The organism is Halomonas sp. GFAJ-1 (assembly GCF_000236625.2).
In the GTDB taxonomy this organism is placed as follows: Bacteria; Pseudomonadota; Gammaproteobacteria; order Pseudomonadales; family Halomonadaceae; genus Vreelandella.
This window is the reverse complement of the sequence record NZ_AHBC01000028.1, coordinates 1-51,981: the sequence shown is the minus strand read 5'-3', so window position 1 is coordinate 51,981 and position 51,981 is coordinate 1. Positions and strand designations below refer to the sequence as shown.

General features: G+C 55.8%; 52 protein-coding genes, 1 tRNA gene and 2 pseudogenes. 20 read left to right on the top strand and 35 right to left on the bottom strand.

Annotated features, from left to right (window positions below):
* Window positions 1–239: pseudogene (locus tag MOY_RS16920) on the top strand (DNA-formamidopyrimidine glycosylase family protein); the annotation flags it as partial.
* A gap of 38 nt (window positions 240–277) precedes the next feature.
* Here the strand turns inward: MOY_RS16920 and MOY_RS16915 are convergent.
* The 4 genes and pseudogenes from MOY_RS16915 to radC all read right to left on the bottom strand — a co-directional run.
* Window positions 278–433: pseudogene (locus MOY_RS16915) on the bottom strand (DNA-formamidopyrimidine glycosylase family protein); the annotation flags it as partial.
* 184 nt (window positions 434–617) lie between these two features.
* Window positions 618–773, bottom strand: coding sequence for a 50S ribosomal protein L33 (rpmG, locus tag MOY_RS08365; RefSeq protein ID WP_009098622.1), 156 nt, complete (start codon window positions 771–773; stop codon window positions 618–620).
* 38 nt (window positions 774–811) lie between these two features.
* The gene (rpmB, locus tag MOY_RS08360) at window positions 812–1,048 is read right to left on the bottom strand and encodes a 50S ribosomal protein L28 (RefSeq protein WP_009098620.1); all 237 of its coding nucleotides are present in this window, start codon (window positions 1,046–1,048) and stop codon (window positions 812–814) included.
* A 251-nt stretch (window positions 1,049–1,299) separates the two neighbouring features.
* The gene (gene radC, locus MOY_RS08355; RefSeq protein ID WP_009098617.1) at window positions 1,300–1,974 is read right to left on the bottom strand and encodes a RadC family protein; all 675 of its coding nucleotides are present in this window, start codon (window positions 1,972–1,974) and stop codon (window positions 1,300–1,302) included.
* Between the two features lie 148 nt (window positions 1,975–2,122).
* Between radC and coaBC the strand changes: the two genes are divergently transcribed.
* From coaBC to slmA, 5 genes are all read left to right on the top strand, one after another.
* A complete protein-coding gene (gene coaBC / locus MOY_RS08350; RefSeq protein WP_009098616.1) occupies window positions 2,123–3,409 on the top strand; it encodes a bifunctional phosphopantothenoylcysteine decarboxylase/phosphopantothenate--cysteine ligase CoaBC in 1,287 nt (428 codons plus the stop codon).
* Window positions 3,406–3,867 (top strand): dUTP diphosphatase, encoded by a 462-nt coding sequence (gene dut, locus MOY_RS08345; RefSeq protein WP_009098613.1) that lies wholly within the window; start codon window positions 3,406–3,408, stop codon window positions 3,865–3,867. The genes coaBC and dut overlap by 4 nt, the downstream gene beginning before the upstream one ends.
* A 50-nt stretch (window positions 3,868–3,917) precedes the next feature.
* Window positions 3,918–5,306, top strand: coding sequence for a phosphomannomutase/phosphoglucomutase (locus MOY_RS08340; RefSeq protein ID WP_009098610.1), 1,389 nt, complete (start codon window positions 3,918–3,920; stop codon window positions 5,304–5,306).
* Between the two features lie 75 nt (window positions 5,307–5,381).
* Complete coding sequence (argB, locus tag MOY_RS08335; protein ID WP_009098606.1) at window positions 5,382–6,281, top strand: acetylglutamate kinase; 900 nt, start codon at window positions 5,382–5,384, stop codon at window positions 6,279–6,281.
* 22 nt (window positions 6,282–6,303) lie between these two features.
* Complete coding sequence (gene slmA / locus MOY_RS08330) at window positions 6,304–6,912, top strand: nucleoid occlusion factor SlmA (protein ID WP_009098604.1); 609 nt, start codon at window positions 6,304–6,306, stop codon at window positions 6,910–6,912.
* Between the two features lie 85 nt (window positions 6,913–6,997).
* Here the strand turns inward: slmA and rpoH are convergent, their stop codons facing one another.
* From rpoH to ftsY, 4 genes are all read right to left on the bottom strand, one after another.
* On the bottom strand, window positions 6,998–7,864 hold the full coding sequence (gene rpoH, locus MOY_RS08325; protein WP_009098602.1) for an RNA polymerase sigma factor RpoH: 867 nt from the start codon (window positions 7,862–7,864) through the stop codon (window positions 6,998–7,000).
* Between the two features lie 236 nt (window positions 7,865–8,100).
* Window positions 8,101–9,141 (bottom strand): permease-like cell division protein FtsX, encoded by a 1,041-nt coding sequence (gene ftsX, locus MOY_RS08320; protein ID WP_009098600.1) that lies wholly within the window; start codon window positions 9,139–9,141, stop codon window positions 8,101–8,103.
* On the bottom strand, window positions 9,138–9,806 hold the full coding sequence (gene ftsE / locus MOY_RS08315) for a cell division ATP-binding protein FtsE (RefSeq protein WP_009098598.1): 669 nt from the start codon (window positions 9,804–9,806) through the stop codon (window positions 9,138–9,140). Before ftsE ends, ftsX begins: the two co-directional genes overlap by 4 nt.
* Complete coding sequence (ftsY, locus tag MOY_RS08310) at window positions 9,803–11,068, bottom strand: signal recognition particle-docking protein FtsY (protein WP_009098596.1); 1,266 nt, start codon at window positions 11,066–11,068, stop codon at window positions 9,803–9,805. The genes ftsE and ftsY overlap by 4 nt, the downstream gene beginning before the upstream one ends.
* 89 nt (window positions 11,069–11,157) lie before the next feature.
* Between ftsY and rsmD the strand changes: the two genes are divergently transcribed.
* A complete protein-coding gene (gene rsmD, locus MOY_RS08305) occupies window positions 11,158–11,766 on the top strand; it encodes a 16S rRNA (guanine(966)-N(2))-methyltransferase RsmD (RefSeq protein WP_035540447.1) in 609 nt (202 codons plus the stop codon).
* Between the two features lie 104 nt (window positions 11,767–11,870).
* Entirely contained in the window at window positions 11,871–12,059 is a 189-nt protein-coding gene (gene zapB / locus MOY_RS08300) for a cell division protein ZapB (RefSeq protein WP_009098594.1), read from the top strand.
* 12 nt (window positions 12,060–12,071) lie between these two features.
* Here the strand turns inward: zapB and rimI are convergent, their stop codons facing one another.
* The 8 genes from rimI to MOY_RS08260 all read right to left on the bottom strand — a co-directional run bounded on the left by rimI (window position 12,072) and on the right by MOY_RS08260 (window position 19,915).
* Complete coding sequence (rimI, locus tag MOY_RS08295) at window positions 12,072–12,515, bottom strand: ribosomal protein S18-alanine N-acetyltransferase (RefSeq protein WP_009098593.1); 444 nt, start codon at window positions 12,513–12,515, stop codon at window positions 12,072–12,074.
* The gene (locus MOY_RS08290) at window positions 12,512–13,339 is read right to left on the bottom strand and encodes a hypothetical protein (RefSeq protein ID WP_009098592.1); all 828 of its coding nucleotides are present in this window, start codon (window positions 13,337–13,339) and stop codon (window positions 12,512–12,514) included. Before MOY_RS08290 ends, rimI begins: the two co-directional genes overlap by 4 nt.
* Window positions 13,336–13,644, bottom strand: coding sequence for a BolA family protein (locus MOY_RS08285; RefSeq protein WP_009098591.1), 309 nt, complete (start codon window positions 13,642–13,644; stop codon window positions 13,336–13,338). The genes MOY_RS08290 and MOY_RS08285 overlap by 4 nt, the downstream gene beginning before the upstream one ends.
* A 41-nt stretch (window positions 13,645–13,685) precedes the next feature.
* Window positions 13,686–15,089: an MFS transporter gene (locus tag MOY_RS08280; RefSeq protein WP_009098590.1), complete on the bottom strand. Its 1,404-nt coding sequence runs from the start codon at window positions 15,087–15,089 to the stop codon at window positions 13,686–13,688.
* A gap of 88 nt (window positions 15,090–15,177) precedes the next feature.
* Window positions 15,178–15,564 (bottom strand): hypothetical protein, encoded by a 387-nt coding sequence (locus tag MOY_RS08275; protein ID WP_009098588.1) that lies wholly within the window; start codon window positions 15,562–15,564, stop codon window positions 15,178–15,180.
* Window positions 15,565–15,656: 92 nt separating this feature from the next.
* Window positions 15,657–17,168, bottom strand: a complete 1,512-nt coding sequence (gene lysS / locus MOY_RS08270; RefSeq protein ID WP_009098586.1) for a lysine--tRNA ligase — start codon at window positions 17,166–17,168, stop codon at window positions 15,657–15,659.
* 33 nt (window positions 17,169–17,201) lie between these two features.
* A protein-coding gene (prfB, locus tag MOY_RS08265) for a peptide chain release factor 2 (RefSeq protein ID WP_105208815.1) occupies window positions 17,202–18,300 on the bottom strand; the annotation gives its coding sequence in 2 pieces (ribosomal slippage) (window positions 17,202–18,224 and window positions 18,226–18,300; 1,098 coding nt in all).
* A gap of 262 nt (window positions 18,301–18,562) precedes the next feature.
* The gene (locus tag MOY_RS08260; RefSeq protein ID WP_009098582.1) at window positions 18,563–19,915 is read right to left on the bottom strand and encodes an OmpP1/FadL family transporter; all 1,353 of its coding nucleotides are present in this window, start codon (window positions 19,913–19,915) and stop codon (window positions 18,563–18,565) included.
* A 274-nt stretch (window positions 19,916–20,189) separates the two neighbouring features.
* Between MOY_RS08260 and MOY_RS08255 the strand changes: the two genes are divergently transcribed.
* Window positions 20,190–20,633, top strand: coding sequence for a MerR family transcriptional regulator (locus MOY_RS08255; RefSeq protein ID WP_035540440.1), 444 nt, complete (start codon window positions 20,190–20,192; stop codon window positions 20,631–20,633).
* Entirely contained in the window at window positions 20,600–23,122 is a 2,523-nt protein-coding gene (locus tag MOY_RS08250; RefSeq protein WP_009098577.1) for a heavy metal translocating P-type ATPase, read from the top strand. The genes MOY_RS08255 and MOY_RS08250 overlap by 34 nt, the downstream gene beginning before the upstream one ends.
* Window positions 23,123–23,182: 60 nt before the next feature.
* On the opposite strand, the gene MOY_RS08245 is transcribed toward MOY_RS08250, so the two are convergent.
* From MOY_RS08245 to ffh, 11 genes are all read right to left on the bottom strand, one after another.
* Window positions 23,183–23,800 (bottom strand): YitT family protein, encoded by a 618-nt coding sequence (locus MOY_RS08245; protein WP_009098573.1) that lies wholly within the window; start codon window positions 23,798–23,800, stop codon window positions 23,183–23,185.
* A 70-nt stretch (window positions 23,801–23,870) separates the two neighbouring features.
* On the bottom strand, window positions 23,871–25,667 hold the full coding sequence (locus tag MOY_RS08240) for a single-stranded-DNA-specific exonuclease RecJ (RefSeq protein WP_009098571.1): 1,797 nt from the start codon (window positions 25,665–25,667) through the stop codon (window positions 23,871–23,873).
* 6 nt (window positions 25,668–25,673) lie between these two features.
* On the bottom strand, window positions 25,674–27,062 hold the full coding sequence (gene thrC, locus MOY_RS08235) for a threonine synthase (RefSeq protein WP_009098568.1): 1,389 nt from the start codon (window positions 27,060–27,062) through the stop codon (window positions 25,674–25,676).
* A gap of 4 nt (window positions 27,063–27,066) precedes the next feature.
* Window positions 27,067–28,383, bottom strand: coding sequence for a homoserine dehydrogenase (locus tag MOY_RS08230; protein ID WP_009098566.1), 1,317 nt, complete (start codon window positions 28,381–28,383; stop codon window positions 27,067–27,069).
* A gap of 86 nt (window positions 28,384–28,469) precedes the next feature.
* Window positions 28,470–29,279 carry a DsbC family protein gene (locus MOY_RS08225; RefSeq protein ID WP_009098564.1) on the bottom strand — a complete coding sequence of 270 codons (810 nt, stop codon included), beginning with the start codon at window positions 29,277–29,279 and terminating at the stop codon, window positions 28,470–28,472.
* A complete protein-coding gene (xerD, locus tag MOY_RS08220) occupies window positions 29,254–30,135 on the bottom strand; it encodes a site-specific tyrosine recombinase XerD (RefSeq protein WP_009098563.1) in 882 nt (293 codons plus the stop codon). Before xerD ends, MOY_RS08225 begins: the two co-directional genes overlap by 26 nt.
* Before the next feature lie 105 nt (window positions 30,136–30,240).
* Complete coding sequence (gene rplS, locus MOY_RS08215; RefSeq protein WP_009098561.1) at window positions 30,241–30,597, bottom strand: 50S ribosomal protein L19; 357 nt, start codon at window positions 30,595–30,597, stop codon at window positions 30,241–30,243.
* Window positions 30,598–30,747: 150 nt separating this feature from the next.
* On the bottom strand, window positions 30,748–31,524 hold the full coding sequence (gene trmD, locus MOY_RS08210) for a tRNA (guanosine(37)-N1)-methyltransferase TrmD (protein WP_009098559.1): 777 nt from the start codon (window positions 31,522–31,524) through the stop codon (window positions 30,748–30,750).
* Between the two features lie 110 nt (window positions 31,525–31,634).
* Window positions 31,635–32,180, bottom strand: coding sequence for a ribosome maturation factor RimM (gene rimM, locus MOY_RS08205; RefSeq protein WP_009098557.1), 546 nt, complete (start codon window positions 32,178–32,180; stop codon window positions 31,635–31,637).
* A 46-nt stretch (window positions 32,181–32,226) separates the two neighbouring features.
* The gene (rpsP, locus tag MOY_RS08200; RefSeq protein WP_009098555.1) at window positions 32,227–32,475 is read right to left on the bottom strand and encodes a 30S ribosomal protein S16; all 249 of its coding nucleotides are present in this window, start codon (window positions 32,473–32,475) and stop codon (window positions 32,227–32,229) included.
* A 298-nt stretch (window positions 32,476–32,773) separates the two neighbouring features.
* The gene (gene ffh, locus MOY_RS08195) at window positions 32,774–34,192 is read right to left on the bottom strand and encodes a signal recognition particle protein (RefSeq protein ID WP_009098553.1); all 1,419 of its coding nucleotides are present in this window, start codon (window positions 34,190–34,192) and stop codon (window positions 32,774–32,776) included.
* A 206-nt stretch (window positions 34,193–34,398) separates the two neighbouring features.
* On the opposite strand from ffh, the gene MOY_RS08190 reads away from it, so the two are divergent.
* Window positions 34,399–35,196 carry a cytochrome C assembly family protein gene (locus MOY_RS08190; protein ID WP_009098550.1) on the top strand — a complete coding sequence of 266 codons (798 nt, stop codon included), beginning with the start codon at window positions 34,399–34,401 and terminating at the stop codon, window positions 35,194–35,196.
* 102 nt (window positions 35,197–35,298) lie between these two features.
* Complete coding sequence (locus tag MOY_RS08185) at window positions 35,299–36,573, top strand: HlyC/CorC family transporter (protein WP_009098548.1); 1,275 nt, start codon at window positions 35,299–35,301, stop codon at window positions 36,571–36,573.
* Window positions 36,574–36,600: 27 nt separating this feature from the next.
* Here MOY_RS08185 and MOY_RS08180 read toward each other — a convergent pair whose 3' ends face one another.
* Entirely contained in the window at window positions 36,601–37,263 is a 663-nt protein-coding gene (locus tag MOY_RS08180; RefSeq protein ID WP_009098546.1) for a 1-acyl-sn-glycerol-3-phosphate acyltransferase, read from the bottom strand.
* Entirely contained in the window at window positions 37,260–37,874 is a 615-nt protein-coding gene (locus MOY_RS08175) for a TetR/AcrR family transcriptional regulator (protein WP_009098544.1), read from the bottom strand. Before MOY_RS08175 ends, MOY_RS08180 begins: the two co-directional genes overlap by 4 nt.
* A gap of 183 nt (window positions 37,875–38,057) precedes the next feature.
* On the opposite strand from MOY_RS08175, the gene MOY_RS08170 reads away from it, so the two are divergent.
* Both MOY_RS08170 and MOY_RS08165 read left to right on the top strand, forming a co-directional pair.
* Window positions 38,058–38,744: an SOS response-associated peptidase gene (locus tag MOY_RS08170; RefSeq protein WP_009098542.1), complete on the top strand. Its 687-nt coding sequence runs from the start codon at window positions 38,058–38,060 to the stop codon at window positions 38,742–38,744.
* Window positions 38,744–41,608 carry an insulinase family protein gene (locus MOY_RS08165; protein WP_009098540.1) on the top strand — a complete coding sequence of 955 codons (2,865 nt, stop codon included), beginning with the start codon at window positions 38,744–38,746 and terminating at the stop codon, window positions 41,606–41,608. The genes MOY_RS08170 and MOY_RS08165 overlap by 1 nt, the downstream gene beginning before the upstream one ends.
* 17 nt (window positions 41,609–41,625) lie before the next feature.
* Here MOY_RS08165 and sbcB read toward each other — a convergent pair whose 3' ends face one another.
* The 4 genes from sbcB to minC all read right to left on the bottom strand — a co-directional run bounded on the left by sbcB (window position 41,626) and on the right by minC (window position 45,252).
* A complete protein-coding gene (gene sbcB / locus MOY_RS08160) occupies window positions 41,626–43,119 on the bottom strand; it encodes an exodeoxyribonuclease I (protein WP_009098538.1) in 1,494 nt (497 codons plus the stop codon).
* Between the two features lie 153 nt (window positions 43,120–43,272).
* A complete protein-coding gene (minE, locus tag MOY_RS08155) occupies window positions 43,273–43,524 on the bottom strand; it encodes a cell division topological specificity factor MinE (protein ID WP_009098536.1) in 252 nt (83 codons plus the stop codon).
* Entirely contained in the window at window positions 43,521–44,339 is an 819-nt protein-coding gene (gene minD / locus MOY_RS08150) for a septum site-determining protein MinD (protein ID WP_009098534.1), read from the bottom strand. Before minD ends, minE begins: the two co-directional genes overlap by 4 nt.
* A gap of 157 nt (window positions 44,340–44,496) precedes the next feature.
* Window positions 44,497–45,252 carry a septum site-determining protein MinC gene (minC, locus tag MOY_RS08145; RefSeq protein ID WP_009098532.1) on the bottom strand — a complete coding sequence of 252 codons (756 nt, stop codon included), beginning with the start codon at window positions 45,250–45,252 and terminating at the stop codon, window positions 44,497–44,499.
* Between the two features lie 183 nt (window positions 45,253–45,435).
* On the opposite strand from minC, the gene MOY_RS08140 reads away from it, so the two are divergent.
* Entirely contained in the window at window positions 45,436–48,243 is a 2,808-nt protein-coding gene (locus MOY_RS08140) for a DUF349 domain-containing protein (RefSeq protein WP_009098529.1), read from the top strand.
* Window positions 48,244–48,372: 129 nt separating this feature from the next.
* On the opposite strand, the gene phbB is transcribed toward MOY_RS08140, so the two are convergent.
* Window positions 48,373–49,119, bottom strand: coding sequence for an acetoacetyl-CoA reductase (gene phbB / locus MOY_RS08135; RefSeq protein ID WP_009098527.1), 747 nt, complete (start codon window positions 49,117–49,119; stop codon window positions 48,373–48,375).
* 277 nt (window positions 49,120–49,396) lie between these two features.
* Here phbB and MOY_RS08130 point away from each other — a divergent pair.
* Window positions 49,397–49,473: transfer RNA gene (locus MOY_RS08130), tRNA-Met, on the top strand.
* 175 nt (window positions 49,474–49,648) lie between these two features.
* Here MOY_RS08130 and MOY_RS08125 read toward each other — a convergent pair.
* Window positions 49,649–49,861 (bottom strand): helix-turn-helix domain-containing protein, encoded by a 213-nt coding sequence (locus MOY_RS08125; protein WP_009098525.1) that lies wholly within the window; start codon window positions 49,859–49,861, stop codon window positions 49,649–49,651.
* A gap of 152 nt (window positions 49,862–50,013) precedes the next feature.
* Between MOY_RS08125 and MOY_RS08120 the strand changes: the two genes are divergently transcribed.
* From MOY_RS08120 to MOY_RS08110, 4 genes are all read left to right on the top strand, one after another.
* Window positions 50,014–50,253: a hypothetical protein gene (locus tag MOY_RS08120; RefSeq protein ID WP_009098524.1), complete on the top strand. Its 240-nt coding sequence runs from the start codon at window positions 50,014–50,016 to the stop codon at window positions 50,251–50,253.
* Window positions 50,246–50,371 carry an Arm DNA-binding domain-containing protein gene (locus MOY_RS17525; RefSeq protein WP_009098522.1) on the top strand — a complete coding sequence of 42 codons (126 nt, stop codon included), beginning with the start codon at window positions 50,246–50,248 and terminating at the stop codon, window positions 50,369–50,371. Before MOY_RS08120 ends, MOY_RS17525 begins: the two co-directional genes overlap by 8 nt.
* A gap of 123 nt (window positions 50,372–50,494) precedes the next feature.
* On the top strand, window positions 50,495–51,484 hold the full coding sequence (locus MOY_RS08115; protein WP_235803681.1) for a tyrosine-type recombinase/integrase: 990 nt from the start codon (window positions 50,495–50,497) through the stop codon (window positions 51,482–51,484).
* The gene (locus MOY_RS08110; RefSeq protein ID WP_009098517.1) at window positions 51,471–51,821 is read left to right on the top strand and encodes a hypothetical protein; all 351 of its coding nucleotides are present in this window, start codon (window positions 51,471–51,473) and stop codon (window positions 51,819–51,821) included. The genes MOY_RS08115 and MOY_RS08110 overlap by 14 nt, the downstream gene beginning before the upstream one ends.
* Window positions 51,822–51,981: the final 160 nt, after the last annotated feature.

Sequence of the window (51,981 nt, the reverse complement as noted above, 5' to 3'; positions counted from 1 at the left end):
CTGAAGTTGAAACGACACGACGCGGCATTGCCCCCTATTTGGAAGGGCAGGAGATCAGTGAAGTGCTGGTTCGCCAGCCGCGTCTTCGTGTACCCGTGCCTGATGATCTTGTTGAGCGACTGGTAGGGGCGCGGGTTGGTGTGTTAAAACGCCGGGCCAAGTACTTACAAATCCCCTTGGTAGTGCCTGAAGGGGGTGCCACGCTATTGTGGCACCYMGGCATGTCRGGCAGCTWGCGCAWCSSBCKMKTGKGKRAKTWCYKGRMMMRRCRTTTTMACACACCAACCCGCGCCCCTACCAGTCGCTCAACAAGATCATCAGGCACGGGTACACGAAGACGCGGCTGGCGAACCAGCACTTCACTGATCTCCTGCCCTTCCAAATAGGGGGCAATGCCGCGTCGTGTCGTTTCAACTTCAGGCAATTCGGGCATGATGAAAGCCTATGATGACAGCACAATGACAACGGCCCTGGCAGTGACATTGCCACTCCTTACTGACGCAAAAGTGGCACGCCCTAACAGAGACACTAACAAGCAGACATGCAAAAACCCGGCTTGGGGCCGGGTTTTTCAACAGGCGCTCGCCTGCAGTGAAAGCCGATCATCGTAACCGTGATTACTTGATCTTGGCTTCCTTGTAGATAACGTGCTTACGGACGACCGGGTCGTATTTCTTGAATTCGAACTTATCCGGTGTGTTCCGCTTGTTCTTATCAGTGGTGTAGAAGTGGCCTGTACCGGCACTAGACACCAACTTGATCTTATCGCGCATGGTTTAACTCTCCCAAAAGTGCTTAGCCAAAAGCTGGCTTAGATCGCGTCGCCGCGCTTGCGGATATCAACCAGAACCGACTCGATACCTTTCTTGTCAATAATACGCATACCTTTAGAGGAAACGCGCAGTTTGACGAAGCGGTTTTCAGCTTCAACCCAAAAACGATGGGTGTGCAGGTTCGGCAAGAAACGACGACGTGTCTTACGCTGGGAGTGAGAAACGTTATTTCCAGTTACCGGACGCTTGCCGGTAACCTGACATACTTTGGACATGAGAGCCTCCAACCACTTGGCGAGTTGTTCAAAACTGTCGGGCAAACCGGAGCAGGGAAGGAGTCGACGCCGTTAACCGCCAAGCTTTACCCAAATCCGTTATTCAACCCAAGTTTAAAGGTGGCACTTTATACCAGAGCGCCTAGCCACCGGCAAGGAAAACCGCCCAAAAAGGCCAAAAAAGGCGTTTTTTGGTCAGTTTACTTAGACAAACAACCAAAACCTTAAGGCCATTGTGTCGTTTATCTTTTTTATAGCCAGCCGCGCTCGGCAAATGAAACCACATCACCGTCACCCACCACAAAATGATCAAGCACCCGCACATCGAAGAGTGCAAGAGCATCTTTTAAGCGTTCGGTGATACGTCGATCAGCATCGCTTGGCTCAGCAACACCCGATGGGTGGTTGTGTGCCAGGATGACAGCACCTGCGTGCAATTCTAACGCACGCTTGGCAACTTCGCGGGGGTAAACGGACGCGCTGTCTAGGGTACCGCGAAACAGGGATTCATAGCGAATAATTCGGTGCTGGGTATCCAAAAAAAGGACCGCAAACTCTTCATGTCCTAAATGGCGCAGCTGGGAACTGAGATAGTGGCGTACCAGCGCAGGTGAAGTTAGCGCGTTACCACGCGCCAGCTGACTCGCCAAATGGCGCCTGGAAAGCTCAAGCGTTGCCTGCAATTGAGCAAACTTCGCGCTACCCAGCCCCCTAGCCGCACAGAACTGCGTTTGATCGGCCTCAAGCAGCTGCCTTAACCCACCAAAACTGCTCAGCAGATCCCGCGCCAAATCCACTGCCGAGCGTCCTTTAACGCCTACACGCAGAAAAATCGCCAACAGTTCGGCATCTGAAAGTGCCTGGGCGCCCATGTTTAACAGTTTCTCTCTTGGTCGCTCACCTTCTGGCCAATGATTAATCCCCATCCACGCCTCCCTGCTTGTTAGTTTAAAACCCCTCGACCACCAACATCTCACTATAACTAGCTTTTATACTCTCTGCCGGAGCATGCCAAAATAATCAGTCAAATGGTATGGTAAGCCTCTTTACGAACGTCACACTGGACTGCCCGCCATGGCTTCACTTCCGCTATCTTCTTTATCGTCGCTTACCGGCAAACGCCTGCTGCTAGGCGTTAGCGCGGGTATCGCGGCCTATAAAAGCGCGCTACTTGTTCGCTTACTCAAGCAAGCGGGCTGCGAGGTACGCGTGGTAATGACCGAGGGCGCCCAAGCCTTTATCACGCCGCTAACCCTGCAGGCGCTCTCCGGGGAGCCTGTGCGCACTTCACTGCTAGACCCCGAAGCCGAAGCCGGCATGGGCCATATTGAATTGGCCCGCTGGGCAGACGCCGTGGTTATTGCCCCAGCTACCGCCGACTTAATCGCCCGTTTAGTGCATGGCATGGCGGATGACCTGCTAACCACGCTGTGCCTGGCCTCTGAAGCACCCAAGCTGATCGCCCCTGCGATGAACCAGGCCATGTGGCGCCACCCTGCCACCCAGCGCAATATGGCGCAGTTAGCCAGCGATAGCTGGCAACTGATTGGCCCAGCGGCTGGGGATCAAGCCTGCGGAGATGTAGGCCCAGGCCGAATGAGCGAGCCAGAAGAGATTTTTAACGCGCTAGCTCAGCACTTTTCGCCTCCCGTCAAAGCGTCTGGCGAAATATCCAGCCGTGCACCACATATTGTGATTACCGCAGGCCCTACTCGAGAGGCGCTGGACCCAGTGCGCTACTTGTCGAACCACAGTTCAGGCAAGATGGGCTATGCACTAGCCGCTGAAGCAGCAGCGCAAGGCGCACGGGTCACGTTAATCAGCGGCCCGGTGAATCTACCCACCCCCCAAGGCGTCGCACGCATTGACGTGGAAACAGCGCTTCAGATGCACCAAGAAGCGCTGCGCTTAGCGCCACAGGCAGCGCTGTTTATTGGCTGTGCAGCGGTTGCCGACTACCGCGCCGAAAGCGCTGCCGTGCATAAAATCAAAAAAACCGACGATAACGACACGCTTACCCTTACGCTGATTAAAAACCCTGACATTATTGCCGAGGTCGCTGCACTGCCCAACAGCCAACGCCCCTTTGTGGTGGGCTTTGCCGCTGAAACTCAGGATGTAGCGCGCTACGCAAACGACAAGTTGCAGCGCAAGGGGCTAGATATGATCGTTGCCAATGATGTTTCCCAGCAGGGCCTCGGCTTTGGCAGCGACGACAACGCGGCCCTGCTCCTTTGGCGGGCAACCTCTGGCACTGAGCAGTTGGCAGCGCCGCCGCAAACTAAAAAAGCGCTGGCGACCCTCATCATTCGCCAAGCGCTGACGCTACTCCCCCCTCAACCCTCCGGAGCATTATCATGAGCAGCCCCCGCCCACGCCTGCAGTGCAACGTATTAGATGATCGCCTGCTCGACTACCTGCCCTCCTACGCCACGGCAGGCTCTGCGGGGATGGATCTACGGGCACTGTTAGATGAACCGCTAACCCTTGCCCCCGGCGACTGCGAACTCGTGCGCACTGGCCTTGCCATCTATATTGAAGACCCAAGCCTTGCAGGCATGATTCTGCCCCGCTCGGGCTTGGGCCATAAGCACGGCATTGTGCTGGGCAACCTAGTGGGGCTGATTGACTCCGACTACCAAGGAGAGCTGATGATCTCGGTGTGGAACCGTGGTCAAACAAGCTTTACGCTGGCGCCTTTCGAGCGTCTCGCGCAGTACGTGCTGGTGCCCGTGATCCAGGCAGAACTTGCCATTGTGGAAACCTTTGAAGACTCCACTCGCGGCACTGGCGGCTTTGGAAGTACAGGCCGTCAATAGACAGCCCGTCCACTCAGCACTTATTAAGGCCCGCTTCTCAAGGACTGACCATGACCGTACCTGCCTCCATCTTTCGCGCTTATGACATCCGCGGCATTGTCGATAGCACGCTCAATGAAGCCACCACTGAGCTGGTTGGTCGCGCCATCGGCTCGGAGGCCGCTGCCCGCGGCGAACATAGGGTGATTGTTGCCCGGGATGGGCGGCTTTCTGGGCCACGTCTGCAAGCGGCGCTGATGCGTGGCCTGCAAGCCGCTGGGCGGGATGTCATTGATATCGGCATGGTACCCACGCCGGTGCTCTACTTTGCGACCCACACGCTGCCTGAGAGCAGCTCTGGCGTGATGTTAACTGGCAGCCATAATCCGCCTGATTACAACGGTTTTAAAATTGTCCTGGCGGGGGAAACACTCTCAGGCGACGCCATCACCGCGCTCTACGAGCGGATACAAGCCGGCGACTTTACCCACGGCGAAGGCAGCGTGCGAACGCATGATCTACGCGCCGCCTATTTGGCGCGTATCCTCAGTGACGTGCACGTAGAGAGGCCGCTGAGCGCCGTGGTGGACTGCGGGAACGGCGTCGCGGGGGAGCTAGGCCCAGCGCTTATTGAGCGGCTGGGTGTTACCACTACACCGCTATTCGCTGAGATTGACGGCCACTTTCCCAATCACCACCCCGACCCTGGCAAGCCTGAAAACCTTCGGGATTTAATCCACCATGTGCAACAAACCGGTGCCGATATTGGCCTCGCGTTTGACGGCGACGGCGACCGTTTAGGGGTTGTCACACCCAGCGGCCGCATGATCTATCCCGATCATCTGCTAATGTTATTTGCAACTGACATGCTATCGCGCACCCCCGGTGCCAAGGTGATCTTCGATATCAAATGCACCGGCAACCTAGCCAAAGTCATCAGTAAAGCAGGCGGCGAACCCGAAATGTGGCGCACCGGCCACTCACTCATTAAAGCGCGCATGCGGGAAACAGGCGCTGAGCTGGGTGGTGAAATGAGTGGGCATATCTTTTTCAAAGAGCGCTGGTATGGCTTTGACGACGGCCTCTATGCCGCCGCCCGCCTGCTGGAAATTTTAGCGCGGTATCCTGGCAGTGCCGACGCGCTGTTTGATCAATTTCCACAAGATGTGGGCACACCCGAGATCAACATCACAGTACCGGACGAAGAAAAATTTGCCATTGTCGAGAAGCTTGCTCGTGAAGGCAGCTTCGGCGAAGGTGTCAGAACCACGCTGGATGGCATTCGCGTCGACTACCCCGACGGCTGGGGGTTATGCCGCGCGTCCAACACAACGCCAGCTCTAGTGCTGCGCTTTGAAGGCAAAGATGCCACGGCACTTACCCGTATACGCGAACGCTTTGCCCAAGCGCTGGCAGCGGTTTCACCAGCGCTTAACATTCCTGAAACCCCAGCACAATGAGCGCACCTTTAGAACGCAATAAAATAAAACAGCAAATTACCTAGCAGCGATTAAAAAAAGCAAAGGGATAACGTCATGAGTTCAGCAAGCCGCGACCCACAGGTCGTTGTGGAGGTGCTGTCAGAAGCCCTCCCCTATATCCAACAGTTTTCCGGTAAAACCGTAGTGGTTAAATACGGCGGCAACGCCATGACCGAAGATACGCTGATGGACTCTTTCGCCCGCAACATCGTCCTGATGAAAGAGGTCGGCATTAACCCTGTCGTTGTCCACGGTGGCGGCCCACAAATTGGCAGCCTGCTGGAAAAGCTCAATATCGAATCGCGCTTTGTTAATGGAATGCGTGTCACCGACTCCCAAACCATGGACGTTGTGGAAATGGTACTGGGCGGCCTGGTAAACAAAAGCATCGTTAACCTGATTAACCAAAGCGGCGGCAAAGCGATTGGATTAACCGGGAAAGACGGCGCGCAAATTCGCGCACGCAAGCTCAAGGTTGAACATCAAAGCCCCGAGATGACGGCACCGGAAATTATCGATATCGGTCATGTGGGCGAGGTAGAAGCAATCTCTACCGACCTGATCGAGATGCTCGCGGCTCGCGACTTTATTCCGGTTATTGCGCCCATTGGCGTTGATGCCGAAGGGCATAGCTATAACATTAACGCCGACCTGGTGGCTGGCAAGCTAGCTGAAGCGCTAAGCGCTGAAAAGCTGATGCTCTTAACAAACGTCGCAGGCCTGATGAATAGTGAAGGCGAGGTGCTTACCGGCCTGACCACTGCCCAAGTTGATGGCTTAATTGCTGACGGCACCATTTATGGCGGCATGCTACCCAAGATACGCTGCGCGTTAGACGCCGTGAAAGGGGGAGTAAACAGTGCCCATATCATTGATGGCCGCGTTCCCCACGCGGTTTTGCTGGAAATCTTTACCAACGCTGGGGTAGGCACCCTCATCACAGACGCAGAATAACCGCGACGGAGGGCTTAACGTCATGAGCGACGACCAGAAACCGCACCGCCGCGAGCAAATTCTGCACGCATTGGCCATTATGCTGGAGGAGGACAGCGGCAAGCGAATTACCACCGCCGCCCTGGCCCGCCAAGTAGGGGTCTCGGAAGCGGCGCTTTACCGCCACTTTCCCAGTAAGGCGCGCATGTTTGAGGGGTTGATCGACTTCATCGAAGAGAGCATTTTTGCACGTATTACCCGCATCCTGGAGGACATACCCGAGGCCGTGGGCCGCAGCGGCACTATGCTAGCACTGCTGCTTGGGTTTGCTGAGAAGAACCCGGGGCTTGCCAGGGTGCTTGGTGGCGACGTACTGACCGGCGAAACCGCACGCTTGCGCCAGCGGGTTCACCAGCTGTTTGAACGCCTGGAAACCCAGCTTAAGCAGGTGCTAAGGGAGGCTGAGATTCGGGAAGGCACGCGCACGACCATTCCCGCTTCAGCTGCCGCCAACCTGCTGATTGCTCACGTAGAAGGGCGTATCTCCCAATATGTGCGCAGTGACTTTAAACGCTTGCCCACTGAATATTGGGAAGACCAGTGGGCGCTGCTTTCTAGCCAACTGCTACGGGAAACGGTGCAGCCTGCCTAGCAGATAAGCGTTCACGCATCAAAAAACCCCGAAGGTCGTACCTTCGGGGTTTTTTATGACTACGTCGACTACGACCACATCGACTTTACGCGGCTAACGCCTCGCCCATTTTCTGACGCAGCTTTTTCATTGCGTTCTTTTCGAGCTGTCGAATGCGCTCAGCGCTCACGCCGTATATGTCGGCAAGATCGTGAAGCGTTGCTTTATCGTCGGTCAACCAACGACGCTGCAAAATATCCCGTGAGCGCTCATCCAGATCTTTCAGCGCCAACTGAAGACGACGCGTGGAGTCCTCTTCAAAGTCGCTATCTTCAATCTGTGATGCTGGATCTGCCGAGGCATCGTCTAGAAAGAAGGCAGGCGCTTGATACGTGCTCTCGTCATCTTCACCGGGAGAGGCATCATAGCCTGCATCAAACGCCGAAAGGCGGCCCTCCATGTCACGAACAATCTCCGGCTTAACATCGAGGTCTTTAGCAATTGCGCTGACTTCGTCGTTATTCAACCAGGATAAACGCTTTTTAGCGCTGCGCAGGTTGAAGAACAGCTTACGCTGCGCTTTGGTGGTGGCGATTTTTACAATTCGCCAGTTGCGCAGTACAAACTCGTGAATTTCTGCTTTGATCCAGTGCACGGCAAAAGACACCAAACGCACACCCTGATTAGGATCAAAGCGCTTGACGGCCTTCATCAAGCCGACGTTACCCTCTTGGATCAGATCCGCCTGGGGTAAGCCGTAGCCTGAGTAACTGCGGGCAATGTGCACAACAAAACGCAAGTGCGAAAGCACCAGACGGCGTGCAGCTTCGAGATCCCCTTCATCGTGGAGGCGGAATGCGAGCTCACGCTCCTCCTCAACACTGAGAACAGGAATACCGTTTACCGCTTGAATATAGCCGCCCAGGTCATGGCCTGGAGAAAGCTGTCCCACCGGTATAAGACTAGTGCTCATGTGCAGGTGGTCTCCCTTGTAACCAATCGTGGAAACGTACTGGCGTGGTGGGCCGATACGTTGTGTATTATCTACTAAGACTTTAGCCTAAGCATAAGGTTCAGGCGAGCGATGCCGTACGTGTTTACGCTGTGCACCGCACCCTTATAAAACAGGGGTGGTAATTCCCGTTTATGCCCACATAACAATAACTATCATAGCTATCAGTAAAAGCGCTGTTAGCCATTAAAAAGTAATTAGCGCGGACGAATACTGGAAAGGTGTCGCGTAACGGCCAGCCATGCGCCTAACCAGCCCAATAGTGTACTGCAAGATAGCAGAATTGTAGACCCCGCCACGTCTAATTGCGGCAAGACAAAACTAGCGCCATAGCTTGCCGCCAATGCTGCTACAGGCATCGCTAGCCAGTGGTTACCAAGCCCTAGCAATCCTAACGCTAACAAACCGCCGCCAAAGCCATACCAGGCGCCACTGTACAAAAAAGGCCGCCGGACAAACGCATGGGTGGCGCCAATCAGCATAACCACTTCGATTTCCCGCCGACGGCTCTCAACAGCGAGCCGTATTGTATTGCCGACCACCAACAACACCCCTAGCCCGAACAATGCCCCGAGCGCAAGCGCAACACGGCGGCCAAGGTTAGCCAAGTGGCGCAGGCGCTCCACCCAGGCTAAATCAAGGCGCACTTCGTCCACCCCAGTAAACGTTTCAAGCCGCTGGGCCAATTGATCCATGGCAATGGGGTCAACGCTTTGCGGGTAAATCACAATGCTGGCGGGCAGCGGGTTATCTTCAAGCCCGGCCAAGGCGTCATCTAACCCTAGCGACTGTTGAAACTCCGCCATACCCTCTTCTGCACTGATCAAGCGGGTTTGCATAACATCGTCTTCTGCGCCAACCGCCTCCTCAATACGCGCCGCCTGCGCAGCATCTACAGCAGTTTCCAGGTACACGGTTAACGTGGCGCTCTCTTCTAGCTCCGCATCCAACAGCTTAGCGCTATCAAGCGTGAGCCACAGGGCGGCGGGCAGCACCAGGGCAATGGCAATGGCCAGCATCGTTAGCAGATTACCCACCGGGTGGCGCACCAGCCGGTAGAGGCTATCGAAGGCCATGGCCCGGTGGTGGCGCCCCCATGCACGAAGCCGACTGGTAAAGCGCGTTTGCTGTGAACGCGCGCCGCGCCGCTCAGCAGGCGGCTCACTGGGCCGCTTCGCCGCTTGACGTTGACCTTTGGGCGCCGCGCCTTTCGTGCGGGGTGTCACGGCACGCTTCATACGGCCCCCTCGTCAGCAATTAATCGCCCATCGCGCAGGCGCAAAATGCGGTGACGCAGCCGGGCGATCAGCGCCAAGTCGTGGCTGGCGATCATCACCGTCGTGCCGATTCGATTGAAATCCTCAAACAGCGCCATAATGTCAGCAGAGAGCTGTGGATCCAGGTTACCGGTGGGTTCGTCAGCAAGCAGTAAAGCAGGCTTATTGACCACTGCACGGGCAATACCCACCCGCTGCTGCTCGCCACCGGAAAGCTCTACCGGCAGCGCTTTTTCACGGTGTAAAAGTCCTACTTTATCGAGCGCGGCGCGTACCCGCCGCGCCGCTTCACGGGGTTCTACCCCCTGAATTTCCAGGGGCAGCGAAACATTGTGGTAAACGCTACGATCGAATAGTAGCTGGTGATCCTGAAAGACCACGCCAATTTGTCGACGATAAAACGGCACCTGGCTAGGGTGTAACTGGGCGATATCGTGCCCAGCCACTACCACACGACCACGGCTGGGCTTTTCAAGGCGCATAATCAGCCGTAGCAGCGAGCTTTTACCTGCACCGGAGTGGCCGGTAAGAAACACCATTTCTCCTCTCGCAACGCGAAAGTTGAGGTGCGCCAGCGCGTCAAAGCGCCCTCCATAGCGCTTTCCCACATGTTCAAAAGCGATCATCCGCGACTATCGTCCCCTTGCTGGTCAAACAGCGCTGTGACGAAGTCATTGGCATCAAAGGGGCGCAGATCATCTATCCCTTCACCAACACCGATAAAGCGAATCGGCGTTTCCAGCTGTTTAGCCAAAGCAAAGATAATCCCCCCCTTGGCAGTACCATCCAGCTTGGTAAGCGTAATACCGCTGATGGGCACGGCTTCGTTGAAGGTGCTGGCCTGGGAAATGGCGTTTTGCCCGGTACCCGCATCCAGCACTAGCATCACCTCGTGAGGGGCTGTTGTATCTAGCTTCTGCATGACACGGTGGACTTTTTTCAGTTCTTCCATCAGGTGGCTTTTGTTGTGCAGCCGCCCAGCGGTGTCGGCAATCAGTACGTCCACACCGCGCGCTTTTGCCGCCGCCACTGCATCGTAAATCACCGAAGCGCTATCGGCCCCGGTGTGCTGGGCAATCACCGGCACGCTGTTACGTTCGCCCCATACCTTAAGCTGCTCTACTGCTGCTGCGCGGAAGGTATCGCCCGCGGCCAGCATGACGCTTTTACCTTCACGCTGGAAACGCTGGGTCAGCTTGCCGATGGTCGTGGTTTTACCCACCCCATTGACCCCTACCACTAAGATGACAAAGGGACCATCACTCTCTTTTTCAAAGCTAAGGGGTGTGGCCACCGGCGACAGCATAGCCGCCAGCTCCTCCTGCAAACCGCGATACAGCGCTTCAGGGTTGTTTAACTCTTTGCGTGATACCCGAGCCTCAAGCCGCTCGATAATATCGCTGGTGGCCTCAATCCCCACATCGGCCATGAGCAGTTGTGTCTCTAGGTCTTCAAGCAGCTCGTCGTCTATCTGCTTTTTACCTAAAAACAGATCAGCGATGCCGTCGGTAAGATTGGCACGTGTTTTACCCAGGCCTGACTTAATGCGGGCAAACCAACCCTTTTTGTCACCTTGTTCGGCCACCGGCTTTTCTTGCAAGGCCGGCTTAGGCGCGGGTGTAGATTCTGGCTCTGGCTCTGGCTCTGGCTCTGGCTCTGGCTCTGGCTCTGGCTCTGGCTCAGCGTCCGGGATAGGCGCTACCGGCTCAACCCTCGCTTCTGTAGGGGCTGGTTTTTCTGCAGTAGTTGGCTGCTCATCACTTAGAGCATCTGGCTCAGCGGGGGCATCCATCGGCGCTTGCTGATCATGCTGCTCTAAGGGCTGTTGATTTTCTTGCTGCTCCTGCTGGGAGTCGTGCTTTTTCTTACGCTTGAAAAAACCAAACATGGGTGTCATCCGACTTAAAAGTGAACATTGTGACCATCCTACCACCGCCAACCAAGACTTTGGATAAGCAGCCCGCTACAATCCGCATTATGAAACGACAACGCCCCCCACACTCATCTACTTCCCGACGCGCTGACGCAAAGCCCATGGGCAAGCTGCGTATTATCGGCGGTGATTTTCGCCGCCGCCAGCTTCCCGTGCTCGACCATCCTGGCTTAAGGCCCACGCCAGACCGCGTGCGCGAAACGCTGTTTAATTGGCTCGGCCAACAGCTCTATGGCACACAGGTGCTGGACTTATTTGCGGGCACGGGCGCGCTGGGAATTGAGGCGCTCTCCCGGGGAGCTTCCCAGGTTATCTTTGTCGAGCGCGATGCGCAGGTGGCCACGTTAATCCGCGACAACCTAGCATCCCTTGGGGCGCCTCAAGGCGAGGTCGTCACCGCCGATGCGCTGACGTTTCTTGGCTCACTGGGCCAGCCTGCGGACGTTGTCTTTTTAGACCCGCCGTTTCATCAGGGGCTTGCTGCCCCCTGCTGCGCAGCACTGGAAGCGGGGGGTTGGCTAGCACAGGAAGCCACCATCTATCTGGAAACCGAGCAGACACTGACGCCAGAGGTGCCTGCTAACTGGCAGCTACACCGTGAAACCCGCGCTGGCGAGAGTACTGCAAGGCTCTATTATCGCCAGCCAGCGTAAAGCGCTTGCCGCCGCCCTGCCACGGCGTTACGCTCGCCCGATTGATTGGCTATTTTATTCCCTTAACGGCGGACACCCCCCGCCGCTATTTACTGGAGGTAGGCATGAGCCTTGAATTGTTTAACCAGCTAGAGCAGAAAGTCACCGACACCGTCGAAGCGCTGGAAATGATGAAACTGGAAAACGAAGAGCTGCGTAGCGAAAACGCTCAGTTAAAACAGGAGCGTGAAGAGTGGGAGCGCCGCTTACAGGGCGTGCTTAGCAAATTTGATGGCATGGACGACAATGCCTGATAGCAACGCGCTTTAGCAGGGCCGCGACATTAAGAGTGCATCTTCTCGCCCGGTAGCCCCTTGCACTGCCGGGTAGTAATGTCGGCGGCGGCCATCTTCGCTAAAACCATGCTGCTGATACAGTCGGATGGCAGGCTGGTTACTTGCCCGCACCTCAAGCAATAGCCGTTCGCTTTGCCACTGCTCAGCACACGCGATCACCTCCCCAAGCAGTTGCCTTCCAATCCCCTGCCCTTGGCATGCAGGCAATACAGCAATGGCCTGCAGTTCAGCATCAAAGGGTAGGCGTGCCACCATGGCGTAGCCCATGAGTCCATTTTGCTGCCAAAACCCTACTACTTGTGATGTCGTATCGCTGAGCGCATCGCTAAGCTGCTGCGGGCTTGCACCGCTATAGGCCTCGGCTTCAAGGGCGTGGAGCAAAGCAGCATGTGAGGGGGTCAGCGGACTAATCACGGCGCTGAGCTTCGCCACTGATCAGCTAGCGCGACTAGCTTAGGCCATAGCGCACGCTTAGCATTGCCACTCTGGGTAAGCGTCGCTAAAGCGGGCCCCTGCCATACCGGCAGCCCCAAGGTATGACTCTTATCCTGATTAACCGCCATGACCTGCACCAAGGGTGCGTCATCGGCTACTGAATCAGCTCCCCACCACAGCACGTGCTCTAGCTGCCAGCCTTGCCGACTGGCGGCACCGGCTATAAAAGCAGCCACACCATCCCGGGCTTCTTCTAGCGGCTCTTCCGGCGTAAACACGGTGGCCATTGGCGGCCATTTAAAATAGATGACCGCTGGCAGCGCGCCGTTTAGCACGCCTGCTGCCCGCAGCATGTTGGCCAACAACTGCTGCTCGCTGGGCCCAAGCTCACCCTCACAAATCGCCAGCCAGCGTCCACCGAGACACACACAGGAGAGGCTGAATTCAAGCGGCTGTGCCTGCTGAATCGGCGTAATGCTTGCCGCAGGCTCGGCGGGTGCTTCCACTTCTGGGGCAACGGCAGGCGCCTCCTGGCCTAGCAGTGCGCGCACGGCCGACGGCGATGCAGCCCCTGAGGGCACCGAGGAAGGGGTTGCAGCAGACGGTGTTTGGCTGCGCGGGCGCGGGGTTGCGGGGGCGTCATCCAGCAAGGCATGCAAGCGCTCGCGAGGGGGCTGAGACGCAGGGGCGTCTTCCCACTCGCAGGCTTGGGTAGGCAGCGCGTTAGGCAGTTCATAACGTGACGCCCAGGCAGTGATGCCCATGGCGTCAAGATACTGCCTGCGAATAACCTCAGGGGTCACTGGCCGCCGCCGCGGCAGTTGGGAGAATCCGGGCGCTCGCCGCCCCGTGCCTGCCACTCTTTGGGCGTGTACAGATGCAGCGCCAACGCGTGCACCGGGCCAGTTAGCTCATCAGCCAACAGGGCGTAAATTTGCTGATGGCGCTTCACCGGCATCATGCCATCGAAGCTATCGCTCACCAGGGTCACTTTAAAGTGAGTTTCGGCGTTCGCTGGCACGTTATGCATATGGCTTTCATTCTCTACGTGCAGCACGTCTGGGGTTAACGCCGCTAACTTCTGCTCTATTTGTGTCTGCATCGCCATGGGGGCTCTCCTTCAATCAGCAACCGCCCTATTGTACGCCCTTACTTACCAACAGACGATGCCCGACGCTCAACAAGGGCACGCTGAGCGAGGCTTACCCGTGAAAGGCTTGCCACCAGTGCTAGCAGCGTGGTGCCCGCTCCCAACCAAAGCGTAACCTGCACAGGCAGGCCAAGGGCCAGTGCAGCCCCCACTAGCGCCACCCCAAACGACTGCCCAACGGTACGGGTAGTACTCATCACGCCGGAGACGTTGGCACTGCGCGCAGGCGGCAGGCTACCCATCATCTCTCGATTGTTCGGCGGCTGGAATAGCCCAAAGCCAATGCCACAGAGCGCCGTGCGCCACAGGCTATCAGCCACGCCGCTAGTCTCATCCACCAGCGCCAGCGCCACCAACCCAATAATCAGCAGTACGAGCCCAGTGCTAGAGAGCAGACTGGGATTAATCCGGTCGGCCAAGCGCCCTGCCAGCGGTCCTACCACCATAATGGCCAGCGGCCAGGGGGTGAATAGCCATGCAGTTTCCAGCGGCGAGAAGCCCATCTGCTCCTGATACAGGAACGACAGCGCCACAAAAGTTAATCCCTGGCCAATAAACGCCAAACCCGACGCCGAGACCGCGAGTGTAAAGCGCTTCTCCGCGAATACGCTCAGTGGCAACAAAGGGAAAGGGGCACGGCGCTGGCGACGGATAAACAGCGCACAGGCCGTGACGGCCAGCAGTGCCCAGCCGCCGCTTTGCCACAGCGGCGCGGCATGACCAACGGCGTCCATGGCAATAAAAAAGCTGGCCAGCATCAGTATGGAGAAACACGCGCCCTGGATGTCAAAACTGCCCTGGCGCGGCTTGTCCCGTGGCAACGCCCGGCTGGCAAGCCACAGCGAGCAGACCCCCAGCGGCACATTTAGGGCAAACAGCCACGGCCAGTCGGCAAAGGAGAGAATCACACCACTGAGGGTAGGGCCCGCCGCGTAGCCACCGGCAACGACTAAAGCACTCAGGCCAAGCGCACTGCCCAGCAGACGCGATGGAAAGATCGCTCGATACAGCGAAGGCCCAATCGAGAGCGTGGCCGCGGCCCCTAACCCTTGCAGGGCGCGAAACACCAGCAACGTTTCTAAGTTACGCGATAGCGCCGCCCCCAGAGCGGCCACCACAAAGGTCGCTAAGCCAAACAGGTAGAGCCGCCTGCGGGTAATCAGCTCACTGATACCGGCAAACACTAGCAGGAATGCCGCACACACGACCTGGAATAAATTGGTGATCCATACAGCTCTGGAAGCAGGCACGTTAAGGTCAGCGGCAATGGTCGGCAGCGCTAAGTTGATCATGGTGGTATCCACCACCGCCATCAGCGTGCCGGTGACCAGCGCTAATACCGCCAACGCGCGCTCTGGCCCTGGCAGGCCGTCGTCACCTGGGCGGGATTCAAACAGTCGCATGGTTGTCAGTTCCTAAACAGCCCCCTTAAAACAGTAAAACCGGCCGAAGCCGGTTTTACGATGCGCTTACGCTAAAAATAATAGCACGCTAATCTTGTTCGTTGTCGAGTAGCAGCGCATCTTCAACCTCGGAGATCTCCAGGGCGGTTTCGTCGTCCAGGTCAATCGCCAAATAACTGTGCTCAACGCGCAAGAAGTCCTGAAACAGCGACCAATCGAGTTTCTCTGGCCACTGACGCTCATCCTCTTCCCAAGCGCGCAGCTCGGTCTCCAGGATTTCTACGTGGCGTTCGCGAACAAAGGTCTCCAGCGCTTCAGGGGTATCCATTTCAGGAATAAGATACACCGTGCTTTCACGTTCGACGTCGTCCAGGGTCAGGTCGTCGTCTCCCATGGTGGGTTCGAGCGCATTGATCCAGTCCACGAAGGTCTGGGTCGGCCTGACGCTCAGGGCAGAGCGATTTAGCAGTTTCATGGGATTCTCCTCGCCGTCGAAACGTTGACCATTATGGGCGCTAAAACGCGTCCTTACCAACTTTTCGTCCGTCACCGGACAGTTAGCTGGATTTAATCTACTTCGGGGCGCATTGCCGGGAACAGCAGTACATCACGAATGGATGGGCTGTCGGTAAACAGCATCACCAAACGGTCAATACCAATGCCTTCACCTGCTGTCGGAGGCATGCCGTACTCAAGCGCGCGCACGTAGTCCGCATCGTAGTACATCGCCTCCAGGTCGCCAGCGTCTTTTTCCGCTGCTTGCTCGCGGAAACGCTCCGCCTGGTCTTCGGCGTCGTTAAGCTCCGAGAAGCCGTTAGCGATCTCTCGACCACCCACGAAAAACTCAAAACGGTCGGTAACGAACGGATTGGCATCGTTGCGCCGCGCCAGCGGGCTGACTTCTGCTGGATATTCAGTGATAAACGTCGGCTGGTCCAACTTGTGCTCGGCCACCTCTTCGAAGATTTCGGTCTGGATTTTGCCTAGGCCCCAGCTCTCTTTCACCTTGATACCCAGCTTTTCAGCCACTGTCCGCGCGGCTTCCAACGTATCGAGATCCGCATTGGTGATACCGTCGCCATGATCAAGAATCGCTTGGCGCAACGTCAGGCGATGGAAAGGCTGGCCAAAGTCGTAGCTGGCGCCTTGATAGCTCAGCGTCGTGGTACCCAGCACTTCTTCGGCGGCGGTGCGCAGCATGGCTTCGGTCATGTCGAGCAAGTCACGGTAGTCCGCGTAGGCCCAATAAAACTCGACCATGGTGAACTCAGGATTATGCCGTGTGGAGAGCCCTTCGTTACGGAAATTACGGTTGATCTCGAACACTTTCTCGAAGCCGCCCACGACTAGCCGCTTAAGATAAAGCTCCGGGGCAATACGCAGATACATATCAATATCTAGCGCGTTGTGGTGAGTGATAAACGGCCGCGCCGCCGCGCCGCCAGGAATCGGCTGGAGCATTGGCGTTTCCACTTCCATAAAGCCACGGGCTTCAAAGAAGCGTCGCATGGAGCTGATGACCGCCGCCCGCGTCTCAAACACTTTACGCGACTGCGGATTCATAATCAGATCCACATAGCGCTGGCGGTAGCGCGCCTCTTGGTCGGTCAGGCCGTGGAACTTATCGGGCAGCGGGCGCAGGCTCTTTGTAAGCAGCTGCGTCTCTTTCATCATCACGTAGAGATCGCCCTTACCCGATTTATGCACCGGGCCACGGGCAGCGACGATATCGCCGATATCCCAGCCTTTGATATCCTCAAGCACGTCTTCCGGCAGGCCCTTTTTATCCACGTAGAGCTGAATCTGACCAGCCACATCCTGAATCACGATAAAGGGGCCGCGTTTACGCATAACACGACCCGCCACCGAGGCGTGGTGGTCAAGCGTTTCCAGCTCTGCCTTATCCTTGTCGCCCAGCAGGTTTTGCAGCTCAACGGTTAAGCTGTCGCGGCGGAAATCATTCGGGAAAGCGCTCTTACCCTGCTCGGCCGTGCGCTCACGGTGGGCCGCGAGTTTGGCTCGGCGCTCGGCGATCAGGTGGTTTTCGTTATCGAGAGAAGACGCGTCTTGGTTAGCCATCGGGCACCCTATTCATGTTCAAACGCTAAAAAATTACAAACCCTGCTTCAGGCTAGCGACGATAAACTGGTCTAAATCACCATCGAGCACTTTGTCGCAGTTGCTGGACTGAACGCCGGTGCGCAGGTCTTTGATACGCTGATCGTCCAATACATAAGAGCGAATTTGGCTACCCCAGCCGATATCAGCTTTGGAGTCTTCTGCTTCCTGCTTGGCCACATTGCGCTTCTGCATTTCGTGCTCCCACAGCTTCGCTTTTAACTGCTTCATGGCGAAGTCGCGGTTGGCGTGCTGGCTGCGCTGATTCTGGCACGCCACCACAATACCCGTGGGCTCGTGGGTGATCCGCACTGCAGAGTCGGTGGTGTTAACGTGCTGGCCACCGGCACCACTAGAGCGATAGGTGTCCACGCGCAGGTCGGAAGGATTAATTTCAACTTCAAAGCTGTCGTCGATTTCTGGTGACAAAAACACCGACGCAAAGGAGGTATGGCGACGGCCACCGGAGTCAAACGGGCTTTTACGCACTAAACGGTGAACGCCGGTTTCAGTACGCAGCCAGCCAAAGGCGTAATCACCCTGAATGTGGATCGACGCAGATTTAATACCTGCCACTTCACCTGCGGAAATTTCAATAATCTCTGCTTTAAAGCCGTGGCTCTCTGCCCAACGCAGGTACATGCGCAGCAAGATGTTCGCCCAGTCTTGCGCTTCGGTACCGCCAGAGCCTGACTGAACATCCAGATAGGCGTTGTTCTCGTCCATTTCACCGGAAAACATGCGGCGAAACTCAAGCTTTTCTAGCGCGCCTTGCAGGCCATCAAGTTCGCTACGAACTTCCTCAACGGTGCCTTCGTCCTCTTCCATTTCGGCCAGTTCTAGCAGGTCGCGGCTATCAGCCAAGCCCTGATCGAGTTCGTCAATAGTCGCCACAATGGCTTCAAGGGAAGCACGCTCTTTGCCCAGCTTCTGGGCGTAGTCCGGGTCGTTCCAAACGTTGGGGTCTTCAAGCTCGCGGGAAACTTCTTCTAGCCGATCTTTACGCTCGGCATAGTCAAAGATACCCCCTAAGAACGTCTGTCCGCTCAGACAGGTCCTTGATCTGGTTATGAATCGGGTTAGTTTCCAACATGGACGCCCTTGCCTTGGTCAGTAGTGCACGGTTCAAAAGAGACAGGCGCCGCTGGGCCGACTGCGCGCTATTACGTTAAACGTTAGCACCCGCCAGCCCAGCGGCGAAATTCTAAGGCGCATTGTAACGAAACCTAGCGCTTACCGCACCCACCCCGCGTGGATGGTCACTCTGTACAAATTCCCGGCTGAAAGCAAAAACCCGGCCGAGGCCGGGTCAGTGACTAACGATAGTCGATCAATAAGTGTTAACGCGCTATCCGTTAGAAGCGGTAGGTAAGCTGAGCACCGAAACCATGGGCTTCGTTTTTGTAGTCACCGGAATAGTTAGAGGTAATAGGCGGTGTTTGTTGACCAGCTACCGTAAAACTATCGGTTTTAGTTTGCTCAACTTGGGTGCCGCGCTCTGTCAAGTAAGAGTAGGCAAAGTCTAACGTAAGATCAGGTGTTGGGCTCCAGCCTGCGCCAATGGAAAAGATACGACGGTCATCTGAAGGAATGCGCACACTACGGGTGGCATCCTGGGTTGGCGTGAAATCCAGCGTAACACCCGCACGAAGAGCTAGTGCAGGCGTTAGCTGATACTCACCACCGGTTGAAAAAGCCCAAGCATTTGAGTAGTTCTGCTGCTCGTTAGTAATTACATCACGCTCTACGCCACTCACGAGAATCTTGTCAAAGCGACTCCAGCGTGCCCAGGAAGCACCAAACATGAGTTTGAGGTCATCACTCATCTGCTGGGTAAGAGAGAAGTTAACCGTTTCAGGTGTAGTTAAGTCTAAAGAGGCATCATCCGTAATAGTGCCTAGGCCTAACTGATCCAGCACAGGAGAACTTGCCGTGAAGTCACCCTCAAGTGTGTAATCAACCTTTGAGCGATAAGTTAAACCAAAGGTCGTTTCTGGCACCGGCTGATAAATCACCCCGAGATTATAACCCCAGGCTTCATCGTCACCCTCAACCCGCGAATCTACTTCAGTGATAATTGGAGAGCCATCAGGCGCTTGTCCAACAGCCACGGGTACTTGGCGGTGCAACTCTCCATCCACACGGTTATAGGTTAAACCAACGCCTACGCCCCACTGCTCATTGAAGCGATAAGACACCGTTGGCTGGGCCGAGATAACTCTAACTTCAGTGTAGTTACCTTGGTTACGTCCCATAAAACCATCTTCATAGTCGGTTTTCGAGCCAAAAGGAGCATAAACCCCAAAACCAAACGCCAGCTGTTCGTTAACGGGTTGTGCATAAAATGCAAAGGGAATTAACGTTCCCGGCACCATATCGCCGTCATTACTCCCTCCCGCCGAACCTAATGGCAGCGAGCCCCCTGGCGTTTCCAGAAAGCGGCTAGAGGTAGGGTTGTCTATATCAGAGTTGACATTTAGATAGGTTCCACCCGCAGTGATTTGGGCACGATCGAGAAATGACATGCCCGCTGGATTGCCAAATACGATGGTGGCATCGTTAACGTTGGAGCTACGGCCTGCGTGCCCATACCCCTGACCACTGACGCTCTGTTCGTTGATTTGGTACCCGCCTGCGTTCGCTTGGCTGGCAAATGCTACCGCTGCGATTGCAGCCGTCAGAGTGAGCTTTTTAAAGTTATTATACATAGTGGGCCTCTCTTCCCAATGATCCAGTGGATAGTGCCATCCACCCTCGTTGTTCTTACGTGTTAGTTTTCGCCCAATGCAGGGTTTGGTTCAAGGGCAAACGAGCGTTTTATTTTGTTTTTTACTTATACATTAGTCGCACGACTGTTTTAAATCAGTGTTTTAGTCCTATTGGCTGAGTGTTCGAACGTCGCTTGACCTATGGGTTACCCATAGGTTTTAAACTGAATCAGCTTAATTTATGGAAGCGGGGGAAGTTATGCAAACAGCCACAATAAAAGTTGGCGAGCTAGCCAAGCGCGGTGGCGTTACCGCTGAAACAGTGCGTCACTACACTCGTGAAGGCCTCTTGGCGCCAACGCGCCACCCTGACAATGGCTACCAGCTCTATTCCGGCACCGATGCTGAGCGCCTGCAATTTATTCAGCGGGCGCGCAAGCTCGGTTTTAGCGTAGCGGAAATCCGCGACATTTTGGCCCACGCTGACCAAGGCGACTCCCCCTGCCCGCTGGTACGCGATCTGCTCGCGAACCGTTTGCCGCAAATTCGCGCGCGCATTACCGAACTAGAGGCACTTGCCCAGCGTATGGAACAGGCGCTGGAAAGCTGGCAGGAGATGCCCGATGGCACGCCAGACGGCCACAGCCTATGCCGATTAATTGAAAGCTTTCCTGAGGAGGCACCATGCAGCGCAAAACCGTGCAGCCACAAACGCTAACCCGCACCGTGCCGGGCATGAACTGCCAGGGCTGTGTTAAGCGTATGCGTGAGGCTATTCAAGCCCAGGACGCAAGTGCCGACGTGACAGGGTTTCCCGAAGAAAAACGTTTAGAGGTTACCAGCCTGCTGGATGGCGACACCCTGGATAGCGTGCTGAGTGAAGCAGGTTACCCGCACGGCGAACTCCCCGTTGAAACTGCGGCACCTAGTGGGCAGGCACCGAGCCCTGGCAAGGCGGTTGAAGGCCCTGCCGCCAATACCCCACAACAGCGCCTGCTGATTAGCGGCATGACCTGTGCTGGCTGCGTAAAAAGCGTTGAGAAGGCGCTTATTAACACCCCTGGCGTCACTGCAGCCTCGGTGAGTTTTGGCACCCACACCGCCCAGGTCTCGGGAAGTGCTGAACGCGATACACTGATTGAGGCCGTAGCGGCAGCAGGCTATAGCGCCGAACCCATTGTGGATATGCGCGAGGCCGAGCGCACCCGCGAAGCTCAAGAAGCCATTACCTACCGTCAACGCCTACGGGGCAGCGCGCTGTCGCTTGCCCTTGCCATACCGCTGATGCTAAGCATGTTTGTCTACCACCCCCACCCCATGGGTGTTGGGCGTATTTATTGGTTAGTGGTGGGTTTACTCACCCTAGCCATTCTGGCCTTTCCAGGGCGGCACTTTTTTACCAACGCCTGGAAACAGTTTAAGCACCACCAAGCCAATATGGACACGCTCGTAGCCATGGGCACTGGCACCGCTTGGCTCTATTCTATGGCGGTGGTGCTGTTTGCACCTTGGCTGCCGGAGGTAGCCCACGGCATCTATTTTGAAGCGTCAGCCATGATTATCGGGCTTATTCTGTTAGGTAATGCCCTCGAGCTTCGCGCCCGCGGACGCACCAGCAGTGCCTTAAAACGCTTGCTCGACCTGCAGGAAAAAACCGCCCGAGTGATTCGCAATGGCAAAGAGCAGGAAGTGCCTATTGAAGAGGTGGTTCTGGATGATCATGTTCGCGTACGCCCCGGTGAGCGGCTGCCAGTGGATGGCATCGTGCTTGAGGGCCAAAGCTATATCGACGAGTCCATGCTCACCGGTGAGCCGCTGCCCGTGCATAAATCTAATGGTGACGAGATTAGCGCAGGGACGGTTAACGGCAACGGCAGCTTGGTCTTTCGTGCCACCCGGGTGGGCAGCGATACCCGTTTGGGGCGAATCACCGAACAAGTGGCCAGCGCGCAAAACTCCCGCCCCCCTATTGGCGAGCTAGCCGATAAGATATCGGGCATTTTTGTTCCAAGCGTCATGATCATTGCGGTGCTAACGGCGCTAGCCTGGTACAACCTTGGCCCCGCACCGGTCGTCATTCATATGTTGGTCACTGCCACCACCGTACTCATTATTGCCTGCCCCTGCGCCCTGGGGCTGGCAACCCCCATCTCTACCATGATTGGCGTGGGCAAAGCGGCTGAAAACGGCGTATTGGTGCGCACCGGCGAAGCGCTGCAGACCGCCAGTCGCCTAACCACTCTCGTGGTCGATAAAACCGGTACGCTCACTGAGGGCAAACCCCGCGTTACTGATGCCACGATGCTTCACAACGACGCTGCTCAAGTGCTGGCCTGGGTAATGGCATTGGAAAGCCGCTCGGAACATCCCCTAGCCAATGCCCTAACGGCCTACGCCGAAGAGCAGCACGCCCATGCCGATGTACTCACAGCCTTTGAGAGCGTCACCGGGGGCGGTGTAAAGGGAGCCAGCCAAGCAGGCGATACCCTGCTTCTGGGGAATGCCCGCTTGTTAGAAGCGGCGGGTGTGAGTCTCTCACCCGCTGAACAGAGCGTTCGCCAGTTGGAAGCCAAAGCCCGCTCGCTGGTGTACCTTGCGGTGAACGGCGAGCTTGCCGCGCTGTTTGGGGTAAGCGACCCACTACGTGAAGACGCGGCAGCGGCGGTAAAACGCTTGCAGGATGATGGTTTAACCGTCGTGATGCTCACCGGCGATAATGAACACACCGCCGCCGCCGTGGCCCGGGAAGTGGGCATCAGCGAGTTCAAAGCAGGCATGACGCCGGATGACAAGCACGCAGAAATTGAGCGTCGCCAGCAGGCTGGGGAAGTTGTGGGCATGGTAGGCGACGGCATTAACGACGCCCCAGCGCTAGCCCGTGCGAACGTGGGCTTTGCCATCGGCCAGGGTACCGATATCGCCATGGAGAGTGCGGGAATTACCCTGATGCGCGGCTCGCTTCACGGTGTGGCCACCGCCATTGAGTTAAGCCGGTCGACGCTTACCAATATCAAGCAAAACTTAGTCGGCGCCTTTGGCTATAACGTGCTGTGCATCCCAATAGCCGCAGGCGTGCTTTACCCCTTCACCGGCATGCTGTTGTCGCCCATCATTGCTGGCATTGCGATGTCACTGTCGTCCATCACAGTGGTCAGTAACGCCAACCGCTTAAGGCTTTGGACACCCGCCCAACAGGAGGGCTTATGAGCCTATTGATCAACTTGATAGGGATCGGCCTGATTGGCCTCATTATTTGGTGGTTCTGGCTTAACTAACCCCAATATAGCGCCCGGGCTTATGATTCAGGGCAATAATTAAATTCAACGTAAGCGCACCCAGCACCGAGTAGCCCACTCGGTCTAGCGGTAGCTGGGTCAGCGCCACCAGCAGAATCATCCCATCAATACCCAGCTGCACGTAGCCTGCCCGCAGGCCGTGCTTTTCCTGCAGGTAGAGCGCCAGAATATTAATCCCGCCCAGGCTGGTGCGGTGGCGAAACAGCATTAGCATGCCAATCCCCATCAGCGCCCCACCCATCAAAGCTGCGTAGAGTGAAGGCACGCTGGCAAACTGTACCCAGCCCTGGGTTAGCTCGGAAAATAGCGACACCAAGCCAATCGCTAGAAAGGTGCGCAGCGTAAAGCTCCACCCCATACGTTTCACCGCCAGATAGTAAAACGGCAGATTAATCGCGAAAAACCAGACCCCAAACCCCCATCCGGTTACATAGTTCAACAGAAGCGCCAAGCCTGCTGTACTGCCGGTGATGAGTACCGCCTGAGTGTAAAACGCCACCCCAAGGGCAACAAAAAACGTGCCGAGCAGCATCGCCATAATATCCTCATAGGGCTTATGAGGATCTTTAGGAAAGTCTTCCATACGCATTCACGCGTCCTTTTTGGGAATATTCGAGCGGCCGTTTAAATGGCCAAGGGCGCGAGGATAGCGGAGAGCACTAAATCGGGCTAGCGTGCTCCACCATCAACTGCAATGTTTCACGTCCCCGCCAACGATTGCGGTTGAGCTTATAGGCACAGTGCAGCGTATCCCCCACGCTAAACGAAGGCAGTTCACCTGGCGTTAGCGCTCGAAACCAGATCGCTTTGCTGGTTACCGCACCCATGGAAAGCTCAAGCATTAGGTGCGACCCTTCGGCCCCCACCGGGCGTAGCGCTTCAACAATAAAGCGCCCTTCAAACAGGGGCGGATCGAACTCTCGCCCGTAAGGCCCAAGGGCTTCGACCTCGTTAAGCGTTACCAGTGACAGTTGGTCTGTAGAAAGCTCACCGTCGGTCCACAGCCGTGGATAGAGCGGCGTATCGCCTAACTGCTCGCTCACCGCCTGTAAAAACGCAGCCTTAAAAGCAGCTAGCTGCTCCCTCGGCACACCCACGCCTGCCGCGCCACTGTGGCCACCAAAACGCGGCAGCGCCTCAGGAGCCAACTCAAAGGTGCGTTGCAGAGCATCCCGCAAGTGCAGGCCATCAATCGAACGACCAGAGCCGGTCAACATATTGGGCGCCGCCGCGCGGGTAAGCACCAGCGCGGGGCGGCCATAGGCCTGCACTAGCCGTGAAGCGACGATGCCCTGCACACCAGGATGTCCATCCTCCAGCAGCACCACCACCGCAGGCTCGTTAGCATCCAGAGCTGGCACAGCCAAGGTGCGCGCCTCTTCCGCCATATCCGCCTCAATCGCCTTGCGGGACTGGTTATCCTCGTCGAGCACGTCTAGCTGACGATTCGCCACGCTGTCCGTCTCCGCCAACATAAAGTGCAGCGCCGCGTAGGGGTCATCCAGCCGCGAGCGAGCGTTAATCCTCGGTCCCATTTGGAAGGCTAGGGTTTCAGCGTTAAAGGGGACGCTGTCGGCACCTAACCGGGTAGCCATGGCCCGCCAACAGGCGGCATCCATGCGATTGATCAGCGTTAAACCGTGGCTCACCACGGCGCGGTTAGCAGGACTGCCGCCCAGCGAAACACAGTCCGCTACGGTGCCCAGCGCGACGTAAGAGAGCCACGGCGACAGCTTCGGCGTCGCATCCGGCAGTGCTCCCCACTCAATTAATACGCCGCGAGCAAGCGACATTAGAAGCCACGCCACCATGCACCCGGCGATGGTTTTATCCGGGTAGTCGCAGTCAAGGCGGGTGGGGTTAACGCAGGCGTAGGCGGAAGGCGGTGGCCCCTCCAACGGCAACGCGTGGTGGTCGCTGACCACCACATCAATACCCGCCGCTTTTAAGCGGGCAATACGGGGCTCGTCCGAGCTGCCGCAGTCGGCGGTAATCACTACCGTGGGCCTAGGCGTTAAGCTAAGTGTCCGCTCAACCAGTGGCAGGCTGATGCCATAGCCATCGTGAATACGGTGGCCTATTAGGCTATGTAATTTGTATTCGGGTACGCCAAACAGCTCCACCAAGGTGCGCCGAATCACCACATGGGAGGTAATGCCGTCCACATCGTAGTCAGTGAGAATGCCGATAGTCTCCCCTTCGGCCACCGCCTGAGCGATACGCTCAGCGGCACGGCGGCCGTCGGTCAGCTTTTCCGGATGAGCCAAATAGCGCAGGCTGGGTGATACCAGCGGGGCAAGTTCGCCCGCGTAGCCTGGCAGCCGAGAGGCAAGAAGACGCGCTTGTAGCTCGCTTAAGCCTTCCGCTTGGGCACGCGCATAGACAGCCTCGTCCACTGGACGAGGCTCTAAGCGTGGTTGGCTCGCATTCTGGGTTTGGGTTGACTCGTCGGCCATGAGGCCTCAGCGCCGGTTGTCAGCGACAAACTGCTGAACCGCACCCAGCTCAGCTTGCAGCACGGTGTAGCGCTCTTCACGCTCCAGCAAGTCATTCATATGCGTGGGCAGTGGCACGCCCTGGAAGCCCGCTTTAACCACGGCTTCAGCAAATTTTGCCGGATGCGCGGTGGCTAACGTAATCACAGGCGTCGTGGTATCAGCCCGTGCGCGCTCGGCGGCGCGGTAGCCAGTGGCCGTATGAGGGTCAAGAATCTCCCCGGTACGGTGGTGGGCTTCGCGAATCACTTCCAGAATCGTGTCGTCATCGACGCTGTAGCTAGCGAATTTCTCGCGCAGCTTCGCCAGCGGCGCATCGGCAAGGGCGGTAGGCTCTTGCTGGAAGCGCTCTAGCAGCGCTGCTACCGCTAAGCCATCGCGGTCGTAGGCGTCAAACAGCAGCCGCTCAAAGTTCGACGAAACCACGATATCCATCGAAGGCGCCAACGTTGCGGCCAGCTCCTTCTTGGAGAAATCGTTCGCCGCCAGGGTGCGGTGTAAGATGTCGTTGGCGTTGGTAGCAATAATAAACTGCTTCACCGGCAGACCCATCTTGAACGCCATGTAGCCAGCAAAGACGTTGCCGAAATTGGCCGATGGCACGCAGAAGCTCACTTCACGCTGGGGAGCACCCAACGCAACGCCAGCGGCCACGTAGTAGACGATCTGCGCCATAATGCGCGCCCAGTTGATCGAATTTACCGCGACAAGACGCGTGCCATTCAGGAAGTCTTGGTTAGCAAAACTTGCTTTCACCATTGCCTGAGCGTCATCGAAGTTACCTTCAATGGCGATGTTAAACACGTTGTTCGCCAGCACCGAGGTCATCTGGCGGCGCTGCACTTCCGAGACGCGGTTGTGCGGGTGAAGAATAAAAATATCCAGGTTATCGCAGTGGCGACACCCTTCAATGGCCGCTGATCCGGTGTCCCCGGACGTCGCACCCATAATCACCGCACGCTCGTTGCGCTTTTTCAGGAAGTGATCCAGCAGACGCCCAAGTAGCTGCAGCGCAACATCTTTGAACGCCAGCGTCGGGCCGTGGAACTGCTCTAGCAAAAAGTGGTTAGCATCCAACTGCTTTAACGGCACCACGGCGTCGTGGTTGAACGTCGCGTAAGCTTCGGTCACCAAGCGGCGGAAAGTATCGTCGTCAATTTCGCCATTTACAAACGGCTTCATGACCCGAAACGCAATCTCTGCATAAGAGAGACCGGCCATACTGGCCAGCTCTTCTTTAGAGAACTGGGGCAGCGTTTCCGGCACATAAAGGCCGCCGTCGCTGGCCATGCCGGTTAATACCACCTCTTCAAAGGAGAGCGCGGGCGCTTGGCCCCGCGTGCTGATATAACGCATGGGGTTACTCTCCTTCGTCCAGGCTTTCAACGCGAATGCGGGTGACCGGGCCAGCAATGTCCGCCATGGATTCAATCTCGCGGATTGCTTCGTTCATCTGCTTCTCTTTGGTGCGGTGGGTCAGCAGGATAATCGGCACCAGCTCACCTTCGGTGGCCTCTTTCTGGATCAGCGCTTCAATAGAGATGCCCTGCTCAGCAAGAATTGTTGCCACACGCGCCAGCACACCGGGGCGATCTACCGCCAGCAGACGTAGATAGTACGCCGTGATGATATCTTCCATCGGCATAATGGGCAGCTGACTAACATCTTCATCAATGCCGCTAAACGCCAGGTAAGGCACCCGATAGTGATGGTCCGTGGTGATATCACGAGCAACGTCGAGCAGGTCAGCGACCACGGCAGACGCGGTCGGCTCTGCGCCAGCGCCGGCGCCATAGTAAAGCGTTGGGCCAACCGCATCGCCCATGACCGCAATGGCATTTTTAACACCGTGCACATTGGCCAGCAGACGCTCTTTAGGAATCAGCGTCGGGTGAACCCGCAGCTCAAGCCCTTGATCGGTGCGCTTGGAAATACCCAAATGCTTAATCACGTAGCCCAGGTTATCGGCCTGCTCAACGTCCTCGGCGGTAATCCGCGAAATGCCTTCGGTGAAGGCTTTTTCAAACTGCAGCGGTACGCCGTAGGCAATCGAGGCCAGAATCGTTAGCTTGTGCGCCGCATCGATACCCTCCACATCAAAGGTGGGGTCGGATTCGGCGTAACCCAGCGCCTGCGCTTCGGCCAGCACGTCTTCAAAGGCACGGCCTTCATCGCGCATGTGGGTAAGAATGTAGTTACCGGTGCCGTTGATAATGCCCGCCACCCACTCAATGCGGTTAGCGCCGAGGCCTTCACGCAGGGATTTGATGACCGGAATACCGCCCGCCACAGCGGCTTCAAACGCGACAATCACGCCTTTTTCATGGGCGGCGCGGAAAATTTCGTTGCCATGAACGGCGATCAGCGCTTTGTTAGCAGTGACTACGTGCTTACCGTTGGCAATAGCCGTTAGCACCAGCTCACGCGCGATGTCGTAGCCGCCAATCAACTCTACCAATACGTCCACGTTAGGGTTGTTGGCCACCTCGAATACGTCCGAGGTGGCATTAATGCCGGTAATATCGCAGTCGGGATGAACGCTGCGGTGGGCAACCTGCTCAATGACAATCGGGCGGCCCGCACGGCGGCTAATATCGTCCGCATTACGCGTTAATACGTTAAACGTACCGCCGCCGACTGTACCTAACCCACAAATGCCTACTCTTACCGGTTTCAAAATACTTCCCCTTTCGTGATGGGCACCCGCAAGTGCCGCTATGTCGATCAGTGTCTCAGCGTTATCGTTCGTCACTCTATGTGACGTTATTCATCTTCCAAGCCTAACATGGCAACCAGCCGTTCGGGGGGCACAAACCCAGGAACCAGCTGCCCATCGGGCAAGACAATCGCTGGCGTGCCCTGCACCCCTAGCGCTACCCCTAGATCATACTGGCCGCTCACCGGATTATCGCAACGTGCCGAGCTTGAAGGCGTCTGGCCCTGCTTTACCTGATTCATCGCTTCACTTGGATTTTCCGAGCACCACACTTGCTCTAGCGATGTTGCTGCCGCGCTACCCATGCCTGCACGGGGGAACGCCATATAGTGGACGGCAATGCCTTCTTCATTAAGCTCTGGAATGGTCTCATGTAGCCGCACACAATAGGGGCAAGAGGGGTCGGTAAACACCACGACCGTTGCTTTTGGCGACCCCATGCCCTGAAAGATCACTCGCTCGCTGTCCGGCACGGCAGCAAGTGCGGCGGCGCGCTCCTGATTACGCGACTGCTCGGTTAAATTGACCAAACCATTATCCCCATTTTGGTAGAGGTCCCCTACCAAAAAGTGGCTACCATCCGCATTGGAGTAGAACGACTCACCACTCTCAAGACGCACATGGTAAATCCCGTCCATTGGCGTCGCATTGACCTGCTTCACCGGCATCGACTGACCGTTAACGCTTAGGTTTTCGGCTAACCGCTCGGCCGTTACATCAGCGCTGGCAAGCGCCGGCAACAAACTACCCGCTACCGCGACCCAAGGAGCAAGCAGTGTTAAAGCAGCGGCTTTACCTAACAAGAGCGTCTTACGTTGGCGCATTATCTCTTCAACCTCGTGGGTGGTGTTCGGCATGCAGGTGCTCCAGGCGCGCCTGGGCAACGTGCGTGTAAATTTGCGTTGTGGATAAGTCACTATGACCTAGCAGCAGCTGTACGACCCGCAAATTGGCCCCATGATTCAACAAATGTGTCGCAAACGCATGACGCAGCGTATGAGGTGACAGCGACCTTGAAATCCCCGCGGTGATGGCGTGGGCTTTAATACGGTGCCAAAACGTTTGCCGGGTCATGGCCTTGTCCGCCCGACCAGGAAATAGCGCTGGGCGCGTGGGGTCATGCATGAGCATAGGCCTTGTCGTTTCCATATAGCGGGCCAACCACTCAGCAGCCTCTTCGCCCATAGGCACTAGGCGATCCTTATCGCCTTTACCCCGCACGCGTACAACTCCTTGGCGTAAATTGACCGCATCGCCGGTCAATCCTACAAGCTCTGACACGCGCAGCCCACAGGCGTACAGCAGTTCAAGCATGGTGCGGTCGCGGACACCCAGCGGCGTGGTGATATCCGGCGCCAGCAGCAGTCGCTCAACCTCGTCCTCTTCCAAAGTGTTGGGCAGGCTTGGCCGTACCGGCGGCAACGTGACATCAGCCAGTGGGTCGCTAGCGATATGCCCATACAACCGCGCCCAGCGATAAAAACTACGCAGTGAGGAGAGCAGCCGTGCGTTGCTGCGCAGCTGGTAACCCTGCTCGCGACGACGCTCAAGCCATTCTGCAAAGCGTTGTGGCGAAGGGGTTAACAGCGTCTCCTGTTCATTTTCAAGTTGTTGCTGCCAAGCAGTCAAATCGTGCCGATAGGCCGCTAGCGTATGATCGCTTGCCCCTTGCTCAAGCCAAAGGGCATCTAGAAAAGCATCAATCACGCTCATAGGCTAACAGTCTCTAGGGAGTGGCTCAGCAAACAAAAACCCCGCCCCGCAGAGCGGAGACGGGGTCTTGTATCCGGGCGCCAAGCGCCCGTGAAAAAGTGGCGATTAAGCCAGCTTTTCCTTGATACGCGCCGACTTGCCGCTGCGCTCGCGCAGGTAGTACAGCTTAGCTTGACGAACGTCACCACGACGCTTGACTTCAATAGAGTCAACCAGCGGGCTGTAGGTCTGGAAAGTACGCTCAACGCCAACACCGTGAGAAATTTTACGTACGGTGAACGCGGAGTTCAGGCCACGGTTACGCTTACCAATGACCACACCTTCAAACGCCTGCAGACGCTCGCGGGTGCCTTCCTTAACTTTTACCTGAACGACGATGGTGTCGCCCGGAGCAAATACCGGAATCTCTTTGGTCATTTGCTCGGATTCGATCGCCTGGATCACCTTGTTCTTGCTGCTCATCTTGATACTCCTAAATAACGTAATGGCTTGCCACGCAGTTGTGGAAGGGGCAAACCGTGATCCCGGCGCTCGAAGCGAGCTTCGCGGGAGTCGTTATGGGTGACGCAGGTACGCACGCTGGCTGCTGTCGTCCTGCACCGCCGCTTTGGTCTACGTGCGGCTTTCCGACGTAGAGGGCAAAGCGTGTTCCTCGATAAACTCGTCTAGCAGCGCCTGCTGCTCGGCGTTAAGAGTGCGCCCTGCCAGTAAATCAGGACGACGCTGCCAGGTACGTCCCAACGACTGCTTTGCACGCCACCGCTTGATAGCTGCATGGTTACCACTCAGCAGCACCTCAGGCACTTGGCGCCCGTCGATGACATCAGGACGGGTATAGTGCGGGCAGTCTAACAAGCCGTCATTAAACGAGTCTTCGATAGCGGAATCCTGGTGGCCCAACACACCGGGCACCAGCCTTGCCGCTGCATCAATTAGCACCATGGCAGGCAGTTCACCACCGCTCAGCACATAATCGCCAATTGACCACTCTTCATCGATGTCACTCTCCACCACGCGCTCGTCAATGCCTTCGTAGCGGCCCGCAACGACCACTAAAGGGCCTGCTGAAGCGAGCAACTGCACGCCCTGCTGATCCAACTTGCGCCCTTGGGGCGAAAGGTAAATCACGGTTGGCGTTTGACCGGTCGCCTGTTCTGCTCGCTGGCGAGCATCGAAGATAGCAGCACGCAGAGTGTCTACCTTCATCAGCATTCCGGGGCCGCCGCCATAAGGGCGGTCGTCCACGCTGCGGTGGCGGTCAGTGGCATAATCGCGTGGATTCCAAAACTCCAGGGCAATACGCTGCTTCTCTACTGCTCGACCTACCACGCCTTGTTGGGTAATAGCATCGAACATTTCGGGAAACAACGACACCACGCCGATCCACATTGCAGGCACTCGCTCTGCCTCTTTTTCACTGTTTGATGCAAGGGCTGATGAATCAGTTGCCGTAAGCTCATTCGAAGTCGGTTTATTCAACGCAGTTTTCAAACCTATTTTCAGAACTCGGGATCCCAGTTAACAACCATACGGCCATTTTCCGGGCTGATTTCAACAATCACATCATCGGGCAAAAAAGGTAACAGACGCTCGCGCTTGTCGATCGCGTCGTTATCACCACGCACCACCATGACATCGTTGGCGCCGGTTTCAAACAGGTAGCTGACCTGCCCTAACCGTTCGCCTGACTGAGTAAAAACCGTTAGGCCTTCAAGCTCATGCCAGTAATATTCGTCGTCGGGAAGCGTAGGTAGCGCTTCTTTCGGCATTAGAACATCCGTTTGCGCCAGCGCTTCCGCCGCCGTTCGGTCATCAATGCCCTTAAGCTGAACCACTAAGCCTTTGCCCTGCCGACGCCCCTGAACAATGGTCATCTTCGTCAAGGTTTCACCCTGGCGCACCCACCATTCGGGGTATTGCAAAATGCTGTCCATGGGGCTGGTATAGGAGTACACCTTTAGCCAACCTTTAATCCCGTGAGGGCTGGTCAGCTTACCAAGCACCACATGTGCGTCGTCAGTATGGCTTGTTTCTAAACGCGTCATCGACGACAGCTCCAACGGCAACAGCACCGAACACGTAACAACAGGCTTAGGCCTGCTTACGCGCTTCTTTAACCAGCTCAGCAACACGACCAGATAGCTGGGCGCCTTGGCTCTGCCAGTGAGTAACGCGGTCTAAATCGACGCGCAGACGCTCTTCCTGACCACGGGCAACCGGGTTGAAGAAACCGATACGCTCGATGAAACGGCCGTCACGGGCGTTGCGAGAGTCGGTAACAGTCAGGTGATAAAAGGGACGCTTTTTGGCGCCACCACGTGCCAAACGAATGGTAACCATACGATAACTATCCTTCGGTTGAGGTTACGAGAGTGTGAAATAGCGCACATCGCTATCAGAACACTCATCATGCTGATTTCAGGGTACTGTCATCACTTACAGCAATAAGTTAGTGATTACTGAGTACTTTAAGCACTTCGATGCAAGGTGCCGCGGCTACAATTACGCATAGCTATGCCAACACCCACGCATGAAGAGGCCGCATTCTACGCAAATGCGCCCGGCTTGGAAAGCCTGACAGCCAGAAAACTCTCAGGCCGTCAACCTTACCAAGCCTTCATTGACAACGCTCAGCGGCTTAGCGCCAAGGTAACCCGCCTGGGCCACCCATGCCGCCCATACCACCAGGGCCACCGGGACCGCCGGGGCCACCACCGCCCATCATGCCGGACATACCCCGCATCATTTTCTGCATGCCGCCCTTCTTGCCCGCCTTCTTCATCATTTTCTGCATTTGCTTGTGCTGCTTCAGCAGACGGTTTAAATCAGGCACTTGAAGACCGGCACCCGCTGCAATACGCCGTTTGCGAGAGCCGTTGATGATATCGGGCGCACGACGCTCTTTCGGCGTCATGGAATTAATCAATGCCTCAAGCTTACCCAGCTCTTTTTCCGGGCCTGGCCCCTGGGCCATCTCGGCCATTTGCCCCATTCCGGGCAACTTGCCTAGCAGGCCACCCATACCGCCCATCTTCTTGAGCTGCTGGAGCTGGTCGCGGAAGTCCTCAAGGTCAAAGCCGTCGCCTTTTTTAACCTTCTTGGCAAGCTTTGCGGCTTTATCCTTATCTACTGTACGTTCAGCTTCTTCAATAAGCGACAGCATGTCGCCCATGCCCAGAATCCGCGAGGCCACGCGATCCGGGTGGAAAGGCTCAAGGGCGTCGACCTTCTCGCCAACACCCATAAATTTAATCGGCTTGCCAGTAACATGACGCACCGAGAGCGCGGCACCGCCACGGGCGTCACCGTCGGCCTTAGTGAGGATTACCCCGGTCAGCGGCAGCGCTTCGTTAAACGCTTTGGCGGTATTCACCGCATCCTGGCCGGTCATCGCATCGACGACGAACAGCGTTTCCTGAGGTGAGATCTCTTTATGCAGTGCCTGGATCTCGGCCATCATGGCTTCATCAATGGCTAGCCGCCCGGCCGTATCCACCAGCACCACATCGTGGAACTGAATTTTGGCGTGCTTAATGGCCGCCGTGGCAATATCAACGGGCTTTTGATCAGAGCGCGAGGGGAAGAAATCAACCTCGACCTCTTTGGCTAGCGTTTCTAGCTGATCGATCGCCGCCGGACGATACACGTCAGCAGAGACCACCAGCACTTTTTTCTTCTCGCGCTCGCGCAGGTAGCGGGCCAACTTGGCAACAGAGGTGGTTTTACCTGCGCCCTGCAAACCAGCCATCAGCACAACCGCTGGCGAGCCTTTTAGCGTGAGGCCTTCGTTGGCCTCGCCCATAATCGCTTCCAGCTCTTGCTGGACGATTTTGACAAACTGCTGCCCAGGCGAAAGGCTCTTAGAAACTTCTTGTCCCACCGCACGCTCGCGCACGCGCTCGATAAACGCCTTCACCACCGGCAGTGCAACGTCCGCCTCTAGAAGCGCTTTACGCACTTCGCGCAAGGTATCTTTAATATTATCGTCGGTCAGCCGTGCCTGGCCTTTAATCGACTTCAGCGTCTGGGAAAGACGCTCGCTCAGATTCTGAAACATGGGGCCTCTGCCTCCGTCGCTGTCGCCGGGCGGATTCACCGGACGAATGTGGGTAACGATTATACGCGCTCAGGCCGCGAGTCTCCATGGTGATAGCGTTGGCTATCCATGGCTGTGCGGCGCCGCTGTGATTAGTTATAGTAGGCAGTAGTTATTGAGTTGATCGATTTTCACAGCAACGCGCTGCAAGGCGCACGGATAGCATCATGCAGGCGCTCCCTTTCGCCACGATAGCTTTTGTTGTTTATGTTGCCGCTGCTATTTGGCAGGGCATGACTCTTTTTCGCCGGGTGCCCCCTCGGCAGGGCATGGTGCGCTTACTGGGCGCACTGGGGCTCTTACTGCACATCCCGGTCGTGGTGAAGCTGGTGGGTGCGGCGCCAGGGCTTCTGCCTGGCTTTACCACGAGCGCCACGCTGCTAATGGCCGTGGCGGTTAACGTGGTACTGGTCGCCAGCCTATTTAAGCCGGTGCTAAACGCCGGCATTGTACTCTTCCCCCTGGCGGGTATTGCGCTAATTGTGGCCACTTGGCTCCCCAGCCAAGGCAGCCAGAGCGGCCTAACGCCCGGCATCTTGCTACATGCGGTGAGCTCTGCACTGGCCTTTGCAATACTCGCAATTGCCGCGGTTCAGGCGGTGCTTGTCGGCTTGCAAAATCAAGCACTGCGCCATCACCATATTCGCGGCATCGTACAGTCATTACCACCGCTTACCACCATGGAGCGGGTGCTGTTTGAGCTGGTCTGGGCAGGCATTTTGCTACTCACGCTCTCGATCGCCAGCGGGCTAATTTTCCTCGATAACTTTTTTGCCCAGCACTTAGCGCATAAAACGGTTCTTTCGCTGGGTGCTTGGATTATTTTCACTACGCTGCTGGTGGGGCGCTATCGTTTTGGCTGGCGTGGCATGCGTGCCGTACGTTGGACATTAGGCGGTTGCGGCCTACTGATACTGGCTTATTTTGGCAGTAAATTTGTATTGGAAATTTTACTTAACCGTTAAGCCTGATAGCTTAACGATGCGTTCTTCTAGTGACATGCGCATGGCACGCTACCGCCTTACTTCTACACAACGAGCCTGATACGCCACAAAGGAACTTTCGACTTGAGCGACGACTTCCCTCTGGGGTTACTGTTCGGCCTGCTAGCTATCTTGATACTGCTGTCTGCCTTCTTCTCCAGTTCTGAAACAGGCATGATGTCGATAAACCGCTACCGCCTGAGCCATCAGGCCAACAGTGGCGACCGTCGCGCAAAGCGGGTTTTACGACTGCTCTCGCGTCCAGACCGATTAATTGGCGTTATCCTGATTGGCAATAACTTTGTTAATAATTTAGCCGCCTCTATCGCGACTATTATTGCCATCCACTTTTTTGGCGATGTATCAGGCCCCGCCATCTCTACCGCACTACTCACAATCACGATTCTTATCTTTGCTGAAGTGACGCCAAAAACCTACGCCGCCATAAAACCCGAGCGCATTGCCTATCCGGCATCGGTCGCACTAAAGCCGTTGCTCAAACTGCTTTATCCGCTTGTCTGGCTGGTGAACGTAATTTCCAATGGCCTACTACGCCTGGTGGGGGTTAAAAGCGTTGAGAACGGCGGCGACAGCCTAACCCGCGACGAGCTGCGCACGGTGGTTCACGAGGCTGGCACGCTAATCCCATACCGCCACCGGGCTATGCTGCTATCGATACTCGATCTTGAGAACGTCACCGTTAACGATATTTTGGTACCACGCCACGAAGTGCTGGGTATCGACCTAGACGACTCGCTTGAAGATATTCTGACCCAGATCCGTACCAGCCAGCATACCCGCTTGCCAGTCTACAAAGGTGATATCAACAACATCATTGGCATGCTGCATTTGCGTAATGCCGCACGTTTTTTATCGCGTAGCGAAGTTACTAAAGCAGCCATCGTGCAAGAGGCCCGCGAACCGTACTTCATTCCCGAGTCGACGCCACTACACACTCAGCTGCTTAACTTCCAAAAACAGAAGCGCCGTATTGGCATCGTGGTCGATGAGTACGGCGATGTGGAAGGATTGGTGACACTAGAGGATATTCTTGAAGAGATCGTTGGCGAGTTCACCACCGACGTATCAGAAGATGAAGAGATTCATCAGCAGGATGATGGCAGCCATGTTATCGAAGGCACCGCTAACATCCGCGACATCAACAAGATGCTTGGCTGGCAGCTACCTACCGACGGCCCTAAAACGCTAAATGGTTTAATTTTAGAGCATTTAGAGGCGTTTCCAGAGGGGCCTGCTAGCCTACAAATTGGCAATACGCGTATGGAAATTCTTGAAATTCGCGACAACCTGATTACGTCGGCACGCTGCTGGCAAAAACAGCGCCTACCACGCCGCTAGCACTCAGCTTTCACATGCCCACCTACACTAACGGTGGGCAATTTCATTATCGCCAGCCGCTTTAAGTGCCCGTACCCGAGCCTCCAAAAAGCGCCGTAGGGCAATTTCTTCTGCCTCTTGGGCCATGACCGGGGGGCCAAAGTGGAGGCTGACCGGCGCACGGAAGCGGGCAGGCCACTTTTTAAGCGCTTTGCCGCCATAATGCGATGTCCAAGATCCCCATAGCCCTGCAATACCAGCAGGAATAACAGGCACATTATCCCGGGCCAAAATGGTTTCAAGCCCACGACGAAACGTGTGAATATCACCATCAGGGGTAAGGCGCCCCTCTGGGAAGACCATCACAATTTCACCTTGGCGTAGCGCGCTACTGACATCATCCAGCGCACGACGCAGCGCCCCAGGACTATGCCGCTCAGACTCGATAGGAATCGCGCCTACCAGCTGGAACCACCACTTAAGCCAGCGGGAGTCGAAAATAGGCTGATCCATCACAAACCGCAGCGGCCTAGGGCTAGCACCGCCTAATACCAGCGCATCCATAAAGCTAACGTGATTACAAACCACCAGCGCGGCGCCCTTTTTGGGCAAGTGGTGACGACCGTGAATGCTAAGCCGATAGCAAAGGCGCATGGCTATATAGATAGCGCTACGCAGGATATAGCGGACACATTTAACCAGCCATGTCACGTCGCCGCCTCCCGATGGCGTAAGCCTGCTAGCACAGTACTCATTAACTGATCCAGCAACTCATCTACTTTGAGCTGCTGCCCCTGCCAGTAGCCTAACCGCTCGTTTAAGCCCAGCTGCACCAACCCATGAACACTGCCCCAAAGGGTACGCCCCAGGCGACGTGCTTCCAGATCATCCAGCGCGGGTTGATACTGCTTTAACGACGTTTCAACCTGGGTAAAAAGCGCTTCGATTAAGTCGCTTTGACGCTGATCCAACTCGCCTTCTTGAGCCAGGGGATAGTCAAACAGCAGTTGCCAGCGGTAGCAGTCTTGCTCCGCAAAGTGCCAATAGGCAAGCGCCAGTGAGCGCAGCCAAGGCTCAGGGTCATCTGCTGGCAGGCTAGTAATGGTATGCTGCAACCGTGCAAGCGTTTCGACATTGACGTGCTGCAGTAAGTTGTTAAAGCTGCCATACAGTTTTAGCAGCGTACTGGGCGCGCAGCCCACGTCTCGGGCCAAGGCACGCAGTGACAAACCATGGACTGGCTGGTTAGCCAACCACTCATCACAAGCGTACATGACCTGCGCATGGAGGGCATCGGGCGCATGCTGTCTAGGACGGGCCATGGCGATCTCTTAAGGTCAACGGCAAACAGGAAGAATGCCTCATCGCGCTTTAGCGTGAGCAAGGGGTGATATAGGATACCTTATATCGAACACTGTTTTCGACACTAAAACGCTACAATTACCGTATTCTTCTCGCACCCGCCTCCCCACACTTTTCTGGCCATTTCACATAAGGAGACAGGCATGACGGGACGCCTACACGTGCAACGCCTATCTCTTTCAAACCTAGTGCCATCCCTTGGCAACGCAGAAGCGCTGATTGAGTCGCCTAACTTGTCGCCACGCCAACCTGTGTCGGCACTTCGTCTTGAGCAGGGCAGGTATCAATTACAACCGCTGTTTTGGGGACTGACCCCCCCTTGGCTGAAGGTACTTGATCACGCCCCCCACTGCGCACGCGCCGAAACACTGACGTCACGCGCCATGTTTAACGACGCCTTTAGCGCTCGGCGCTGTGTGATACCCGTCAGCGGTTTTTACGTTTGGAAAACGCAGCCGCGAAGCAAGCAGCCCTACTTGGTCACTCACGTGGCTCGCACCCCCCTGTTACTTGGCGCGCTTTGGTGCCGCTATCACACCACGCTAACCACGTTTACCGACTCTACGGCGTTGATCAGCGTGCCAGCTAACGCCTGCTTGTCCTCACTTACTGATCGATTACCGGTGGTCATTGCTCCGGAAGCGTTAACAAGCTGGCTAGACCCAGCAACACCACTAGCCGACCTTAAAGCACAATTAGTGCCCGCGCCCTTGGAACTGTTAGGCGCTTTTCCGGTATCAAAACATGTCAATAACCCTGCCTATCAGTCATCGTCCTGCGCCCATCCTACTGGGCCGATGCTGCGCTGGGCTGTGTCACAGGAGCTTTAATGTTGCGACCTTATAAAATGTTCGCCCCACCTTTTGCCCAGCAGGCCGCCATTGGCATCGCCGCCAGTATCGCGTGGTGGACACCGAGCGCTTTTGCCGAAGAGACGCCAATCGCTGACGTCACTACACCGACCGTTAGCCCATTTGATAGCCGTGACTACCGGGTACTCACCCTGGAAAACGGTCTTCAAGCCTTGCTGGTTAGCGATCCTGACACCGATAAAGCGGCTGCCTCTATGAACGTACGCGTAGGCAGTGCTCAGGACCCCGACGATTTACAAGGCCTGGCTCATTTTCTAGAGCACATGCTATTTCTGGGCACCGAGACCTACCCCGAATCAGACGCCTACCAGCGCTATATTTCGGATAACGCCGGCGCCCACAATGCGTTTACTGCCCAACAGGACACTAACTACTTTTTCGACATAGAGCCCTCTGCACTGCCGGGCGCGCTAGATCGTTTTAGCGAGTTCTTTCTATCGCCGCTATTCAATGCCGACAAGTTAGAGAGCGAACGAAATATTGTTCACTCGGAGTACATGGCGCGCATCCGTGATGAGTCGCGCCGTGAAAACGATGTCCTGAACCAGCTACTAAACCCTGACAACCCCACCACTGGCTTTGCCGTTGGTAGCCGCGACACCCTAGCGAACCCGCCCGAAGGCGAGGCAACGTTGCGGGAGCGGGTCATCGACTTTTACCATCGCCATTATGACGCCAATGTAATGAACTTGGCCGTCGTGGCACCTCAGTCGCTGGACACCCTTGAAGAGTGGGTTGTTGAGCGGTTTGCAGACATCCCAGATAACGGGCTTAGCGTGCCGACCATTGATGTCCCGCTGGTGGATGCCGACACCCTACCCCGCTATATTGAGCGTCAGTCGCTGCAGGATCGCCGTCAATTGCGCTTTTACTTCCCGGTCCCCGACCCCACCGAGGAGTACCGCACTAAACCGACCCAACTAATCTCCCACCTACTGGGCGATGAAGGTGAAGGCAGCCTCCTTGCGGTGCTGCGAGAAGCTGGCTTGGCTGATGCACTTTCAGCAGGGGTTGGCCGAGGCGATGGCAACGAAGCATTATTTACCATTTCCATCAGCCTGACGCCCTCCGGCGCTGAGCGGCTGGATGATATTGAAGCCACCCTTTTTGCTGCTATTGAACAGATCCGCGAAGAGGGAATAGATAGCTGGCGTTACGACGAACAAAAAAGCCTTAGCGAACAAGCCTTTCGTTTCCAGCAACACGGTGCGCCACAGCAGGAAGCCATGCGTTTAGCAATGAGCCTCTCTCGCTACCCAGTGGAAGACGTACAGTACGCACCCTACCGTATGGACGGCATGGATAGTGAGCGTCAACAGGTCTATCTAGACGCGCTTACCCCTGACAACATGCTGCGCTTCTACTCAGCGCCAGACGTTGAGAGCGAGACGGTTTCTCCCTGGTTTAACACCCAGTGGCGGGAAGCGCTTCCCAACCGGCAAGGCCAAGCATTGAGCGGTTTAGCGCTACCAGAACCCAACCCCTTTATTGCCAACGACTTAACGCTGCTGTCGGGGCAAGATGAGCGGCCCAGCGTATTGGTAGATACCTCAACATTTACCGCGTGGCATATGCAGGACGCCCGCTTTAACACCCCAAGCGTTGAGTGGCGGGTCAGCCTGCAGCATCCTAGCGCCAGCTACTCTGCAGAAGAGGCCGTGCTTAACCGCCTACTGGCAAGCTGGCTGAATGACAGCTTAAACGAATCGCTTTACCCTGCTTGGCTTGCCGGGCAAGCGTTTAGCGCCTACCCCCATGCTCGGGGCATTACGCTGTCGTTTTCTGGCTGGCGTGATGGCCAAACGCCACTCATTGAGCAAGCGATTGAGCAGCTGAAAACCGCCCATATCTCGCCCAGCGAGTTTGAGCGCGTGCGCTACCAGCTTCAGCGCGAATGGCGCAATGCGCCTCAAGCATCGCTATACGGGCAAGCCAGCCGCACCCTAGGGGAAGCGCTCCTTACCCCGCAGTGGTCAAGCGTTGAGCTACTTAACGCTAGCCAACGCATGGAGCGCCAGCACTTAGAAGACTTTCGTCAACGTTTCTTGAAAGACCTGTACGTAGATGCAATGGCGATTGGCAATCTTGACGCAACCCTGGCAAGCGAACAGGCAAGCGTGATACGCGATGCACTTACGCCTCGCTTAACCCGCGACGACATTCGCGAACTAACGCCGTTAGCCGTGAGTGATGAGGCAAGCGTCCTGCATCCCCACAGCAACCGGGAAGAGTCGCTGGTAATGCGTTACTTCCAAGGACGCAACCAAACCGTTGAAGAACAAGCCATGATTAGCGTTTTGGCGCAGTGGCTGGACACACCGTTCTATCAGCAGCTGCGTACCGAGGAGCAGCTGGGCTATATCGTCAATGCGGGCTATTTGCCGCTACTTGAAGCACCCGGCCTAGCCCTTGTCGTGCAGTCGCCTGATGTCGACAGCGCGACCATAGCCGAACGCATGGATGCCTTTATGGACATGGCGGGTGAGCGGCTGGCACTGCTCACCGATGAAGCGCTGGCCCCCCACCGCCAGGCGGTTCATGACCGGCTGCGCCAGCGGGACACCAGCTTACAAGGGATGGCCAATCGTTTCTGGCAGGCAACCGCACTGGAAGAGGTGCGCTTCGACCGCCGCGAGCAGCTAGCAGCCCTCGCTTTAGAGGTGAGCGCCGAGGAGCTTCAAGCGCTATGGCCCTCTTTGCTATCGCAGCAGTTGGATGTTCGCTTTAACCCAGGCGATGAACCAAGTGACATTAACGCCTATCGCGAAGCGCTTAGCCCTTTAGCTAAAACAGCCGACGTCCCCACCACCACGACTGATTAAGCAATGACCCTGCCAGCTCAGGCATCAAATGCCTGGGCTGGCATCATTGCTTCAACGTACATCACCAGCTCTTCTAATACCTGGCGCTCGCGATCTGTCAGCGACTGCTGGTTGTAACGCTCAATTTCCCGGGCAAAGGCTTTCAGCGTAAAGCCCGCAATAACCGGGTCGTTGATGCGCGTCCAACGAAAAGCCTCCCACTGCTCCCGCTCTTCGCCCTCTAAGGTTTCCGGGTAGCTGCGCGCACGGTAGCGAAACAGCATCTCTTCCAAGCGCGGATCTTGGAAGGCAAAGCGCTGCCCCACTAAGTCCCAAGGCTCCATAGCCCTAACACGCTCCATCTGCTGGCGGTCGGCAGCAGAGAAGAAGCTGCCTGAATAGAGCATTAGGTCGGGGTCGTGCGGCGTGTCCTCATAAGCCGAATTAAACACCTCAGCCACTTTATGCGCCACGCCGCTGGCGTCGCGAAGGGTTTTCCAGTGACGGCGACAAGCATCTACATCCAGCCCTAACCGCTCGACAATGACGCCATACTCACCTTTATGCGGGCCTTCCACATCTTTTAATGCCGTTGCGGGAAATACCACCGGGCAGCGGTTGATATGAATGACCTTCAGCGGAATGCGCGTTTCACCCTCAGAGAGATCCTGCTTACTAACAAACACCCGCTCACGAATCTGCTCAGCACTCATTGAAAGCAACTCACTCGGGTCAACGCTCAAGTCGTAAACAATCACGCCATTAGGGTTGGTGGGGTGCTCGGCCAGCGGCATTACCAACGCACTGCAGCCACGGCTGGCGGGGTAGCGACGAGAAATATGTAACAGAGGTTTGGCGCTGGGCAAGTCAAGCTGGTTAGCCACAGCACGCTTGCCCCTAAGCCCAAGTAAATAATCAAACAGCTTGGGGTTACGCGCTTTTAACAATCGCGCCAAGGCAATGGTCGCACGCACATCGGCCACCGCATCATGGGCACCTTCATGGGCAATGCCATTAGCAGCGGTTAAGTGCTCTAGTTTAAAGCTGGGCGCGCCATCATCCCTTAGTGGCCACTCGATGCCTGCAGGACGCAACGCATAAAAGGCGCGTACCACATCGATCAAATCCCAACGGGAGTTGCCGTTTTGCCATTCGCGTGCGTAAGGGTCAAGCAGGTTACGATAAAACAGGTGGCGGGAGACTTCATCATCAAAGCGCAGGCTGTTATAGCCCACCACGCAGGTGCCCGGCTCACTCATGTGGCCTTGAACCTGTGTGGCAAACTCAGCCTCAGGAAGGCCTTTACGCTGAGCTTTTTGAGGCGTAATACCGGTAATCAGGCAGGCAGCCGGATGTGGCAGATAGTCATCGGCAGGCTTACAGTAGAGCTCAATCGGCTCGCTGATTTCATTCAGCTCAGCATCGGTGCGCAGCGCGGCAAACTGGGCAGGCCGATCACGACGAGGGTCGGCCCCAAATGTCTCATAATCATGCCAAAGAAAGCTGACAGGGGCAGCATTGGGTGGCGCCATGACGAAGCACTCCGCTGAGCAATGAAAAACCCAAGCCTAGCACAACCGCAGCCCATCGCGCCGCTCCGCCGCACTGCGCACTTATGCGCCAAAACCTTTCCTCTGCCAACCTCTTATACAATTAACGCGACACCTTCTTGCCACTATCCAAACCTAGCTTTTTGGCAGCGTCACGTTCAGCTCAAGCACTGAGCAGTTGTCTTCGCTATCCAGCGAAATTTGAATGGCATTATCGTCCACGTGGACATAACGACGGATCACTTCTAGCAGCTCGCGCTCAAGCATCGGCATGTAGTCAGGTTGACCACGCTGGCTACGCTGATGCGCCACGATGATTTGTAAACGTTCTTTGGCCACCGAGGCGGACTTCTTGCGCTCACGCTTCAAGAACTCCAACAGTTTCATCGACGACTACCCCCAAACATGCGGCTAAGTAGACCTTTGCGTTGCAACTCATGGAAACGCAGCGGTATCTCTTCACCAAGCAAACGCGAGACGGTGTCTGTATACGCTTGACCGGCGTCGCTTAATGCATCGTGGGTCACCGGCACACCTTGGTTGGAAGCGCGCAGCACTGCCTCCGACTCAGGAATCAAGCCAAGCAAATCAATAGCAAGAATTTCGCGAATATCTTCCAGGGTAAGCATGTCCCCAGAGGTCACCCGCGATGGGTTGTAGCGCGTAATAAGCAGATGCTCTTTAACCGGGTCCAGGCTCTGTTCAGCACGCTGAGTTTTAGAGCCTAACAGACCTAAAATACGGTCTGAGTCACGCACCGACGATACTTCAGGGTTGGTCACTACAATCGCTTCATCCGCGAAGTACATCGCTAGCTGGGCACCGCGCTCAATACCGGCGGGCGAATCGCACAGAATGAAATCAAAGTCCTGTTTCAACTGCTCTAGTATCCGCTCAACACCCTCTTGAGTGAGGGCATCTTTATCACGGGTTTGTGAAGCAGGCAGAATAAATAGGTTTTCTACCCGCTTATCGCGAATCAGCGCCTGATTAAGGCCTGCCTCGCCCTGAATAACGTTTACCAGGTCGTAAACCACCCGGCGCTCGCAACCCATTATTAAATCGAGATTACGCAGCCCAACGTCAAAATCAATCACCACCGTTTTTTTGCCACGCAACGCAAGCCCGGTCGAGATAGCGGCTGCACTGGTAGTTTTACCGACCCCCCCTTTACCTGAGGTCACTACAATAATTTTGGCCAAGAGTCACTTCCTTCTTGAAGTCGTATATCGCGGACGCATTTCAAATATTGTCCTGCACATAACGAGCACGTCAATGTCATCAACAGGACACACTGTAACGGATAGCGCGTGTGCCGTCGCTAGGCATGAAGCACCAACGTACGCTCATGCAGATGACTTAACCCAGCGGTTTAATCTCAAGCTGCTCTTTTATAAAATGTACTTCTACCCCATGGCCAAGCAATTGGGAGTCAATATCTTCTAGCCGCTTATAATTACCGGCAACGGACAGCAGCTCGGCTTCAAGTTCGCGGCAGTAAATGCCTGCATGGGTATTACCATGAATACCTGCTAATGCACGGCCACGCAGCGCTCCGTACACATGAATACTGCCCGCCGCGAGCACTTCAGCGCCCGCATTGACCGCCCCAATCACCACCAGGTCACCCTCAGCCGCGCTCACCTGCTGGCCCGAGCGCACCGTGCCACGGTAAAGGCGTGTCGCCACCGTAGCACCGTCCGGTATTTCCTGTTCTGCAGCAGCCGTTTCGGCCGCCACGTCAGGCTCTATCATCCGGCTAACGCTTTCTAATATTCTCGCACGGCCTTCTTCTACCGGCGCAAACCAACCAAGGCCAAGCGCCCAGGCGGACTGGCGCACAGGCTCGGCACCACCACGCACCGCAACAGGCAAGAGCTTGTGGTCACGACATACCGCGCATATACGCTCTAGCGCCAAATGCGGTTCATCGAGTTTTTCCACGCTCAGCACAACCGGTGTATGCTGAAAGAACGCGGGGGATTGCGACAATTTGCCAGCAAGCTGACGCCGTATACGTTCCGGGTCAGCACTGCTTAGCTCCATGACGGTCATCGGCAGCATACCGCCCTTGAAGGTGAAGGCTATGTCTGCGCTATCGGCGTTGAGGCTCATGGCCGAACTCCAAGTCATGTTCAGGTAAGATTAAGGTAGCCCAATCTCGCGCTTTGCGTTGTAAAGATCCATCATGAACCACAGCGCATATAGCAAAGCTAAGCGACAGCGCCGGTGACTGCAACCGCATAGGCACCGACGACTGATTTTTTTCACGCTACGCACCTCTCATCAGGATGATCCATGCACGGACTGTTAAGACGCCTGTTCGCTCCTCGGTGGAAGCACCCCAATTCCGAGGTGCGTCTTAAGGCACTCGACCAGCTAGACCCACAACAACCAACGCAGCGCGATGCATTACATGCCTTAGCGCAAGATAGTGATAGCGAGATACAGCTCGCCGCCCTGTTAGCCCTTGATGATATTCAAGGCTTGGTGAGCGGCTACGCCAAGCATCCCCAGGATGAGGCATGGTTTAACGCTGCCTGCCAACGCTTAACCGGCGCTGAAGGGCACGCTGACTTACATCAACGTCAAGCCCTGGTAACAGAGCTGTCAGAGCCTCGGCTGCTCAACGCAATTGCCCTGAAAGGTGACAATCTCGATCTACGCCTCACGGCCCTTGCACAGCTGAGTGACGAGCAAGATTTAACGCACCAAGCGTGCCATAACGGCGTAGCGGCTGTACGTCATCAGGCAGCCCAGCGCATTGAAAACGAAGACAACCTCAAGCGACTACTCAAAGAAGCGCGGCGGGACCGCCAGGTAATGCGCTTGGCGCGGGAAAAACTCACCCAGTCCCGTAATAATGCTGAGTGGCTTGCCGAGCAGCAAAACCAACGAGAGCAGCTGCTTCAGCAGCTAGAAAAGCATGCCCAAGCGCCTTGGGAGCCGCTGTATGGCGGGCGTTTCAGGCACTTGGAGCGAGAGTGGCAACACTTGGAGCACCCACCTAGCATCGAGCAGGAGCAGCGCTTTCATCAAGCCCTGCTCGGCTGTCGTAAAACGCTGCATGACCATGAGACGCAAGAGCAGGCACGCCAGCAAAGCCTTGCGCGCCGGGCCGAGGCCGAAAATACGCGCGACCAACTGCTAGAAGGTCTAGAAGAGACCCTCGAAGGCTTACACCAATCCAGCGAAGTCACCGCGCAGGATATAGACAGCCTGCGTGCCCAACGCCAACTGCTTAGCCAGCGCTGGCAGTCGCTCTCAGACCTACACCCGCCTAGCGACCCTATTCAAAAGCGCTATACCCAGGCGCTTGCCCGCTATGAACAGCTCATGGACGCATGGCAGCGCTGGCAAGAGAACGCCAGCGCGCTTGAAAGCGCTGTCTCACTCCACGACCACCCCAGCATTACGGCGATTGTTAACCAATGCGCCTGGCCAAAGGAGCTTGCACCACCAGCCCTGCTAAAGCGCGCGCAAGCATCGCTAGTGGCGGAAGCCTCCGCGGAACAGCACCGCGCGCCCTCGCTTAGCGCCCTTAACGCTGAGCTTGATAACCTTGAACACCTACTTGAGCGAGGCGCGTTTAAAAGCGCCAGCCGTTTGCATCAACGCCTAAAACCATCCTTAGAAGCGCTGACCACAGACGACGCCAAACCGCACAGAGCGCGCCTAAAGCAGCTTGGCGCTCGGTTAGCCGAGCTTCGCGACTGGCGAGGCTTTGTAGCAGGCCCCAAGCGTGAACAGCTCTGCGCCAGCATTGAAGCCCTTGCAGACGACCAGCACATGGCCGAAGAGGCCCTGGACCGTCACCACCGCCAGCTTGTGAAAGAGTGGAAGTCACTCGGCGACGCCGCTGCAAACCGTGAACAGTCTGCACGCTTTCGCGCTGCCTCTGACCGCATTCACGAACGCCTGACGCCATGGCGCGAGCAGCTTACCCACCTACGAGAAACCAACCTGCGTAGCCGTGAAGCACTCTGCGAACAGCTGGAAACCCTGCTAGACCAACCCGCCCAAGACGCTGACCCCGATGTACTACGGGAAATTAGGGACAAGGCCCGCCATCAATGGCGCGATTACAGCCCTGTCCCCCGGGAACAGTCCGAAGCCGTAGGCCAACGCTTTGCTAAAATCCGGCATCGCTTACAGCGTCTTATTGACCAGCGCGCCGAGCACATTGGCCTGCAGAAGCACGCCCTAATTGAGCAAGTGCAGGCACTGCAAAACGATAGCGAACAACCGCTGGCGAAACGCATTATTCAAACCAAGCAGCTTCAGCAGCAGTGGCGTCAACTGGGCCGCGCCCCTAAAGGCGAAGAACAGGCACTCTGGAAAACGTTCCGCCACGCCTGCGACCAGCTATTTGCCCAGCGCGATGCTCATAAGAACGAACAAGCGGCACGCCAGCAACAGCAGCTGGATGATATGCAAACGCTGATTGATCAAATGGACAGCTGGCAACCCGCCCATGCCGACGAAGCCGACACCCTGGAGGATTATCTCAAACGCGCCAGCCAGCTTGAGCCACTGCCCCGCAATCGCCGTACTGATGGTATGCAGCGGCGTTTAAGCGGTATTGTGCGCGCCAGGCGTGAGCGTTTAGGTCGCCTTGCCGTAGCGGCTACTGTGCAGCAGTGGCAAGCCCTGCTCCCGCTGGTGAAAGCACACCTAACCGCCGACCAGCAGGCGCTAGCAGGTGAAACCGCAGAGGATGTAGATGCCCCTTCGCTGCTCAGCACTGAGCTGCCCGCCATCTTTGCTGGCGCCCATCAACAGCGCAATCAATCACGGCGAGCCACCTCTGCACCGCCCTCTCAAGCGCAATTAGCCGCGCTGGAAGATGACCTTGCCCGCTTGCGCGTACATCTTTCGCTTTTAGCGCTAGGTAGCGTTAAACAGCGCGATGAACCGCTCCGGCTAGCCATCCAGGTAGAGCGCTTAAACGAAGGGCTACATACTGAGCGTAGCCGCGCAGAGGAAATTATCGAGGTGTTGGCAACACTGCTTGCGCTAGGCCCAATACCGCTAACGCTTTGGGAAAAAGAAGTGGAAGAGTTTGATAGCCTGTTAAGCCGTTTAGCGCACGTACCCCACCCTTAATGCGCTGGCAGCCTGCAACGCAGCGACGATAACGACAACGGGAGGCAAGCGCCTCCCGTTGTCAGTCCCCTTAGCTTTTCTGAACGTTACCCTTCAAGTAACCGCTACTTCTAACGATAGCGTTACTCCTTAGCCCATGAATTGACCACCGTTGATATCAATGTTGGCGCCGGTAATAAAACCAGACTCTTTATCCGCCAGGAAAGTCACCAAACGGCCAATTTCTTCTGGCGTGCCATAGCGCTTCACTGGGATTGTTTCGCGAATGGCTTCGCGGACTTTTTCTGGAATACTCATAATCATGTCGGTAGCAATGTAGCCAGGCGAAACGGTATTTACCGTAATGCCTTTTGTCGCCGTTTCTTGAGCAAGCGACATGGTAAGCCCATGCATACCCGCCTTGGCTGCCGCATAATTCACCTGACCAAATTGGCCCTTGCGACCATTAATCGACGAAATATTGATGATGCGTCCGTAACCATGCTCCAGCATCATTTCAATAACGCTGCGGCAGGTGTTAAACACACTGTTAAGATTCGTATCGATGACCTGATGCCACTGATCAAACGACATCTTTTTCATCGTGCCATCACGGGTAATGCCTGCACAGTTAACCAGCACGCTAATAGGCCCATGTTTATCATGGATCTCGCGAGCCGCTTCTAGGCAAGCATCGTGGTCGGAAAGATCAACACCGGATAACACGATGTTGTTATAACCATCGGCTTGCTGGGTTTCCAGCCAGGTTTTAGCCTTATCAGGGTTGCGATACCCCGACACGACCAAATAACCAGCATCCGCTAATGATCGGCAAATTGCCGTTCCGATTCCACCAGTTCCACCAGTTACCCAGGCGACGGGGGCTTGATTGGCCATTGACTACCTCCCTGATATGACAAATGGCTTGGACTGTAAGCTATGTTGCAGCGCCGCAAGCCATTCTAAATAAGCGCAGAAGCACTTCTATCACTCATAGTACGTCGCTGTTTTTCTTGTGCGACCTACCAACAGTAAGCTTTTTATTATGCTTAATGAAAGCATAGCTCTACTCGCTTAATGTTGCAGCACGATGAAAGTCTCAACCTGCCTTTCTAGCGTTTTATGCAGAGGGTTGACTTACGATGAAAAATGCGTAGAATACGCAACACGTTGATGCGGGGTGGAGCAGTCTGGTAGCTCGTCGGGCTCATAACCCGAAGGTCATCGGTTCAAATCCGGTCCCCGCTACCAATATTTTGAAAGGCAGATCAGTTACTTACTGATCTGCCTTTTTTGTGTTTGTTTGTTGGCTAACTTCCTGTGACACATCTGTGAAGTATATGTGACACATTGGCTTTTTTCTCTTCCTCAGAAATTTTTTCCTACGACCTTCAGGCAACAAGCTGCCTCATCTCTTTGCGCTCTTTTATCTCTCCCTGTCGTCATCAAATTCGAGCAAATCCCCTACCCCACAGTTGAACAACTTGCATAGCTTATCCAGCGCGTCTAACTCAATGCGCTGAGCTGTTTCTTTATAAAGCAGCGTGATGGTATTGCGGTTCAAACCCGTTTCACGCGCCACATCCACGATCTTCATTTTGCGCTCACCCATCAGGCGCGCAAGATGACAACGAACCATCAAAAACCTCCTTAAAACATTTTTTGTCATCCAGAATGGCAAAAAACACTTGCAAATGGCTTTTTGCCGTCTAAAATGTCACTCAGGATGACATTCTGATATTTGGAATGCCTTTTAGTCACTCAGAATACCACCCCTCATGGAGGTTTTCGATGGAAGCATCATATACCTACCTAACGACCGAAGAGCTTGCTCAGCGCATTAAGTACGACTGCCGCACCATCCGCCAGCAATTAAAAGATAGCGTTCTTATTGAGGGTACCCACTACATCAAGCCATTTGGCCGCCGCAAAATTTTGTTCCTTTGGGAAGCCGTTGAAAAAGAAATGCTGAAGGCGACCCATAAAAACCTATCCATTCCGATGGCCAACGGAGGCTTTAGTCATGGGTAAAGTCCGCCAACGTAAAGAGACAGGTAAGCTCTACCTAGACTTTTTTTATCAAGGCTTGCGGCTGCGTGAACAAACCGCGCTGAAAGACACACCTGCCAACCGAAAAAAAGTAGAGTAACTGCTTGCAAAGGTAGAAGCCAAAATCCTGCTAGATGACTTCGATTACGCCGAGTTTTTTCCTGGCAGCAAAAACTTAAAAAAACTGGCGCCTATGCAGGCTGATCTCAACTCCACAGTGGCTATGCAAACTACTGAGAGCATATCGCAGAAGGTAGAAACACCACTCTTCAACGACTTTGCTGAGCAGTGGTTTGAGGAAAGCAAAATCCAGTGGCGTGCTTCCCACGTGCGCAATGTGCGCTCGATCTTGGATAGCTCGCTGAAGCCCGAATTCGGTAAAAAGCCCATTGGTGATATCACCAAGGCCGACATCATGGGGTTTCGCGCCAAGCTGGCCAAGCGCAAAGGGCGTGGCACCACGGGGCTCGTATCGCCAAAGACCATCAACAGCCATATGACCATTCTTCGCATGGTGCTGGATGAAGCTGCCGAGCGATTCGATTTCGAGACGCCCTACAAAAACATTAAGCCGTTAAAACTGCAGAAGACGCACATCGAGCCGTTCTCGCTCCACGAAGTCCACCGCATCATTGATAACGTGCGCCCCGACTATCGTAACTATTACACGGTGCGCTTTTTTACTGGCATGCGTACTGGGGAGGTCGATGGGTTGAAGTGGAAGAACGTGGATTTCGCCAAACGAGAAATCTTGGTGCGTGAGACGTTGATAAATGGCGAAACGGAATACACCAAGACCGATGGCTCCCAGCGTGAAATCCCCATGTTTGGGCAGGTATATGACGCCTTAAAAACGCAGTACGCCGCTACCGGGCATAAAAGCGCGTATGTGTTCTGCAATCAACTGGGGCAGCCGCTTGATCACAATAACGTGACGAAGCGCGTGTGGTATCCACTGCTACGGTCACTTGGGCTGGCCAAACGTCGCCCGTACCAAACGCGCCATACCGCTGCGACGCTGTTTCTGGCCTCGGGTGAGAACCCAGAGTGGGTAGCGCGCATGTTAGGTCACAGCTCAACCGAGATGCTGTTTAAGGTCTATTCGCGCTATGTGCCTAATGCCACACGTATGGACGGCTCTGCTTTTGAGCGTTTATTAGGTAATGCCACGTCCACCAAGCCCGAGAAGGAGCACCGCCATGAAACGGCCTAATCAACAAGCTCCAGCACACCTGTCTCGCACTTTTACGGGCACTTATCGCCTTACGGGACGCGTGGTGGAGTTCGACAATGCAAAAACGCCTTTTCTAAAGCTTCGGCTAAGCGACTGCGAAGGTGATCGTATCGCAATGCTGAATTTGGCTAAGACACACGTACCTGAGCGCATTGGCCATTTGGATTTTGTTACTGCTTCAGGAGTAAAGTGCTTATCAGGCCAATTCCTAATTGATGAGTTCCGCAAGGCGACCCGTGAGGAAGTCCACTCACTGGACACGCTACAATCGCTACCACGTGTGTACGCCCCCGCACCAGCGGTGTTCGCTACGTGACGCCCGCTGACCGGCATCAAGGTGTCGATCGAGAACGCCTTGAACATCGCAAAGCGGTTTATGAAAGAGCTAAACGTCGGCATCCACAGCGTTGGTCGGGGAGCACCCGAAACTGGGAGGTACCCGGTTCGGTAGCGCTCAACCCTGGCAAGCTTCAGGA

Coding starts and splice junctions, on each gene's coding strand:
- sbcB (WP_009098538.1), bottom strand. CDS start 43,119: ATGGCGCCACCCAATGCTGCCCCTGTCAGCTTTCTTTGGCATGATTAT.
- MOY_RS17525 (WP_009098522.1), top strand. CDS start 50,246: ATGGGTAAAGTCCGCCAACGTAAAGAGACAGGTAAGCTCTACCTAGAC.
- MOY_RS08115 (WP_235803681.1), top strand. CDS start 50,495: ATGCAAACTACTGAGAGCATATCGCAGAAGGTAGAAACACCACTCTTC.
- MOY_RS08260 (WP_009098582.1), bottom strand. CDS start 19,915: ATGTATAATAACTTTAAAAAGCTCACTCTGACGGCTGCAATCGCAGCG.
- MOY_RS08250 (WP_009098577.1), top strand. CDS start 20,600: ATGCAGCGCAAAACCGTGCAGCCACAAACGCTAACCCGCACCGTGCCG.
- ftsY (WP_009098596.1), bottom strand. CDS start 11,068: ATGTTTGGTTTTTTCAAGCGTAAGAAAAAGCACGACTCCCAGCAGGAG.
- rpmB (WP_009098620.1), bottom strand. CDS start 1,048: ATGTCCAAAGTATGTCAGGTTACCGGCAAGCGTCCGGTAACTGGAAAT.
- MOY_RS08120 (WP_009098524.1), top strand. CDS start 50,014: ATGGAAGCATCATATACCTACCTAACGACCGAAGAGCTTGCTCAGCGC.
- minC (WP_009098532.1), bottom strand. CDS start 45,252: ATGAGCCTCAACGCCGATAGCGCAGACATAGCCTTCACCTTCAAGGGC.
- MOY_RS08275 (WP_009098588.1), bottom strand. CDS start 15,564: ATGAAACTGCTAAATCGCTCTGCCCTGAGCGTCAGGCCGACCCAGACC.
- rpsP (WP_009098555.1), bottom strand. CDS start 32,475: ATGGTTACCATTCGTTTGGCACGTGGTGGCGCCAAAAAGCGTCCCTTT.
- phbB (WP_009098527.1), bottom strand. CDS start 49,119: ATGGCCAATCAAGCCCCCGTCGCCTGGGTAACTGGTGGAACTGGTGGA.
- MOY_RS08245 (WP_009098573.1), bottom strand. CDS start 23,800: ATGCGTATGGAAGACTTTCCTAAAGATCCTCATAAGCCCTATGAGGAT.
- MOY_RS08340 (WP_009098610.1), top strand. CDS start 3,918: ATGACCGTACCTGCCTCCATCTTTCGCGCTTATGACATCCGCGGCATT.
- slmA (WP_009098604.1), top strand. CDS start 6,304: ATGAGCGACGACCAGAAACCGCACCGCCGCGAGCAAATTCTGCACGCA.
- argB (WP_009098606.1), top strand. CDS start 5,382: ATGAGTTCAGCAAGCCGCGACCCACAGGTCGTTGTGGAGGTGCTGTCA.
- thrC (WP_009098568.1), bottom strand. CDS start 27,062: ATGCGTTATATCAGCACGCGGGGCCAAGCGCCCGCGCTCTCCTTTGAA.
- minE (WP_009098536.1), bottom strand. CDS start 43,524: ATGAAACTGTTGGAGTTCTTGAAGCGTGAGCGCAAGAAGTCCGCCTCG.
- MOY_RS08125 (WP_009098525.1), bottom strand. CDS start 49,861: ATGGTTCGTTGTCATCTTGCGCGCCTGATGGGTGAGCGCAAAATGAAG.
- ftsE (WP_009098598.1), bottom strand. CDS start 9,806: ATGATCGCTTTTGAACATGTGGGAAAGCGCTATGGAGGGCGCTTTGAC.
- MOY_RS08190 (WP_009098550.1), top strand. CDS start 34,399: ATGCAGGCGCTCCCTTTCGCCACGATAGCTTTTGTTGTTTATGTTGCC.
- rsmD (WP_035540447.1), top strand. CDS start 11,158: ATGAAACGACAACGCCCCCCACACTCATCTACTTCCCGACGCGCTGAC.
- coaBC (WP_009098616.1), top strand. CDS start 2,123: ATGGCTTCACTTCCGCTATCTTCTTTATCGTCGCTTACCGGCAAACGC.
- MOY_RS08280 (WP_009098590.1), bottom strand. CDS start 15,089: ATGCGACTGTTTGAATCCCGCCCAGGTGACGACGGCCTGCCAGGGCCA.
- rimM (WP_009098557.1), bottom strand. CDS start 32,180: ATGACGCGTTTAGAAACAAGCCATACTGACGACGCACATGTGGTGCTT.
- MOY_RS08165 (WP_009098540.1), top strand. CDS start 38,744: ATGTTGCGACCTTATAAAATGTTCGCCCCACCTTTTGCCCAGCAGGCC.
- MOY_RS08225 (WP_009098564.1), bottom strand. CDS start 29,279: ATGCCGAACACCACCCACGAGGTTGAAGAGATAATGCGCCAACGTAAG.
- MOY_RS08170 (WP_009098542.1), top strand. CDS start 38,058: ATGACGGGACGCCTACACGTGCAACGCCTATCTCTTTCAAACCTAGTG.
- MOY_RS08240 (WP_009098571.1), bottom strand. CDS start 25,667: ATGGCCGACGAGTCAACCCAAACCCAGAATGCGAGCCAACCACGCTTA.
- ffh (WP_009098553.1), bottom strand. CDS start 34,192: ATGTTTCAGAATCTGAGCGAGCGTCTTTCCCAGACGCTGAAGTCGATT.
- rpmG (WP_009098622.1), bottom strand. CDS start 773: ATGCGCGATAAGATCAAGTTGGTGTCTAGTGCCGGTACAGGCCACTTC.
- rpoH (WP_009098602.1), bottom strand. CDS start 7,864: ATGAGCACTAGTCTTATACCGGTGGGACAGCTTTCTCCAGGCCATGAC.
- lysS (WP_009098586.1), bottom strand. CDS start 17,168: ATGGCTAACCAAGACGCGTCTTCTCTCGATAACGAAAACCACCTGATC.
- rplS (WP_009098561.1), bottom strand. CDS start 30,597: ATGAGCAGCAAGAACAAGGTGATCCAGGCGATCGAATCCGAGCAAATG.
- trmD (WP_009098559.1), bottom strand. CDS start 31,524: ATGTGGATCGGCGTGGTGTCGTTGTTTCCCGAAATGTTCGATGCTATT.
- ftsX (WP_009098600.1), bottom strand. CDS start 9,141: ATGAAGCGTGCCGTGACACCCCGCACGAAAGGCGCGGCGCCCAAAGGT.
- MOY_RS08140 (WP_009098529.1), top strand. CDS start 45,436: ATGCACGGACTGTTAAGACGCCTGTTCGCTCCTCGGTGGAAGCACCCC.
- MOY_RS08285 (WP_009098591.1), bottom strand. CDS start 13,644: ATGGCGATGCAGACACAAATAGAGCAGAAGTTAGCGGCGTTAACCCCA.
- radC (WP_009098617.1), bottom strand. CDS start 1,974: ATGGGGATTAATCATTGGCCAGAAGGTGAGCGACCAAGAGAGAAACTG.
- xerD (WP_009098563.1), bottom strand. CDS start 30,135: ATGAGCGTGATTGATGCTTTTCTAGATGCCCTTTGGCTTGAGCAAGGG.
- zapB (WP_009098594.1), top strand. CDS start 11,871: ATGAGCCTTGAATTGTTTAACCAGCTAGAGCAGAAAGTCACCGACACC.
- dut (WP_009098613.1), top strand. CDS start 3,406: ATGAGCAGCCCCCGCCCACGCCTGCAGTGCAACGTATTAGATGATCGC.
- MOY_RS08110 (WP_009098517.1), top strand. CDS start 51,471: ATGAAACGGCCTAATCAACAAGCTCCAGCACACCTGTCTCGCACTTTT.
- MOY_RS08175 (WP_009098544.1), bottom strand. CDS start 37,874: ATGGCCCGTCCTAGACAGCATGCGCCCGATGCCCTCCATGCGCAGGTC.